We start from the raw sequence: 57,671 nt of genomic DNA, 5'->3' as shown, positions 1-57,671 counted from the left end.
CGCCGATAACGAAGACCAGCGAGATCACGCGGTCGGTATTGATGCCGAGAATGGCCGCCATACGCCGATCCTGCTGGACCGCACGACAGATGCGGCCGAGACGCGTGTACTGGATAATCCAGGTAAGCAGCGCCATGCCGCAAAAGGCGGCGGCGAGAATAAAGAGCTTGGTCCAGGTGATCTGCACCAGCCCGCCGTCAAATTCGACACGCAACACGCCGGTCAGCAGCGTCGGCACACCCTGCTGATTGGGGCCCTGACTCAGTTGAACATAGTTCTGCAGGATCAGCGACATGCCGATAGCGGAGATCAGCGGCGCCAGACGCGTCGAGTGGCGCAGCGGCCGGTAGGCGATACGCTCGATGGTCCAGCCGTAGACCGCCGTTACCACTATGGTGAAAAGCAGCGTGCCGAAAATCAGCAGCGGGAAAGAGTGCACGCCGAAGAACGAGAGCAGCGCCAGACCGATGGCGCAGAGATAAGCGGAGATCATATAGACCTCGCCGTGCGCGAAGTTAATCATACCGATGATGCCGTACACCATGGTGTAGCCGATCGCGATAAGGCCATATACCGCGCCCAGCGTCAGCCCGTTGATCAGCTGCTGAAGTAAAAAGGCGTCCATAACGAAGTCTCTGCGCAAAGCGGACCGCCCAACCGGGCGGTCCGGACAGGAAACGCCCCGCGATGCGCAGGGCGGGCTCAGGCTTACAGCTGGTGATACTTGCCTTTGTCGTCCCATTGATAAACGACGTAATCGGAGACTTTGAGATCGCCTTTTCCATCCCAGGCTTTTTTACCCATGACGGTCGGCACGTCGTGAGATTTCAGCCATTCGCCTGCTTTCTCGTTATCTTTGCCCGCGCCTTTGTAGGCGGCCGCCAGCGCCTGGACAGAGGCGTAGGCGTAAAGGGTATAGCCTTCCGGCTCGAAGCCGCCTTTGCGGAACTTATCAATCACCGCTTTGCCGTCGGCGATCTGGCGCGGATCGTTGCCGAAGGTCATATAGATTCCGCTGGTGTACTGCGGCCCGCCCGCGGCGGTAACCAGCTCCTGCGTCACGATACAGTCCCCGGAGAAAAAGTTCGCTTTAACGCCCTGCTCGCGCATCTGGCGCACCAGTGGCCCTGCCTCGGGATGACAACCGCCGAAATAGACCACATCGGGGTTCGCCTGGGCGATCTTGGTCACCAGCGCGTTGAAATCTTTTTCGCCGCGCGACAGGCCTTCATACATCACCTCTTTTACGCCGCGCTTCTCCAGCGCCGCTTTGGTGGCATCGGCCAGCCCCTGGCCATAGGTATCTTTATCGTGGATCACCGCGACCTTCTTCGCTTTCAGCTTGTCGAGCATAAAGTTGGCGGCGATGGCGCCCTGCTGGTCGTCGCGTCCGCACATGCGAAACAGGGTTTTCATGCCGCGCTCGGTGATCTGCGGGTTAGTGGATCCCGGCGTAATCGACAGCACGCCGGCGTCGTCGTAAACCTCTGAGGCGGGCATGGTGCTTGAGGAGCAGAAATGGCCGACAACCGCCATCACCTTATCCTGATCGACCAGCCGGTTCGCCACCGCGACCGCCTGTTTGGGTTCGCAGGCGTCGTCGCCCTGCACCAGCACGATTTTCTCGCCGTTAATGCCGCCCGCCGCGTTGATATCCTCCGCTGCCTGCGTCGCGCCTTTCCAGTACTGCGCGCCATAGGTGGCGTTAGGGCCGGAGAACGGCCCGGCGACGCCGATTTTTATATCGGCCTGCGCGCTGAGCGCCGCGCCGATACAGCCTGCAATTACGACGTTTAACGACAACTTGATCAATTTCTGAGACATGCTGTCTATCCTCGACACGGTTAGTTTGCGTTCGCCAGACCACGGCGCAGGAGCGGTGAATGTTTTATTCGGTTCGGACATGCTATGCGCGGCGATGAAGGCCGCTACTCATGGCAAGCAAGAATCTCGCCAGAACGAAACGGGACGCGAGATTTCGCCAAAGGAAGGTGGCAACGCCAGCGACAGCGCACGACGTCACCTTCTGATTCATTTAACCGTAGGCGGGGATTGGCAACACGCCAGCACCCTGTTGGTGCATAATGCGGTCGATCACAGATTCTTGCTTTGCGGCGGCGGCAAACCCGCTAAGCTGTGGGGAAAGTTCGCTAAATATCAGGAGAGTTTATGCCTACACAACGGAACGGCCTTACCCGCCAGCAGGCGCTGGATGAACTGGAGCGTCTGTACGACAACGCGGTGAACGCGCTGCGCGCGGCGATAAAAACCTATACCGAGCAGGGCACGCTGCCGGAAGAGGAGGCGCGTCGCCAGGGGCTGTTCGTCTACCCTGAGCTGCGCATCACCTGGCGCGGCGAAGGCCCGCAGCAAAACCGCACGCGCGCCTGGGGACGTTTTACCCATACTGGCAGCTACAGCACCACCATTACGCGCCCGGGGCTGCTGCGCCACTATCTCAGCGAACAGCTGGCGATGCTGGAAAAAGAGTATGAGGTTGACATTCAGGTCGGCCCGTCCAGCCAGGAGATCCCCTACCCTTACGTGATTGACGGCTCCGATCTGTCGCTGGATCGCACCATGAGCGCCAGCATTGCGCGCTATTTTCCTACTACTGAACTGTCGCAGATCGGCGATGAAACCGCCGACGGCCTGTTTAACCCGGACGCGGTTTTCCCATTGTCGCACTTCGACGCGCTGCGCACCGACTTCTCTCTGGCGCGCCTGCGCCACTACACCGGCACCTCGGTAGAGCATTTCCAGCCGTTTGTGCTGTTCACCAACTATACGCGCTATGTGGATGAGTTCGTCCGCTGGGCGACTGAGCAGGTGCGCGATCCCGCCAGCGACTATGACAGCCTGGCCTGCGCGGGCGGCGCGGTGATCACCGCTGATACGGCGGAGAGCGACGCGGCGATGCTGGATCTGGCGTGGAAGAAGCATCAGATGCCGGCCTGGCATCTTACCTCGCCTGGACGACGCGGCATCACGCTGGTGAATATCGGCGTCGGTCCGTCCAACGCCAAAACCATCTGCGATCACCTGGCGGTGATGCGACCACACGCCTGGCTGATGATCGGCCACTGCGGCGGCCTGCGCGAAAGCCAGCGCATCGGCGACTACGTGCTGGCGCACGCCTATCTGCGCGACGACCACGTGCTGGACAGCGTGCTGCCGCCCGACATTCCGGTGCCGAGCATTGCGGAAGTGCAGCGCGCGCTCTATGACGCCACCAAAGCGGTGAGCAATATGCCAGGCGAAGAGGTCAAGCAGCGGCTGCGCACCGGCACCGTGGTGACCACGGACGATCGCAACTGGGAGCTGCGCTACTCCGCTTCGGCGCTGCGCTTTAACCTGAGTCGCGCGGTGGCGGTAGATATGGAGAGCGCCACTATCGCGGCGCAGGGGTATCGGTTCCGCGTCCCTTACGGCACGCTGCTCTGCGTTTCGGACAAGCCGCTGCACGGCGAAATCAAGCTGCCGGGCCAGGCTAACCGCTTTTATGAAGGGGCGATTTCAGAGCATTTGCAGATCGGCATTTGCGCGGTAGAGCTGCTGCGCGCCGAAGGGGATAAGCTGCATTCACGCAAACTGCGCACCTTTAACGAACCGCCGTTCCGTTAATGACTTAGAGCACGAAGGACGCCTCGTGCTGTTCCCCCTGAATGTAGAGAGGCCGCGCGCATGCCGCCTCTCTACAGATTCACCGCAAATTCTCTCGCCAGCCAGCCAAGCACGGCCAACACAGCCGGGACCAACAGTGTCCAGGTGATGCGATCGTTGAGGCGGTCAAACTTTTCGTCGACGTGCTGAAACTTTTCGTCCATGCGCTCAAACTTTTCGTCCATGCGCTCAAACTTTTCGTCCATGCGCTCAATCTTTTCGTCCATGCGCTCAAACTTTTCGTCTATGCGCTCAATCTTTTCGTCCATGCGCTCAATCTTTTCGTCCATGCGCTCAAACTTCTCATCGATTCGCTCAAACTTCTCATCGATGCGATCAAACTTCTCATCAATGCGCTCAAACTTTTCGTCCATGCGCTCAAATTTTTCGTCAACGCGTTCGAATTGTTCATGAACCCGCTCAAACTGCTTATCAATCGCGGAAAAATTACTGTCGGCCTGCCCGGTCCAGTCAGTGATTCGCGCAAATCTCTCATCAATACGAGCAAACTGGGCTGCCGTCTGGGCGAAGCCTTCGATCATTTCACAGCGCAGCCTGAACTGTTCGGTACGCAGCCCTTCAACATCCGTTTTCGTCGCGAAATGTTGCGAACGCTCGGTCAGTACCGCCAGGTCTGTTTTTATCTGGTGCGTATCCCGCTCAAGCCGCTCAACGCGTTTGGTCAGTCGCTCCATAAGGGGTCCTCCTGATTGCCGAAGAGGGATGAGGGGATAAGAAAACGTGCGCGGAAGCGGGCTTAACGAAATTTCCATACTCTTCTCTCCTTCCTTGTTACGCCTTACAGTCATGCTACCGGCGCCGCCCCTGACTGTTGAGTATTTAATCAGATTGCCGCCTGGTTAACATTCCCCGTTCCGCTAATTCAGTCATAAATGGCAGGTGATGCGCACCTCGAATTAGCGCAGGCAGAGTAGCGCTGCGCCAAAAAAGCTAACACCCTTTCTGACGGACTCTGGAATCCGCTACGCAAATCCCTAAAGAATGAAGCAAAAAAAACGCGCAAGACGATTGACGTCTTGCGCGCAGCAAAAGAATAACACCGCGCCAGCGCGGCGATCGCTATCAGGCGCTGAGCCAGCCCAGCTTGATCACGAACAGCAAAGAGAGGATCACCAGCGCCGCGTTGACCTCTTTCGTGCGGCCGCTCAGCAGCTTCACCACCGTCCAGGTAATAAAGCCGAAGGCGATGCCGTTAGCGATAGAGTAGGTCAGCGGCATGGTCAGCGCGGTAACGGTGACCGGCGCCGCCGTGGTGATGTCTTTCCAGTCGATTTCCGCCAGGCCGGAGGCCATCAGCACCGCGACAAACAGCAGGGCCGGCGCGGTAGCGTAGACCGGCACGCTGCCCGCCAGCGGCGAGAAGAACAGCGCCAGCAGGAACAGAATAGCGACCACCACCGCCGTCAGGCCGGTGCGTCCGCCCGCGCTCACGCCCGCCGCGGATTCCACATAGCTGGTGGTGGTCGAGGTGCCAAGCAGCGATCCAAACAGCGCCGCGGCGCTATCGGCCACCAGCGCGCGGCCCATTTTCGGGATATTGCCTTGTTCGTCCGCCAGTCCGGCGCGTTTAGTCACGCCCAGCAGCGTGCCGGTATTGTCGAAGACGTCGACGAACAGAAAGGCGAAAATCACGCTGACCAGGCCGACGTTAAAAGCGCCGGCGATATCGAGCTGCATAAAGGTGGGCGCGATCGACGGCGGCGCGGAGAAGATGCCGGCAAAAGGCGACAGGCCGATGCCCATCGAGATAAAAGTAATCAGCAGAATGCCGATCAGCACCGCGCCGGTGACGCGACGCGCCTCCAGCACCACAATCACCACAAAGCCCAGCAGCGCCAGCAGCGGCCCCGGCTTAGTGAGATCGCCCAGTCCCACCAGCGTCGCCGGGTTATCCACCACGATGCCTGCGCCTTCCAGCGCAATCAGCGCCAGGAACAGCCCGATGCCTGCCGCAATGCCGGCGCGCAGCGGCAGCGGAATGCTGGCGATAATCCACTCGCGGATTTTGAAAATCGACAGCGCAAAGAAGATGACCGCCGACAAAAACACCGCGCCCAGCGCGATCTGCCAGGTGTAACCCATATGCAGCACGACGGTATAGGTGAAGAAGGCGTTCAGCCCCATGCCCGGCGCCAGCGCGATCGGGTAGTTGGCAATCAGCCCCATCAGGACCGATCCGATCGCCGCCGCCAGACAGGTGGCGACGAATACCGCCCCCTTATCCATTCCGGTGGCGCCCAGAATGCTGGGGTTAACAAACAGGATATAGGCCATCGCCAGGAAGGTGGTGATCCCGGCGATCACTTCGGTGCGGACCGTCGTATTATGCGCTTTTAGCTTGAACAGTTTTTCTAACATCATCATCTCTCAAGAGCGGAGACGGCACGAATGCGCGTTCTCACTTGCCAGTGGGGGTTACATGCTGATTATTGTGGTACCGCACGACGCGCCGCTGCATGCTGACGGCCGCTGTCGTCACGCCCTGAATCTCCATAAGGCCTGAAGTCATAGCAATCGCTATGCCAGCCGCAAACGCAATCGTTTACCTTGCCAGGCCTGGCATTTTCTAAGAGAAATCTGAACCAAAAGAAGGCGCGATTATGGTGCATTGCCCCGCTGCCGCGCAATCGTTTTCATCGCCTCCCCTGCCTCGCCGAAAAATTCTGCGCCAACGCACGCTTCCTTAAAGCCGATGGCGATATCGCTCACGTTTCCGTCGCTTATCGACGCGGCGCAAAACGCGCCGTGTACACTTTTGTTAACCTTTTTTTAACCCTGAGGTCGCGCTGCATGAAGCCCGCCATTCTGGTTGTCGATGATGATAAGGCCGTCTGCGAACTGTTGCAGGATGTGCTGAATGAACAACAGTTTAGCGTTTACTGCTGCCACTACGGCCGCGACGCGTCGGCGCTGCTGGCGCAGCACGACGACATCGCGCTGGTGATGCTGGATATGATGCTGCCCGATACCAACGGCCTGCTGGTGCTGCAGCAGCTACAGCGTCAGCGCCCGGATCTGCTGGTGATCATGCTGACCGGCATGGGCTCTGAAGCGGAAATGGTGGTCGGACTGGAGATGGGCGCGGATGACTATATCGCCAAGCCTTTCAACCCGCGCGTGGTGGTGGCGAGAGCGCGCGCGGCGCTGCGGCGCGGGGGCCGGCTTATACAGCCGGAGGCGGAGGAGAGCGGCTGGCGCTTTAACGGCTGGCAGCTGGATGAAGCGCGCTGTCAGCTGCTCAATCCGCAGCGCGAATCGGTGCCGCTGACGCAGGGCGAATATGCGCTGCTGCGCGCGCTGGTGCGCCACGCGCGCAAGGTGCTGACGCGCGATCAGCTGCTGGAGCTGACCCACGGCGAAAGCCTCGACGTTTTCGACCGCACCATCGACGTGCTGATTATGCGGCTGCGGCGGAAAATTGAAACCAATCCGCATCAGCCCAGCCTGATCCGCACTATTCGCGGCCTCGGCTATGTCTTTTCCGCCGATGTGTCGCGTCCGGAAGCGGTCCGGCTGAGCGCCTGAGGGCGAACAGCCGGCGACGGTGCTATTTAACCGTCCAGCCCTTGTAGCTGCCGACGTTGTTGCGATCAATCAGGGAAACCGGGATCAACACCGGCTTATCCGGCGCCGGTTTGCCCTGCAAAATGTCATAGCCGATCTCCACCGCTTTCGCCGCCATGACCTGCGGATCCTGCGCAGGGGTGGCGACGAACAGCGAATTCTTACGCTTCAGCGCCTCTTCGCCGTCAGGCGATCCGTCGACGCCGACAATAAAGAACTCGTTGCGCTGCGCCTGTTTCGCCGCCAGATCCGCGCCGATGGCGGTCGGGTCGTTAATGGCGAACACCGCGTCCACTTTCGGATTGGCCGACAGCAGGCCGGTCATCACTTCCAGCCCGCCTTCACGGCTGCCTTTGGCGTTCTGGTTCCAGGAGAGCAGCTTGATCTCGGGATGGCGTTTTAGCTCGGTCATGCAGCCCTCGACGCGGTTCTGCACGGCGGAAACCGGCGGGCCGTTGATGATCAGCACATTGCCCTTCTCCTTCAGGCGGTCGGAGATATATTTGCAGGCCATCTCGCCCGCCTGGGTGTTGTCCGAGGTAATGGTGGCGTTGGCGCCGTCCGCCGCCACGTCAACCGCCACCACCACGATGCCGGCGTCGCGGGCGCGTTTCACCGCTGGCGCAATGCCTTTGGAGTCGGCGGCGTTCAGGATAATCATGTCGACTTTCGCCGCGATAAAGTTATCAATCTGCGCCACCTGCTGGCCCAGATCGTAGCCGCTGGAAACCAGCGTCACGTTGACTTTGTCCCCCGCCAGCTCGCGGGCTTTCATCTCCGCGCCTTTGGTAATCTGCACGAAAAACGGGTTGGCGAGATCGCCGACGGTGACGCCGATGGACTTGAGATCTTTCGCCTGGGCGAAGGCGCCGCTGAACAGCGTTGCCGCCAGCAGCCCGGTTACGATCGGATTAAAACGCATAGACCTTCTCCTGCTGTTATTAGAATCGCCAACGGCTGAATGGCGTAGGGTAAAAAAGGGGCGCCGCGTTCAGGAGACGTGGTGCCGGGTGCGATATTTGTCGATCAGCACCGCAATAATGATCACCGCGCCTTTGATCACCAGCTGCCAGAAATAGGAGACCCCCATTAGCGTCATGCCATTATTGAGCGTGGCGATAATCAGCGCGCCGATCAGCGTGCCGGTAATGGTGCCGATGCCGCCGACGAAGCTGGTGCCGCCGAGGATCACCGCGGCGATGGCATCCAGTTCGTAGCCAACGCCGAGATTGCCGTTGGCGCTATAAAGGCGCGACGCCGACATCAGCCCGCCTAACCCGGAAAGCAGCCCGCTCATGGCGTAGACGAACACCAGCACCGCGCCGACCTTGATGCCGGTCAGCCGCGCCGCCTGCATATTGCCGCCCACCGCGTAAATATGGACGCCCAGCGTGGTGCGGCGCAGGATAAACCAGCAGACGGCGATCACGGCGAAGGCGATAACGATCAGCCAGGGCACCGGGCCGAGATAGCCGTTGCCTATCCACTCGAAGCTGATATCGGAATTAATCACCGTAGTACCGTTCGCCAGCAGGTAGGCGGCGCCGCGCAGCGCCGTATAGGTACCGAGGGTAACGATAAAGGGCGGCAGTCCGGCCCAGGCGACCAGAATGCCGTTGAACAGCCCCATCACCAGACCTGCGCCGAGCGCCATGGGGATAGTCATGCCGGCGAGCATCGGATCGAGCGAGGCGACCATCGCCACTACCGCCGTGGTGCCGAGCATCGAGCCCACCGAGAGGTCGATGCCGCCGGTCAGGATGACAAAGGTCATACCGGCCGCCAGCACGATGTTAATCGAGGCCTGGCGGGTAATATTGAGCAGATTGCCCTCGGTGAAGAAATTCGGCGCGACAAAGCCGAATACCACCACAATCAGCACCAGAATCGGCAAAATGCCGACGGTTTGCAGCATGTCGCCTATCAGCGCCCGCTTGACGGTGGGCGGTTTCGCCCGCGTGGTTTCTGTCATCGCTCTCTTCTCCTTATATTTCCAGCGGTGAGGCGCTCTGCGCCCCGGTGGCCAGCGTCATAATGTTTTCCTGGCTGATCTGATCTTTATCCAGCTCCCCGGCGATAGCGCCTTCGCGCATCACGTACACCCGATCGCTCATGCCGACCACCTCCGGCAGCTCGCTGGAGATCATCAGGATCGCCACGCCCTGCTGCGCCATCTGATTCATCATGCGGTAGATCTCGCTTTTGGCGCCGACGTCGACGCCGCGCGTTGGCTCATCGAGGATCAGGATGCGCGGTCCAATGGATACCCAGCGCGAAATCAGCAGTTTCTGCTGGTTGCCGCCGGAGAGGCCGCCCGCCCGCACCTGCGCATGCGGCACGCGAATGTTGAGCGTGGCGATGGCGTCGCCGGCGATCTGCCTGCCTTTGCGCCGGTTAAGCAGCCCGTAGCTGGCGTCGCGCTCCAGCGTCGCCATCACGATGTTCTCCTGTGCCGCCATCTCCAGAAACAGCCCCTGCTCTTTGCGGTTTTCGGTGAGGAAACCGATGCCGCGCGCAATGGCGTCGCGCGGCGAGTGGATGGCGACCTGCTGCCCGTCGATCCAGATCTCGCCGCCGCTGGGTTTACGCACGCCGAAAATCAGCTGCGCCAGCTCGCTGCGCCCAGCGCCCACCAGTCCGGCCAGGCCGACGATTTCGCCGGCGCGCACCGCCAGGCTGCTCGGCCGCACCTTGCCGCCGTCGGTCAGGTGATTGACCGCCAGGCGAATGTCGCCGAACGGGATAGTGCGATCCTTGTTAAAGAGATCGCTCAGCGGACGGCCGACCATCATGCGCACCAGCTCGCTGGCGTTCAGGGTGTCATGGGTCAGGCTGCCGACATACTGCCCGTCGCGCAGCACGCTGACGCGATCGGAGAGCTCATACACTTCCGCCATACGGTGGCTGATATAGATAATCGCCATGCCTTCCGCCCGCAGGCGCTTGATCAGCGCGAAGAGCTGCTCGGTTTCGCGGTTGCTCAGCGCGGCGGTGGGTTCGTCCATGACCAGAATGCGGCTGTTGCGGTACAGCGCGCGCGCGATCTCGACCTGCTGCTGTTCGGCGATGCTGAGGCGGCTGACGCGGTCGGTGGCGCTAAACTGCGCGCCGAGCCGATCGATCACCTGCTGCGCCTCTTCGGCCATCTGCCGACGCCGAATCAGTCCGCCGCGCGTGATTTCGCTGCCGAGAAAGATGTTCTCCGCCACCGTCAGGTTGGGCGCCAGATTGATCTCCTGATAGATCAGCGTGATGCCTGCCGCCAGCGCCTCTTTCGGTCCCCGGATGGCACAGGGGCGCCCGTCGATCAGGATTTCGCCGCTGGTGGCGCTGTAGGCGCCGGCGAGGATCTTCATCAGGGTGCTCTTGCCCGCGCCGTTCTCGCCCATCAGCGCGTGGATCTCCCCGGCATACACCGTCAGATCAACGCCCTTGAGCGCGTAAAACTGGCCGAAGCGCCGCGTGATGTCGCGCATTTGCAGAATCGGTGTGGCTGTCATGGACCGCTCCAGATAACGGTGATTAAGGCTGAGTAAAGCAGCGCCAGATAAATGGAAAATGTCAGCGGCCGTTCATATTTGTCATAAATGCGCCCGAGCCGCGCCCTATACTCGCCTCAGTCACGGCGGGCGCGGAGGCGCGGTATGCGGCATCAACATCCCTGGCAGGCGGGCGCGCGCGGCCGCCTGCTGCTGTTTAATCTGCTGGTGGTATGCGTCACGCTGATGGTGAGCGCAGTGGCGATACTCGGCTTTCGCCATGCCGGACGCATTCAGGAGCAGGCGCAGGCGCAAACCCTGAGCGATATGAGCGCCAGCCTGGCGCTGGCGCGCGATACCGCCAGCGTCGCCACCGCGGCGGTGCGCCTGTCGCAGGTGGTGGGGGCGCTGGAGTATCAGAGCGAATCGCAGCGCCTGCAGCAGAACCAGCAGGCGCTGCAGCAGTCGCTGACGCTGCTCGCCTCGGCGCCGCTCGCGGCGCGTCAGACGGCGCGGGTGGCGCGCATCCGCGCGCGCAGCCTGATGCTGGAGCAGACCATCACTCAGCTGCTGATCAACGGCCATCAGCGTCATCTACAGCGCAACGCCCTGCTCAGCGGCCTGTGGCAGTCGCAGCTGCTGCTCGATCATATCAACCAGCTCGCCGCGCGACGCGGCCCGGCGGCGGCGCTGCGGCAGCAGACCGAGCGGCTGCTGGCGGCGGCGATCCGCACGCCGTCGCCGGTCGCGGTGGTCGACCAGCTGCAGCAGGTGATGACGGCGTGGCGGCAAGATTCCGGCGATGCGGTGCTGGATGAGAAAATCGCGCGCCTGATCGCCACCCAGCAGTCGCTGCGGCCGCTGGCGGATCGGCTGGCGGAGAACGATCTGGCTATCGCCTATTCCACCTACCGCATCAAGGCGCTGGTGGCGGCGCTTAACGACGATATCACCGCCTGCGTGCAGCAGGTGGCGCAGCAGAGCGAAATGCGCAGCGCGGAAACCCACCGCGAGCTCAACTCGGTGATCCTGTTTATCGTGCTGTTCGCCCTGCTGGCGCTGGCGATCACCGGCTATGCCGGGATCTATATCTATCGCAACCTCGGCTCCAGCCTGACCGCCATCGCCGACGCCATGACGCGGCTGGCGCAGGGAGAGAAGCGCGTGGCGGTGCCGGGCCTTCAGCGGCGCGACGAACTGGGCGACCTGGCGCGCGCCTTTAACGTTTTCGCCCGCAATACCGCCTCGCTGGCGCACACCTCGCGACTGCTGAAGGAGAAGAGCAGCCAGCTCGAATCGACCTTTCTCGCCATGCGCGACGGCTTCGCGCTGTTTGACAACCAGGGCCAGCTGGTGGTGTGGAATGCGCAGTATCCGCAGCTGCTGGGGCTCTCCGGCGAGGCGCTGCACCGCGGCCTGCACTATCGCCAGCTGCTGGGACGGGTGGGCGTGGATCTGCAGCATCCGGGCGAGCCGCAGGAGGTGCGGCTCGCGGATGGGCGTACGCTGGAGCTGCGCTTCAGCCCGGTGCCGCGCCGCGGCATCGTCAACACCGTGCTGGAGCGCACCGCGCGCAAGGCGCTGGAAGAGGCGCTGGTGCACAGCCAGAAGATGAAGGCGGTCGGCCAGCTGACCGGCGGCATCGCGCACGACTTCAATAACCTGCTGGCGGTGATTATCGGCAGCCTGGCGCTGACCCAGGGCCAGCTGCCGCCGGGCAGCCTGGCAAGCCGCATTGAACGGGCGCGTCAGGCGGCGGATCGCGCCGCCCTGCTCACCCAGCGTCTGCTCGCCTTCTCGCGCAAGCAGGCGCTGCATCCGCGCGCCGTCTCCGTGACGCAGCTGGTGGACGAGCTACAAAACCTGCTGCAGCACTCGCTGCTGCCCGGCCAGCGCCTGACGGTCGAGGCGCAGCGGCCCGGCTGGCTCGCCTGGATCGACGCCAGCCAGCTGGAGAACGCGCTGATGAATCTGGTGGTGAACGCGCGCGACGCCATGCAGCAACGAAGCGGCGAGATACGTCTGCGTATCGCCAGCCAGCGACGCGAGCAAGGAGAGCGCGTGATGATTGAGATGATCGACCAGGGCTGCGGCATGACGCCGGACGTGCGGGAACAGGTATTCGAGCCTTTTTTCACCACCAAAGAGACCGGCAGCGGCAGCGGCCTTGGACTGTCGATGGTCTATGGCTTTGTGCGGCAGTCCGGCGGCCAGATCGAGATCGACACCGCGCCGGGCCGGGGAACCACCGTGCGCCTGCTGCTGCCGCGCGCGCCTGAAAGCGCGGTCGCGTCGCCGCCGGCGCAGCCGGTCGCCCCGCCGACGCCGCGCGACAAGCTGGTACTGGTGCTGGATGACGAACCGGCGGTGCGTCAAACGCTGTGCGAGCATCTGCACCAGCTCGGCTACGTCACGCTGGAGTGCGCCAGCGGCGAAGAGGCGCTGGCGCTGCTGCGCCAGACGCCCGATATCGATCTGCTGATCAGCGATTTGATGCTGCCCGGCGGCCTGAACGGCGCCGAGGTGATCCGCCAGGCGCAGCAGCAGTGGCCGCAGCTGGCGACGCTGCTGATCAGCGGTCAGGATCTGCGCCTGCAGCCGGTAGCGCTGCCGCTGTGCGAACGGCTGGCGAAACCCTGGCAGAGCGCGCAGCTGGCGCAGGCGCTGGCGCGCGCCTGGCAGCGCAGCGAACGGCTCAGTCGCGCGCGGCAGGCTGCCAGAGCGGCACCGGCTTCCCGCTGATATAGCGCCGGCGCAGGCGGCTGGAGAGCGCATCCATGATCATCACCACCGCCACGAGGATCAGGGTTAAAAACATCACGACGTCCCAGTTCCACAGGCGCATATTCTCGGCGTAAACCAGCCCGACGCCGCCCGCGCCGACAAAGCCCAGCACCGCCGCCGAGCGGGTATTGGATTCGATCTGATAGAGGCTAAGCGCCAGGAAATGGGGAAACGACTGGGTAAAGATGCCGAAGCGGTGCTTTTGCAGGCTGTTGGCGCCGACCGCGCTCAGTCCGCGGCTCGGCGAGCGCTCTACCGCCTCGTGTCCTTCCGAGTAGAGTTTGCCCAGCAGGCCGACATCCTGCATCACAATCGCCAGCACGCCCGCCAGCGGCCCCATGCCGACGGCGCGGACGAATATCAGCCCCCATATCGCCATATCGATGCCGCGCAGCAGATCGAGCAGGCGGCGCACCGCCCAGGCGATCGGCCGCGTCGCCCGGGCGTGCATCACGTTGCGCGCGGCGAGAAACGACAGCGGCAGCGCGATAATCGACGCGGTCAGGGTGCCGGCGAAAACGATCGCCAGCGTGACGCCGATTTGCGAGAAGTAGTAGCCGAACGGCCAGTTAATAAAATCGTGCCAGACAAACATGCGCAGAAAATAGCGGCCGAGCTGCTGCGCGCCCATCGCGGCGCGGCCCCATTCGATGCCGTAGAATTCAAAGAAGAACAGGTAGTAAAGCAGGATAGCGACCGCCGCCAGCGCGAGTCGGCGCAGATAGCGCTTCTGCGCCGCGAACAGCGCCGGATTTTCCTGCCTGATTTTGCCGATGTCCGGCGCCAGCGCTATCATGCGGAACCCTCCACGACGCGGCGGCGCAGCCGGCCGGAGCAGGTGTCCAGCAGCGATACCACCACGATAATCAGCAGCAGCGTGATGCTGACCTGATCGTAACGATCGAGTTTGATATTGGTCATCAGCTCCTGGCCGATGCCGCCTGCGCCCACCAGCCCCAGAATGGTTGAGGAGCGAAAGTTGATCTCCAGCCGCATAAAGCTGTAGGAGAGAAAGATCGGCTTAACCTGCGGCCAGAACGCGAAGCGCATGCGCTGCAGCTTGCTGGCGCCGCAGGCGGCCAGCCCGCGCACCGGCTTATCGGAGGCGCTCTCAATCGCCTCGTAGAAGAGTTTGGTCAGGCTGCCGACGGTGTGTAGCGCCAGCGCGAGAAAGCCGGGAATAGCGCCAATGCCGAACGCCATCACGAACATCACCGCCCAGGCCAGCTCCGGCATGGTGCGAAGAAATGCGACAAAGGCGCGAATAGCAAAGCGCAGGCTTGCCGGGGTGCGGGTGTTGTCGGCGGCGAAAAACGCCAGCACCGCGGCGATGCAGACCGCCACGATAGTGGAGGCGAGCGCCAGCTGCAGCGTCTCCCAGATCAGCGGCAGCTGAAAATGGAGGCGGTAGCCCCAGTAAGCGAGCGATCCTTCGGTCTTTACGCCGTTAAACAGCGTGGAAAGGTGCAGCACCGGCAGCGTTTGCCACAGGTAGTCAAAGAAGTGCGGCATCGACGTCCAAAGCGTGGTCAGGCTGAACTCTGACATTTTGCCTGCCAGCAGGTAGAGCGTCACCAGCACCAGCGACCAGATCAGCGTATCGCGTTTCTGCTGGCTGCGGATGCGTTGGTAGTAGCGTTCGAAGTCAGTCAAAAGAAGATTCCTGCGTAATAGAAGAAATTAACCGAGCGGGCAACAGGCCGATTCTCAGGCCGCAGAACAGCTTCTTCAGCGGGTGACAGGCAGAGAAGAGCAAAGCGTCCCGCGCCATGGACAAAAACGCCGCGCGTTGGCCCGGTAACGGGCGCACCTCAAGGATGAGGTGCGTATCCGCGCGGGACGAGCCGGCAGGGATGCCTTCCCTGCGTCTTTGCGATCTCTTGCTGTCACCCGCGTCAGCGCCGGGCATCGACCTTAGCCGCGCTGTCCTTTCGCCAGATCGCGCTTCATATCGATGATATTCTGATAATCCGCCACCGAGGCCGGGCCGATATGCTGCGCGCCGCCCACCGCCTTCACGAAGCAGGCGTGCTGCTCTTTATCCAGCTTCTGAATCGTCTCGACCACTTTCTGTTTGAAATCGGCCGGCAGTTTATTGCTCACCAGCAGCGGACCGTTCGGGATCAGCGGCGACTGCCAGATAATGCGGATCTGCTTCATCAGATCGGGGTGATCCATGCGGATCAGGCGACCGAAAGCGCCGGAGCTGTAGCCGCTGTTGTAGTCGCCCACCAGCGAGCTCCAGGTCACCGCGCCGTCAAACTGATTGTTCAGCACGCCGAGAATGTCCTGCTCGTGGCCGCCGGAAAAGGTGACGCTGGAGAAAAAGCCGTTGTACTTGTCATCGACGCTGCCGCCAAACGCTTTCTTAAAGGCCTGGTTCGGCATCAGGAAACCAGAGGTTGAATCGGGATCGGCCATGCCGAACGATTTGCCCTTCAGATCCTCCAGCTTCTTGTAGGGGCTCTCGTTTTTCACGATTACCACCGAGTGGTAGCCTTTTGAGCCATCTTTGTCGTCTACCAGAATGCCCACGATATCCACGGCTTTGGGATCCTGCAGATAGACCGAGGCGTAAGAGGCGGGCGACATGCTCAGCACCATATCGATCTTGCCGCCCAGCAGTCCCTGAATGACGCCGGCGTAGTCGGAAGAGTTGCGCAGCTTCGTATCAACGTTGAGCGCTTTATCAAAAAAATCCTTTACGCACTGGTTATCGCCGATCTGCTGGGTGGCGTTCTGCCCCCCGAGAATGCCCAGATTCAGCTCTTTCGGCGCATCCGCCGCGTTCACGCCAAAGGTCATTACGCTGGTCAGTAACGCTAATAAAGTCAGTTTCATTCGAGGTTTTTCTCTTGCCGTGGGAGTTAGTGGAGCTGGTTGATTTCATCGCCGTACAGCTGCTGCAGCAGACTGTCGGTCAGGTGCGCCGGATGGCCGTCGAACAGGACTCTGCCGCGCTGAATGCCGATCACGCGCGAGCAGTAGCTTTTCACCAGCTCAACCGAATGCAGATTCACCATCACGCTGATGCCCTGCTCGCTCACCTGGCGCAGAACATCCATGATGCGTTTGGTATTTTTGGGATCGAGCGACGCCACCGGCTCGTCGGCCAGCAGGATTTTCGGGTTCTGCATCAGGGCGCGACAGATGGCTACGCGCTGCATCTGTCCGCCCGACAGGTTCTCGGCGCGCTGCAGCGCCTGCGGCAGCATATTCATCCACTGCAGCAGTTCGATGGCGTGGGCGCGGTCGCTGTCGGAGAAGAGTTTAAAAAAGGATTTCAGCGTCGAGGTCTGGCTGAGACGGCCCAGCAGCACGTTGGTCAGCACGTCGAGCCGCGGCACCAGACAGAAGTCTTGAAAAATCATGCCGCATTCGCTGCGCCACTGGCGCAGCTGGCGGCTGTTGAGCGCCAGCAGATTGCGCTGCGCCTCGCCGTCGCGCAGGCTGTACACCGCGCCTTCCGAGGCGTCGATGGTGCCGTTGAGCATATGCAGCAGCGTCGATTTGCCTGCGCCCGAGCGGCCGATCACGGCGACCATTTCTCCCGCATGCAGATCAAAACTGACGTTGTCCAGCACGCGGTTCTCGCCCCAGCGCTTGCCCAGACCCTGCACCGACAGCACTTTCTCTCTGTTCTGGCTAAGCGGCGCGCTGCTGTTGTCCACCACCGTTCTTAACAGTGCCTGTGCCATGATTCACTCCGTATGCGTTGACAAGGGGTAAGTTGACGCCTATTAGGGCCCGGCGTGATGACTCTCTGATGACAGTGAGGTGATCAAACGGTGACAGGGTCGTCCGGGCTCAGGGAGAGCGTCATGCCGTCGGCGGCGGCGGATACAGATTCCGGCAAGCAGTTGTTTGCTAACCAGTTATCCATCTGATGCGACAGGTGGGTCAGCCACGCGTGACGCGGGGCGAGCCGGTCGACAATCGCCAGCGCGCGCGTCAGATCGTTATGGTTGCGCGCAGCAGGAGACGGCGGATCGTTGCAGTCGATCACCAGCTCATCAATGCGCTGGCCGGTGAGGAAATCCTCGGTGTCGGGCGGCAGGCCGCAGGTGTCGCACAGCCAGGCGAGCCGCGCGCCGTGCCAGTCGAACAGGTAGCCGTGCGTCAGCTTCGAGTGCTGCAGCGGCAGCGGCGTCACCTGCAGCGCGCCGAAAAGATGGGGCACGAAGGGCGTCAGCGACGGGCGGAAATCGAGCAGGCCGGGATGCTTAAAGAGATCGTCGCAGCCTCGCTCGTCCGGCGGCCCCCAGACCGGGGATCGCCTCGCCTGCGCCCCAGCGCAGCGCGAACAGCCCCTGCACATGATCCATGTGGTAGTGCGTCAGCAGAATGCGCGACAGCTCGCCGGGGGCGAAACGCTCCGCCAGCAGCGGCAGCCCGGCGTCAAGCAGGATGCGCTCGCCGCCCGCCTCGATCAGCGCGCTGCACGGCGCGCGTCGCCGTTTCCTGTCGCCGCGCGCCCGTAAGCAGGCGGCGCAGTCGCAGCCGAAAAGCGGCGCGGCGGTCACCCCGCCGGTGCCGAGAAATGTCAGCTTCATAAGAGCGGCTCCAGCAGCTGGCGCAGCTGCAGCAGGGTCTGCGACAGCGCGCCGTTGTTATTCAGCAGGCGGCAGCCCGCCGGCAGCGGCTGCGCGGCGCGATCCAGCCGTCGCGCGATCTCACTTTCGCTCTCCCGCCCGCGCAGGCGCAGACGCGCCGCCAGCACCTCCGGCGACACCGTCAGGCAGAGCGGCAGCAGCCGCGCGCCGTAGCGCGCCTGCGCCTGCGGCAGATGGTGGCGCGAGCCGTTGACCAGCACGTCGTGACCGCGTTGCAGCCAGAGATCGATCTCCAGCCCAAGACCGTAGTGCAGACCGTGCGCCGTCCAGTGCAGGGCGAACAGCCCCTGCGCCGCACGGCGCGCGAACGCCGTTTCGGTCAGGGCGATATGGTTCTCGCCCCCCGCATCGGCCGCGCGCGTGATGTAGCGATGGGCGATCAGCAGATTCGGCGGCGGCGCTTCGCGCAGCGCGTTGAGCAGGCTGTCTTTGCCCGAGCCTGAGGGCCCGATAAGCCAGATCAGGCGCGCCATCAGTAGACCTGCCTGCCCTGCGCCCAGACAGAGCGAATATGCGGATGGCCGTGGTCGGTATGCGCCAGCACCAGATCGGCGCGGCGGCCTTCGGCAATCGCGCCGCGATCCGCCAGGCCGAGCGCGCGCGCCGGATTGCGCGTCACCAGCGCCACCGCCTGCGGCAGCGCCAGCGGGTTGCGCTCGTCGGCGGCGAGACGAAACGCCGCGTCGAGCAGCGACGCCGGATAGTAGTCGGAGGAGAGAATATCGAGCAGCCCCTCCGCCGCCAGCGCCCAGGCGGCGACGTTGCCGGAGTGAGAGCCGCCGCGCACGATATTGGGCGCGCCCATCAGGATCTGCATCCCTCTGGCGCGCGAGGCGCGCGCCGCCGCCAGCGTGGTCGGGAATTCGGCAATGGCGCTGCCGACCCCGTGCGACTCCTCTACGTGCGCCTCGGTGGCGTCGTCGTGGCTGGCGATAGCGATGTGGCGCGCGCGGCAGAGCGCGGCGATCGCCTGACGGTTCGGCTGCGACCACTGCGCCGCCAGCGTCAGCTGCTCATGCTCGAAGGCGTCCATCTCCTGGTCGTTGAGCGCGTATTTGCCCTGGTAATATTCGCGGTACTTCTCCAGCGAGGCGTACTGGCGCTGACCCGGCGAGTGATCCATCAGCGACACCAGCGACAGCTCCGGCGTGCCCATCAGCGCCTCGAACAGCGGCAGCGTGGCGTGGTGCGGCAGCTCGCAGCGCAGATGCAGCCGGTGTTCGGCGCGGTTCAGCCCTTTGCGGTTGCTGCCGCGAATGGCGTCGATCATTTTGCTCAGGTTATCGAGCCGATGGCCGCCGTCGCGCACGTCGCCGACGCCGATGGCGTCCAGCACCGTGGTGATGCCGCTGGCCACCATCAGCGCGTCGTGGCTGCTCATCGCCGAGTGGGCGGGCCAGTCCACCTTCGGCCGGGGAGCGAAGAACTTATCGAGGTTGTCGGTATGCAGCTCCACCAGGCCCGGCAGCAGGTAGCCGCCCTCGCCGTCCAGCGCGCCGGGCTGGCGGCTCGGCGTTTCGCTGAAGCTGGCGATCAGGCCGTCGCGCATCTCCAGCGATCCCGCCACCAGCTCGTTTTCCAGAATCAGTCGGACATTGTTGATAATCATGCTTCCGCTCCGCTGTTGATCGGCTGCATGACGTGCAGCCGATCCGCCACCCGTTCGCGCACCGCCTCATCGTGAAAAATGCCGACGATGGCCGCTCCGCGCGCGCGCGCCTGCTCAATCAGCTCCACCACCGCCGCGCTGTTGGCTTTATCCAGCGAGGCGGTCGGTTCATCCAGCAGCAGCACCGGATAGTCGGCGATAAAGCCGCGCGCGATATTGACGCGCTGCTGCTCGCCGCCGGAGAAGGTCGAGGGCGCCAGCGACCAGAGGCGCGGCGGCACGTTGAGCCGCGTCAGCAGCTCTTTCGCGCGCTTCTCGCAAAAGGCGCGCTCTACGCCGCGCTCCAGCAGCGGCTGCATCACGATCTCCAGCGTCGGCACACGCGGGATAACGCGCAGGAACTGACTGACCCAGCCGAGGGTGTCGCGGCGCATCGCCAGGATCTGGCGCGCCGGGGCGTGCGCCATATCGACCCACTCGCTGTCGTGACGCAGCCAGATATGGCCGCTGTTGGCCTGGTAGTTGCCGTAGAGCGCGCGCAGCAGCGTCGACTTGCCGCTGCCGGAACGGCCGTGCAGCACCACGACTTCGCCCTGCGCCACCTCAAGCGAGGCGTTCTGCAAAACCGGCAGCTCGACGCCGCTCTGATTGTGCAGCACGAAGGTTTTACACAGATTCTCGACGCGCAATTGTATGTTCATGCGTTTATCCGTCATTAGTTGAGCACCGATGAAACCAGCAGCTGGGTGTAGGGATGGTGCGGATCGTCCAGCACGCGGTCGGTCAGGCCGCTCTCCACCACGCGGCCCTGCTTCATGACCAGCAGCCGGTGCGCCAGCAGGCGCGCCACGCCGAGATCGTGGGTGACGATAATCACCGCCAGGTTCAGCTCGCGCACCAGGGTGCGCAACAGATCGAGCAGCCGCGCCTGCACCGACACGTCCAGCCCGCCGGTCGGCTCGTCCATAAACACCAGCTTCGGCTGGGTGACAAGGTTGCGGGCGATCTGCAGGCGCTGCTGCATGCCGCCAGAAAAAGTGGTGGGCAGATCGTCGATGCGGTTGGCGGCGATCTCCACTTCCTGCAGCCAGCGGCCCGCCTGGGCGCGGATGTCGCCGTAGTGGCGATTGCCCACCGCCATCAGCCGCTCGCCGATATTGCCGCCCGCCGTGACCTGCGCGCGCAGTCCGTCGAGCGGGTGCTGATGCACCACGCCCCATTCGGTGCGCAGCAGGCGGCGGCGGTCGCTCTCCGACAGCGCGTAGAGATTGCGCTGGTTATAGAGAATGTTGCCCTGCTGCGGCGTCAGGCGCGCGGAGAGGCTGCGCAGCAGCGTGGTTTTGCCGGAGCCGGACTCGCCGACGATGCCCAGCACTTCGCCGGGATAGAGATCGAAGCTCACGCCTTCGAAGCCTTTGCCCGGCGCGTAGAGGTGCGTCAGGTTATTAACCGCAAGCAGCGGCTGTTCACTGTGCATGTTGCTGTTCCTGCTGCTGGTGGCAAAAATCGGTGTCGGAGCAGACGAAGAGGCGCGTGCCCTGGTCATCCATCACCACCTCGTCGAGATAGCTGTGGCGCGAACCGCACAGGGCGCAGGGTTCCTCCCACTGCTGCACGGTAAAGGGGTGATCCTCGAAGTCGAGACTTTCGACTTTGGTAAAGGGCGGCAGCGCATAAATGCGCTTTTCACGGCCCGCGCCGAACAGCTGCAGCGCGGGCATCATATGCAGCTTCGGGTTGTCGAATTTCGGGATGGGGGACGGGTCCATCACGTAGCGATCGTTGACCTTTACCGGGTAGGCGTAGGTGGTGGCGATATGGCCGTAGCGCGCGATATCTTCATAGAGCTTCACCTGCATCACGCCGTACTCCTCCAGCGCGTGCATCGTGCGGGTTTCGGTTTCGCGCGGCTCGATAAAGCGCAGCGGCTCCGGGATCGGCACCTGAAAAATCAGGATCTGATCCTCCTCCAGCGGCGTCTCCGGAATGCGGTGGCGCGTCTGGATCAGGGTGGCGTCGGTGGTGCGTTCGGTGGTCGCCGCGCCGCTGACGCGCTGGAAAAAGCGGCGAATCGAGACGGCGTTGGTGGTGTCGTCCGCGCCCTGGTCGATCACCTTCAGCACGTCGGCATCGCCGATGACGCTGGCGGTGATCTGAATGCCGCCGGTGCCCCAGCCGTAGGGCATCGGCATCTCGCGTCCGGCAAACGGCACCTGATAGCCGGGGAGCGCCACCGCTTTCAGGATGGCACGGCGGATGGCGCGCTTGGTCTGCTCGTCGAGATAGCCCGGGTTATAGCCGCTCAGTTCAGCCATGGTTGCGCTCCTGATGATCCTGACGCAGGCGCTTCAGCAGCGCCAGCTCCGCCTGAAAATCGACGTAGTGCGGCAGTTTGAGGTGGGAGACGAAGCCGGCGGCCTCGACGTTGTCGGCGTGCGCCAGCACGAACTCCTCGTCCTGCGCCGGGCTGGTGACGCGCTCGTCGTGCTCGCGGGTTTGCAGCGCGCGATCCACCAGCGCCATCGCCATCGCCTTGCGCTCGGCGCGGCCGAACACCAGGCCGTAGCCGCGGGTAAAGTGCGGCGCCGCTTCGCCCTGCGTGGTGAAGCCGTTCACCATTTCGCATTCGGTCAGCAGCACTTCGCCGATCTCCAGCTCGAAACCGAGCTCTTCCGGGCAGATGCTGACGCTGAGGTAGCCGGTGCGGATCTCGCCGGCGAAGGGATGGGTGCGGCCGTAGCCGCGCTGGGTGGAGTAGCCGAGCGCCAGCAAAAAGCCCTCGTCGCCGCGTACCAGCTGCTGCAGGCGCGCCGCGCGCGACGCCGGATAGCCCATCGGCTCGCGGGTGATATCCACCGGCTCGCTGCCGTCGTCGATCTCCCGCGCCGCCAGCCCTTCTTCGCTCATCATGGCGAACATATGCGGACAGCGCGTCGCCAGCGCCTCGTCGCCGCGCGGCGCAGCCGGCACCTCGCCGTTGGCCAGCAGCGTGAAGTCGAGCAGGCGGTGGCTGTAGTCACAGGTCGGGCCCAGCACCTGGCCGCCAGGCAGATCTTTATAGACGGCGGAGATGCGGCGCTCAAGGCGCATCTCGCCGGTCGCCAGCGGCGCGCTGTCGGCCAGGCGCGGCAGCGTGGTGCGGTAGGCGCGCAGCAGGAAGATCGCCTCCACCAAATCGCCGCTCGCCTGTTTTATCGCCAGCGCCGCCAGCTCGGGATCGTAGATGCCGCCCTCGGTCATCACGCGGTCGACCGCCAGCCCGAGCTGCTGCGCCACCTGATCGCAGCCCAGCTCCAGTACCTCGCGCGCCCCGCGCCGCAGGTCCGCCTGTAGCTGATGAGCGTTGGCAATCGCCTTTTCGCCCCCTTTCACGGCTACGTACATCAGCACACCTCCACGCGGGTGGTGCGCGGCAGCGCCATCATCGCTTCGCCGCAGGTGAAGATGAGATCGACCCCCTGCGGAAAGGGATGCGGACGGTTGCGCAGGTAGTCCAGCACGCTCTCCGGCAGCTGCGGCGCGATGGCGCGCGACTCGCGCAGGCCCGGCCCGGAAAGGCGCAGCGTCAGCCCGCCGTTGAGCGACGGTACCTCAATAATCAGCGTGGTGCTCTTTTCCGGCGCGAGGTTGTCGCCTGCGGCGAAGTCAGCCGGACGCGGGCTGCTGGCGGCCTGGCTCAGCGCAAAGGGCGCGTCTCGGCTCTCGCTCAGCGGCGCGCCGGTATGGAAGCGCAGGTTGCTGCGCAGGATCTCGTTATCGACCTGCGGCTCGATCCAGAGCGGGCTCTCCTGATCCACCAGCGTCAGCAGCACCGCAGTCGCGGCGGGCGACAGCGCGCCCCAGCCCTGCGCCAGCGGCAGCGAGACCATGACGCCCGGCTCGCTCATCGCTTTCAGGATGCGGCGGAAGGCGCGCTGCGCATCGGCCACCGGATGGTTAAAACTAGCCAGTAATGTCATCAGTTATCTCCGCGAACCAGCGTAAAGAAATCTACTTTCGAGCTGGCGATCTCGCGCGCCCGCAGCTGGCGCTGCTCCTCGCGCAGGGCCGCCAGCGGCGTTATCACTTTTTCGCTCAGCAGCGCGTGGGTCTGCGGCTGCTGCAACAGCGCGTCAATCAGGGCGCAGCGCTCGGCGTGCGCCTTGTCGCGGCCCAGCACATAGCTGTAGCCGAGCGTGCCGTCCTCGAGCTGCACCACGGCGCGCGTCACGGTGGCGTCGCCCATCACGAAGCGCTTGCCGCTGGCCCCCATGCGCGCCATCAGCCGCGTGAGGCCGATTTCCGCCGGTCGGATCAGCGAGAAGCGCGGCGCGAGGCGCAGCGCCTGCCAGTGCTGCGCCAGCGCCGAGGCGCTGCTGTGCGCCAGTACCGACAGCCACTGCTGTCGTTGCGTTAAGCTTTCCATCAGTGCTCCAGGGTCAGTTCGATCATGTCGCCGCGCGTCAGGCTGACGGAGTACTCCGCCAGCGCGCCGTCGCGGGTTTTATTCAGGGTGCGCACGCAGAGCAGCGGGGCGTGCAGCGCTATCTCCAGCAGGCGGCACTCTTTCGCCTGCGCGCGGCGCGTGCTGATGCGTGTCTGGCTGCGCGCCAGCTGGTGGCCGCCGTGCTGCTGCAGGAAGTCGTGCAGCGAACCGCTGCTGAAGCGCTGCAGCGCCGGCCACCAACTCAGATCGGGCAGAAAGTGATTAATCACGCAGACCGGCACGCCGTTAACCCGGCGCAGGGTGCGAAGATGGATCACGCTGTCGCCTTCGACCACCCCCAGCGCGCTGGCGACGTCGCCGCTGGCGGGACGCAGCACCGCCAGCAGCCGCTCGCTGGTGGGATGGCTGCCCTGCTCCATCAGGTTCTGGCTAAAGCGCGCCTGCGCATGCAGCGGATAGTCGTAAGGCCGCATCAGCACCAGGATGCCGACGCCGTGGCGGCGCTGCAGCAGACCTTTATTGACCAGTTCGTCCACCGCGCGCCGCAGCGTGTGGCGGTTTACCTCATAGCGCTCGGCCAGCTGTTGCTCGGAAGGCAGATAGTCGCCGCTGCGGTAGTTCTCCCGCAGCGCCTGCTCCAGCTGCGCGGCGACGGCCTGATAAACAGTGGTCGGATGTCTGGATATCTCCATCTTGAACAGATCCTCAACCTTGACTGAGTGGGAAGCGCAGCGATAAGTCCGGCTGCGTGTTGGCCACTACCTTGACCTGCACAGATGACAGGATGGTGACCGTGCAGTGACGCGACGATGAATTCCGCCCGAAGGCGTCGAACGGCGAAGAGAGATGCGGGACGATTAATTAACAACGCTGAACGGTTTTACCTGCGCATCCGCGTCGGTTTTTTTTGTGACTAATCAGTCACAGTCTTACTTATCCTGTGACGTGCAGGCTGAAGGATTTCTGCCAGGCTATTAACTGACACAGGATGACCACGCGAACCTATAAAATGATTAACAGCACCAAACTTTCCGCGGGCTTTCGCGGCAGCTTTATTCGTGAAGTGTTGTTGCCGCTGGCGGCGATCCTGCTCCTGACGCTGGCAGGTGCCGGAGCCGGTCTGTTTCTCAGTAGCGCAATCAGCAACCAGAAAGCGCTGGCGCAGCAGCAGCGAATGATTGAAGCCTCTTTTTCGCAGAGCCTGGCGGAACATCAGCGCCAGCTAAACAGCCTGTCGCGCTGGACGCCGCTGCAAATGCATCTTGACGCGCCTCAGCCCGACCAGCGCTGGCTGGATGACAACGTGGGCCGCTGGCTCTATGAAATGTTCGGCCACCAGCTCATTATGGTGCTGGACGAGGCGCGTCGGCCGGTGCAGGCCTGGCGCAACGGCGCGGTGCTGCCTGAGCCGGCGCGCGATGCCGGCGTGCAGACGATTTTAGCCAGCGCGCTGCTGCGCGCCGCGCCGCAGGAGGCGGTGGATCTCGCCCGCGTCGACGGTCGCGTGGCGGCGCTGGCCATCGGCACCATTCACCACGCTGCGCAGAGCGCGCCGCGCTTTATGCTGGTCAGCCTGAAATATCTCGACGACGGCTATCTTGCCGCCCTGGCGGAGCGCAGCCAGCTCAAGGGGCTGCACTACTCCGATCCCGACGCGCCGCCCGTCGCCCCGGCGCGCTTTATGCTGAAGTCGCCAGCGGCCGGCGACGTCGGCTATATCAACTGGAGCCCGGCGCGACCCGGCGCGGAAATGCTGCGCACCCTCGGTCCCTCAACCGGCATCGCCGTGCTGGTGGTGATGCTGCTCTGCCTCTACATGGTGCGGCGGATCTGGACCTCCTCCCTTAAGCTGTCGCAGTCGATGCTGAAGCTCGGCGCCAGCGAAGCGCAGGCGCTGCATCTGGCCTTTCACGACGTGCTGACCGGCCTGCCGAACCGCGCGCTGGTAGAGGATCGGCTGACCCAGGCGCTGGCGCTGGCGACGCGGCAAGAACAGCGCGTGGCGCTGCTGCTGATCGATCTCGACCGCTTTAAAAATATCAACGACACCTACGGCCATCACGCCGGCGATGAGCTGATTATCGCCGTAGCCCATCGTCTCGCCAGCCTGATGCGCCCCTGCGATACCGTGGGGCGCATCGGCGGCGACGAATTTCTGGTGGTGATGCCGGAGGTCGACAACATCGGACAGGTCGAGGCGCTGGCGCAGCGTATTCTCGAGGCGCTCAGCCAGCCCTTTCCGCTGTTTGGCGGCGAGGTGTGGAGCGCTGCCAGCATTGGACTGGTGCTGGCGCCGAAAGATGGGGTGGATCGTCAGGAACTGGTGCGCAAAGCGGACATCGCGCTCTATGAAGCGAAAAGCAGCGGGCGCGGCAAATATCGCCAGTTCGAGCGGGTGATGGACGAGTCTATCCGCACGCGGCAGAGCATCGCCGCCGATCTGCGCGCTGCGCTGCAAAACTTCGAAGGGCTGGCGGTCTGGTACCAGCCGCTGATGGATATCGGCGGCAAAAACATGGTGGCCGTCGAGGCGCTGCTGCGCTGGGATCATCCGACGCGCGGCGCGATCCCGCCCGGCGATTTTATCGCCATCGCCGAGGAGACCGGGCTGATTATTCCGCTGGGCGAGTGGGTGCTGCGCGAGGCCTGCCTGACCCAGCAGCGCTTTGCCGATTTAACGGTGGCGGTAAACGTCTCGCCGGTGCAGTTCCGCGCCAGTGGATTTGTCGCGCGGATGGTGGAGATCGTGCGGGAAAGCGGCGGCGATCCGCAGCGTATCGAGCTGGAGATCACCGAGGGGGTGCTGATTGAGGATGAGCATGAGGCGCGCGCCATTATTATCGCCCTGCGCGAGGCGGGCTTCCGCATCGCGCTGGACGACTTCGGCACCGGCTACTCCAGCCTCAACTACCTCAGCACCTTCCCGGTGGACAAAATCAAGATAGACCGCTCTTTTACCCAGTCGCTGGGCGTGGCGGAGAATTCGGTGGCGATTATCGAGTCGGTGGTGAAGCTGGGACACGCGATGGGGCTGACGGTGACGGCGGAAGGGGTGGAAACGCCGGGGCAGATGAGCGCGCTGGCCGACGCGGGCTGCAATCAGCTGCAGGGCTATCTGTTCAGCAAGGCGGTGCCGCTCGAGCGGCTGGGCGACTGGATGCGTTAAAACAGGCGCGCCGGCAGCCAGCGCGCCTGCCAGTTATTCCGGGAAATCGGTCTCCACAGACGTCTGCTTCCAGGCTTCAATCTGCGCCAGTCGCTCTTTCAGCTTCGCCGTTACCGCATCATAGCCCCACGCGCCCATCACCAGATGGCGCGGCGGGTTGGCGTGCTCGGCAATCGCGATCATCGCCTGGGCCGCGCGCGCCGGATCGCCCTTCTGGGTGCCGCTGTATTCGGAGGTCGCCTTCATGCGCGCCGCCGCGGTTTCCGCGTACTCCGGCAGCTTGCTCGGCGTCTGATGCAGCGAGCGGCCAGCCCAGTCGGTGCGGAACGGGCCCGGCTCGACGCAGGTGACGTGAATGCCGAGCGGCGCGGTTTCCAGCGCCAGCGAATCGGACCAGCCCTCGACCGCGTGCTTGCTGGCCGAGTAGTAGCCGGAGCTGGCGAAGCCGATGAAGCCCGCCACCGAGGTAATATTGATGATATGACCGCGACGCTGCTGGCGCATCGTCGGCAGCACCGCGCGCGTCAGGGCGAACAGGCCGAAAACGTTGGCGTCGAACTGGTCGCGGATCGCCTGCTCTTCACCCTCTTCCACCGAGCTCTGGTAGCCGTAGCCGGCGTTATTCACCAGCACGTCGATAGTGCCGAATTTTTCCAGCGCCGCCTTGACCGCGCCGTCGATGCTCTGCGACTGGGTCACGTCGAGCGCCACCGCCAGCGCGTTGCTGCGGCCTTCCACCAGATCGGCGACTTTCGCGGTGTCGCGCGCCGTCACCACCACGTTGAAGCCGCGCGCAATGGTCTGCTGCGCCAGTTCGCGACCGAAGCCTGTCGAACATCCTGAAATAAACCACACCGGATTGTTATCTGTAGCCATGAATGACTCCCAAACTGATTTGTGGCGAATCGCCTGAACCCCGACGCGAACGGCCTGGGGGGAAAGAGAGTGGGTAAGAGTAGCGGCCCGCGACCAGGCCGCTTAACGCTTCGTGCCTCTTACTTTTTGTGCAGCAGCTGGCTGGCGGTGTCGCTGATAATCTGCGCCGCGCCGCGATCGCCCTTCGCCATCGAGCTCATAAAGGCTTTCGCCTGTTTAAAGGTGATATGCGGCGGCAGCGGCGCCACTTCCGGATCGGTTTTGACCTCCAGCACCACCGGGCGGTCGGCGCTCAGCGCGCGTCGCCACGCGTCTTCCAGCTCATCCGGGTTGTCGACGAAGATACCCTGCAGGCCAAGCGATTCGGCAAACTGGGCGTAGCGGACGTCCGGGAGCTGCTGCGTCGCCTCGAAGCGCGCATTGCCTTCCATGACGCGCTGCTCCCAGGTGACCTGGTTCAAATCCTGATTGTTGAAGACGCAGACGATAAGGCGCGGATCGCTCCACTGCTGCCAGTATTTCTGAATAGTGATCAGCTCCGCCATATTGTTCATCTGCATCGCGCCGTCGCCGACCAGCGCCACCACCGGTCTGTCGGGATGGGCGAATTTAGCGGCGATGGCGTAAGGCACCGCCGCGCCCATGCAGGCGAGTCCGCCCGAGAGCGTGGCGCGCTGGCCCTGCTTGACGCGATAGTCGCGCGCGAACCAGTTGGCGCAGGAGCCGGAGTCGGAGGTGACGATGGCGTTGTCGGGCAGCTGCGGCGACATCTCCCAGACCACGCGCTGCGGGTTAACCGGGTTAGCCGGCGCGTGGGCGCGATCTTCCATGACTTTCCACCAGTCGCGCACCTGCACCGCAATCTCCTCCTGCCAGCTGCGGTCCTCTTTATGCTCCAGCAGCGGCAGCAGCGCGCGCAGCGTTTCCGCCGCGTCGCCGTGCAGGTTCACTTCACAGGGGTAACGCAGGCCGAGCATCGCCGGATCGATATCGATCTGCACCGCGCGCGCTTTGCCCTCTTCAGGCAGGAACTCGGTCCAGGGGAAGCCGCTGCCGATCATCAGCAGCGTGTCGCAGTTCTGCATCAGCTCCCACGAGGGTTTGGTGCCGAGCAGGCCGATAGAGCCGGTCACGAAGGGGGCGTCGTCCGGCAGCACGTCTTTGCCGAGCAGCGCCTTGGCGACGCCCGCCGCCAGCACGTTGGCCGCCTGCACGACTTCCACCGCCGCGCCGCGCGCGCCCGCGCCGATCAGAATGGCCACCTTTTTCCCGGCGTTGAGCACCTCCGCGGCGCGCTGAAGATCGGCTTCGTAAGGCACCACTTTAGGACGCTGATAGCCAGGGCCGGAGTGGGTAAAGCCGTGCAGATGCTTCGGCGCTTCCCAGGGTTCGTCCTGGATATCTTTCGGCACGATGACCACCGCCACGCCGTTTTGCGCTTTAGCGATGCGCACGCCGCGGTCAATCAGATGACGCACCTGCGCCGGCGCGGCCGCCTCCTGCACGAAGTTGGCGACGTCAGCGAAGACGCGATCCAGGTTCATCTCCTGCTGATAGCTGGCGCCGCGCGCTGTAACCTCCGCCTGGCCGGCAATCGCCAGCACCGGCGCGTGATCCATTTTGGCGTCGTAAAGGCCGGTCAGCAGATGGGTGGCGCCTGGCCCGCCGGTCGAGAGGCAGACGCCCAGTTCGCCGGTAAACTTGGCGTGGCCGGCCGCCATAAAAGCCGCCATCTCTTCGTGCCGCACCTGAATAAATTCAATGCCGTCGCCCTTCTCATTGGCGCGCTGGATGGCGCCGAGCACGCCGTTGATGCCGTCGCCGGGATAGCCGTAAATACGGGTTACGCCCCAGGCTTTAAGCCGTTGCACAAAGAAATCACTGGTTTTCATGCTCATCGTTGTCCCCTCGGTGAAAATCCGTGTCAGAGAGTAAGGGTAGACGACAATCCGGCTTATTCGCCTGCTAATGCGGGAAAGCGCAGCCGTAACTCGCTGAATATTTTCCTCATATCCGCCGCTTCCCCTGCCTGCTCGACGGCGCGAAACACCTGGGTTTTCAGGAAATGACGCCAGCCGACCGGCGCGGCGGCGAGAAAGAGGGTAAGCGAACGGTAGCGCTCCGGCGTCCAGATCGCCTCGAACGCCTGGCGCGCCGCACCGTGCTGAAAATGCGTTTCGACCTGCTGCGGCATCGCGGCGCGCAGCTGCGCCGTCGCCGCCTCGTCCAGCTTGCCGTCCGCCAGCGCCACGCCGTACTGCGCGCGCGCCGCCGCCGCGCTGACAAAGCCGCAGCGAACATCGCCGAGCACCGCCTCAACGTCGCGCTGCGACGGCAGCCCGTAGCCGCCCGCCCCTGGCCCGCGCACCTCGACCACATCGCCCGGCTGGCAGTGGATCACGTCGCGGTTGCCGTGCTCCAGCGTCTTACCGTCGCGCAGGGTGCGAAAATGCGAAAGGCCGCCCGCGCTGCCGCCTGCCGCGCCCGCCGAGGCGAACACCGAGCGGTTGCGGTTACGCGCGGTGACGGTGGTCTCCGGCGTGAAGATCTCGAAGGCCATTTCGGTCGCCAGCCCGCCGCGAAAGCGTCCGGCGCCGGCGCTGTCGGCCGCGAGGCCGTAGCGCAGGAAGCGGATGGGAACTTCCGCTTCGTTGATCTCGATCGGGGTGTTTTTCAGGAAGGCGGACAATCCGCCCGAGCCGTCCGGGCCGTCATGGCGCGGCGTGCCGCCCGCGCCGCCGCCGACCGGCCCAAGCGAGGCGACCACGCTGCGGTTGCGCGCGTCAAGCGTGCGGATATTCATAATAGAGTTGCCGCCCGGCGAGTTAGCCGGAAGGCGCGTCGGCAGCGCCAGCGAAAAGGCGCCGACGGTGGCGATTTGCGACAGCGCGCAGGTGAGCGAGCGCATGCCGACGGCGGCGGGCGCTTCGCAGTTCATTACCGTGCCAGACGGCAGGATAGCGCGCGTCGGGCGCAGCGTGCCGGCGTTAAGCAGCAGCCGCCGGTCCAGCGTCGACAGCACATAGGTCACGCCCACCAGCGCCAGCGGATGGCGCTCGCGCCCGCCGGTCGGCATGTTCAACGACGATGCGAGCTGCGGATCGCTGCCGGTGTAGTCCAGCTCCAGCCGATCGCCCTGCACCCGCAGGGTAATCGCCACGCGACAGGGATAGCCCCCTTCGCCATCCTCGTCAGCGTAATCGGCGTAGAAGTATTCGCCGTCGGGAATGGTACGGATAACGGCGCGCGCCTGCTGTTCAGCGTAGTCGAGGATGCCTTCGACGCCCTGCAGGAAATCCGCCGCGCCGAAACGGGCGACGATCTCGTGGATCTTGCGCTCGCCGATATTGACCGAGGCGATTTGCGCTTTGAAGTCGCCCCAGTTCTGCTCCGGCACGCGCACGTTCAGCCGCAGGATACGTGCCACATCCTCGTTCAGTTCGCCGTTGCGGACGATCTTCAGCGGCGGGATGCGGATGCCCTCCTGCACGATGTCGGTCAGCGAGCGCGACAGCGAGGCGGGCACCGCGCCGCCGATATCGGTGTTGTGAATATGACCCACCACGAAGCAGAGGATTTCGCCGCCGTAAAAGACCGGCTTCCAGATGTGAATATCGGGGGAATGGGTGGCGACGTTGCCCGCATAGGCGTCGTTGGTAATGCAGATGTCGCCTTCGTCGTAATGGTCGATCAGCGCCAGCACCGGCGCATAGTCGATGCCGCTGTACCAGGGCGCGCCGAAGCTGCGCGGCGACGCGAACGCCAGCCCGTCGCGGCTGACGATCTGGCAGGAGAAATCCTCCGTCTCTTTAACAAAGGTGGAGTGCGCGGTGCGCATCAGGGTAAAGGCCATGGCGTCGGCCGCCGCCGCGCAGTAGTTGGCGAGTATTTGCAGATTACGTCCGTCGATAGCCACGATCACATCTCCTCGCTCAGCGGGGTAATTAACAGATTGCCGAAGCTGTCCACATCGACCTGCATGCGCGGCGGCACGCAGGTGGTGCAGTCGTCCTGCGCCACGATAACCGGCCCGCGCAGCCGGTGGCCGGGACGCAGCGTCGCGCGCAGCACCAGATCGACCTGATGGAAAGCGCCGTCTATCCACGCCTGGACCTGCTTCGCCACCTGCACAGGCTCGCTGGCCGCCGCGAGACGATTCAGCGCGGGCTTCGGCGTGGGCGAGGCGATAACCAGCCGCAGGTTGATGAGCTGCACCGGGGCGGCGGCGTCGCTGTGGCCAAACAGCCGGTGATGCTGCTCGTCAAACGCCGCGTGCAGCGCCGCCACGTCTGCGCCCGCCAGCCAGGCCGCCTCCAGCGGCACGTCGATCTCGAACGACTGGCCGCGATAGCGCATGTCGGCGCTGAACTGCAGCGTAAAAGGCATCTCCCTGCCGTGCTCGGCCGCCAGCCAGGCCTGCGCGCGCTGGCTCAGACTCTCCGCTTCGGAGGCGAGCCGGTCCGCCAGCTGCGCGTCGAGATCGCCGTAGAGCGTGCGGATAAAGTCGTTGCGGATATCCGCCACCAGCCCGCCAAGCGCCGAGAGCACGCCCGGCGTCGGCGGCACGATAACCCCTTTCATATCGAGTTCGCGCGCCAGAAAACAGCCCATCATCGGCCCTGCGCCGCCAAAGGCGAGAAACCAGAACTCGCGCGGATCGAGGCCGAAGCGCGACAGCAGGCCGCTGGTATCGCCATACATGCTGGAGATCGCCAGTTCGATGGCGGTTTCGGCGGTCTGCTCTACCGAGACGCCAAGGCGATCCGCCAGCGGCTGCCAGGCGGCGCGCGCGGCAGCGACATCCACCTGCACGGCGTGGTAGCCGAGATCGCCATGGCCGATCATGCCGCAGGCGGCGAAGGCGTCGGTGGCGGTCGGCTGGGTGCCGCCGCGCTGGAAGCAGACCGGGCCCGGCAGCGAACCGGCGCTGTCCGGCCCCATCTGCATCACGCCCTGCCCGTCGATCCACGCCAGCGAGCCGCCGCCCTGCCCGACAGAGGTCACCGCCACAGAGGGTATATAGATCGGGAAGTCGCCGATGATTTCGCCGTTGCCCTGCGCCACCTCGCCGTTAACGATCACCGCCACGTCGGCGCTGGTGCCGCCGATATCCAGGCTAAGGATGCGGTCGAAGCCGCAGGCGCTGGCGAGATAGCTGGCGCCGATTACGCCCGAGGCGGTGCCGGAGAGGACCATCTGCACGCATTCGCGCTTCGCCTGCTCGACGCCCATCACGCCGCCGTTGGATTTGGTGATGCGCGGCGGCGTGGTTACGCCTCTGGCGCGCAGCGCGCCCTCGAACTTCTCCAGATAGTTGATCACCATCGGCTGCACGTAGGCGTTGATGGCGGCGGTGATAGTGCGCTCGTATTCGCGGATAATCGGCCAGATGTCGGCGGAACAGGAGGTCAGCAGGTCGGGCGCGACCTCTTCGACGATCGCCTTTACCGCCGCCTCGTTGTGTCCGTTGCGGTAGCTGTGCAGCAGCGCCACCACAATGCCCTGACAGCCCGCCGCGCGCGCGCCGTCGATAGCGGCCAGCACGCTCGTGCGATCGACGGGCTGCAGCACCTTGCCGTCGCGATCGGTGCGCTCGCGAATGGCGAAGACGCGATCGCGGCTAATCAGCGGCGCGGGCCGTCGGGAGAAGAGATCGTGGATATGGGGGATTTTCAGCCGCGCCAGCTCCAGCACGTCGCAAAAGCCTGCGGTGGCGAACAGCGCCAGCCGGACGCCGCGCCGCTGGATCACCGCGTTGATGCCGACCGTGGTGCCGTGGGTGAAGTAGCCAATCTCTGCGGGATCGAGGCCGTCGCGCTCGGCGAACTGCGCCAGTCCGGTGAGAATTTCGCTGCCGGGCTCATCGGGCCGCGACAGCACTTTCAGAGTATGGATCTGGCTGGTTTGCCGATCCAGCACGGCGAAATCGGTAAAGGACCCGCCAATGTCCACGCCAACGCGGTAACGCATCTGTAGCACTCCAGAGTCAGGAGAGAGGGAACTCCATCAGCTTGTGCGGCTCCTGCACCACGCGCCAGCCAAGCCGCTGGTAGAGCTGATGGGCATCGTTTGTCGAAAGCATCCAGCGCCGCACCGTGGCCAGTTCCGGATGCTCGCGCACGCAGCTTGCCAGCCAGCTGCCCAGACCCTGTCCGCGCCACGCGTCATCGATAATGACGTCGCACAGCCAGCCGAAGCGGGTGTAGTCGGTAATCAGCCGGCCAAAACCGATCTGCGCGTCAACGTGATAGAGCCCGAACGGCAGCGACGCGGCGATTGCCCGCTCGGTGGCGGCGCGCGGCTGCCCTTTCGCCCAGTAGGCGCGCTCGGACAGCTGGAAATGAATCCAGTCCATATCCAGTCGCGTCCGTTTGGTAGAAAGGGTAAAGTCGTCGCGCTGCCAGATATGGTCGGCGATGATCGGTGCGGTCATAAATAACTCCTTGTCGCGGCATGGGTTTATAGTAAGCGCGCGGAGACAGCTAACGCGGCTGAAGAGGCGCAGCGAACCGGTCAAATTCGGTGAAAAAAGGGCGGAAAAGAAATTTTATGCTGCCCGAAAAGGGCTGGCTGCGGGCATAAAAAAGCCCCATAGCGGGGCGGAAGCCGACACGGCAGTCCATAAAGCGCTCAGCGCGGCAGAAACTACAGCGCGCCCAGCACGTCATTCTGTCGGGTAATCAGCGAGCGCAGCGGCACGCTGCTCTTCATTACCGGTGATTTGATCACGATATAGCTGAAGTATTTGTCGATGCCGATTTGCGCATCCAGCATCTTCTCAATCACTTCCTGATAGTGCTCGATGCTGCGGGTGATAAAACGCAACAGATAGTCGTAGCCGCCGGTAATCAGATGGCACTCCATCAACTCGTCCACGTCGCGCAGCGCGCTCTCGAACCTCATGAAATCTTCGCGGCGATGGCCGGAGAGCGTCACTTCGGTAAAAACCGTGACCGAATCGGTGATTTTGGTGAGATTGATATGGGCTTCGTAGCCGGTGATAAAGCCCGCCTGCTCAAGGCGCTTGACGCGCTGCAGGCAGGGGCTGGGCGAAAGTCCCACGGCGTCGGCGAGATTAACGTTGCTGATACGGCCATCTTTTTGCAATTGCACCAGGATGTTGATGTCGATGCGGTCAAGTTTCATTAAGCCGTTCATACCACCCCTCATTGTTAACCAATTGTGCAGGACGTGCTGATGGTATAACACGCTTTGCGCCGCCAGCGCCAGCGGTAACGCGCGCGTTATCCATCAGGAAAAATTATAATTATTCCAGCAATATCAATGAGGAAGATAGCGTCAGCCCAGACGGCCGGTTGCGCGCGCCAGCGCAATATCGAAGATATGCAGCGCCTCCTCCAGCTGTGAGTCCGTGGTGACAAGCGGCGCCAGGAAGCGCACCACATTGCGCTGAACGCCGCATTTGATCAGCAGCAGCCCTTCCTGGCAGGCGCTGTCGAGGATCTTCTGCGTCAGCGCGGCGTCCGGCTTGCCGGTTTCGAAATCGAGGATCTCTACCGCCAGCATAAACCCGAGGCCGCGCACGTCGCCGATGCAGGCGTACTTCTCAGCCAGCAGCTGTAGCCGCGCCAGCAGCTGTTCGCCAAGCACATTCGCCCGCGCCAGCAGGTTGTCGTGCTCCAGCAAATCGAGCACCGCCAGCGCCGCCGCGCAGCCCAGCGCGTTGCCGCCGTAGGTGCCGCCCAGGCCGCCCGGCGTCGGGGCGTCCATGATCGCCGCCTTGCCTACCACGCCGGAGATCGGCAGGCCGCCGCCGAGGCTTTTGGCGACCGTCACCAGATCGGGTTTGATATTAAGGTGCTGGAAGGCGAACATCTTGCCGGTGCGGCCAAAGCCGCTCTGCACTTCATCGCAGATCAGCACGATGCCGTGCTGCTCGGTAATGCGGCGCAGCGCCTGCATAAACGCCGGACCGGCCGGCAGGAAGCCGCCGTCGCCCTGCACCGGTTCGATGATGATCGCCGCCACGCGCTCCGGCGCGATCTGCACGGCGAAAAGCTGATCCAGCGCCTTCAGGCAGTCCACTTCCGTCACGCCGTGCAGCGGATTAGGAAACGGCAGTCGATAGATATCCGCCGGGAACGGGCCAAAATTCTGCTTATAGGGCTGGCTCATACCGGTCAAGGTCACGCCCAGCAGCGTACGCCCGTGAAAGGCGCCGTCGAATGCGATCACGCCGGAGCGATTGGTGTGCGCCCGGGCGATTTTAATCGCGTTCTCTACCGCCTCCGCGCCGCTGGTAAAGAAGACGCTCTTGTAGGCTTCGTCGCCGCCCACCAGCTGATTAAGCCGCTGCGCCAGCTCGATATAGCCCGGATAGGCCACGACCTGAAAACAGGCGTGCGAGACCAGTCCCAGCTGGCGCGTTACCGCATTGACCACCGCCGGATGGTTGTGCCCGACGTTGAGCACGCCGATACCGCCGACGAAGTCGAGATAGCGGTTGCCCTCGACGTCCCAGACTTCGCTGCCCCTGGCGCGCTCAATCACCAGCGGATGGGCGGTCACCACGCCGCGCGGCACATTCTGCTCGCGCGCGTCCAGCAGCAAACTGTTGTCTGAATAGGTCTGTTGTTCGGCCATGACATTCTGCATTTTTATACCTCATCCACGTAACGTTCGGTTGGCTCAAGTATCGCAACCCACTGGTTTCGCATGCTGCCGTTATGGGTAGTGCTGCGGCATATCCTGTTAAAATGCGTGCCCTTTCAGCAGGGAAATTTCTTAACGCAGCGCGCGTCGGGCGAGCGCCGTCCAGGCGCGCACGCCATAAGGGATTAGCGCGTCGTTGAAGTCGTAGGCGGAGTGGTGCAGCGGCCGCGAAGGCGCGGAGCCGATCCAGAGATAGGCGCCGGGTTTCGCCTGCAGCATAAAGGCAAAATCCTCCGAGGTAAGCGCGGGCTGCCGCGCGACGCTGGCGCTGAGCCCCGCCTCGCTGAGCGCCGCCAGGGCGAGGTTCGCCTCCGCCTCGCTATTTATCGTGGCCGGGTAGTAACGCAGATAGCTGACCTCCGCATGCAGCCCGTGCGCGGCGGTGACGTGGCGCGCCATATCGCGCAGCCGCGCTTCGAGTCTCTCCTGCGCCGCCGGGCTAAAGGTGCGCACCGTGCCGGTAATCGACGCTTCCGCCGGGATCATGTTGTGCGAAAAGCCGCCCTGCATGCGCGTTACGCTCAGCAGCGCCGCCTCGCAGGGATCGATAGCGCGCGCCACCAGCGTATTAAGCTGCACCACCAGCTCGCTCGCCGCCAGCAGCGTGTCGCGCGTCAGATGCGGCTGCGCGGCATGGCCGCCGCCGCCTTTGACCGTAATATCGAAACGATCCGCCGCCGCCATGATTGCGCCGGGACGGGTCTGCACCTCGCCGAGCGGCAGTTCCGGCCAGTTATGCAGCGCGTAGACCGTCTCGCAGGGAAAGCGGCTGAACAACCCGTCGTCGATCATCGCCTTCGCGCCCGCCATCCCCTCTTCTGCAGGCTGGAAGATAAAGTAGATCGTGCCGTTGAAGTCGCCCGCCTCCGCCAGCTGCCGCGCCGCGCCGAGCAGCATGACGGTATGGCCGTCGTGGCCGCAGGCGTGACAGACGTTCGCCGTCCTGCTTTTCCAGGGCGCGTCGCCCTGGTCCTGCATCGGCAGCGCGTCCATATCGGCGCGCAGGCCAATAGCGCGCGGGCTGTCGCCGCGCTTCAGCACGCCGACCACGCCGGTTTGGCCGATATCGCGATAGACCTCGAGCCCGAGCTGCTGCAGAAAGCGCGCCACGATGTCGCTGGTGCGCCTCTCCTGATAGCCGAGTTCCGGGTGGGCGTGCAGATCGCGCCGCAGCGCGATAAGAGAGTCAATATCCATCAGTAACCTCGCGCGCGGTCGATAAGGCCGATCATCGGCTCGCCGCGCTGATAGCGACGCAGGTTTTCCAGCAGCGCGGCGACGGCGCTCTCGTTTTGCGTCTGGCTGGCAATGTGCGGCGTCAGCCAGACGGCGGGATGACGCCAGAAAGGATGCGACGGCGGCAGCGGTTCGGGATCGGTCACGTCGATCACCGCCGCGCCGAGCCGGCCGCTGTCGAGGGCCGCCAGCAGATCGGCATGATTAAGCTGTGCGCCGCGTCCCGCCTGCACCAGCGCCGCGCCGGGCGGCAACTGCGCAAACAGATCGCGGTTAAGCAGGCCGCGCGTCTCGGCCGTTAACGGCAGCAAGCAGACCAGAATGTCGCAGCACGCCAGAAAGTCGCCCAGCTGCGCTGCGCCGTGAAAGCACCGCACGCCATCGAGCTGGCGCGACGTCCGGCTCCAGCCTGCGCAGTCGAAACCGAGCGAGACCAGCTGCCGCAGCGCCGCCTGGCCCAGCTCGCCCAGCCCCATCACGCCGACCCGGCGCGCGGCGGCGGGCGTGACGCTGTGCGCCTGCCAGCTCGCTTCGCGCTGCTGTTGGAGATAGCGCACCATATCGCGATGGATGCCGAGCACCGCGAAAGTGACGTACTCCACCATGCCCTGCGTCAGCCCCGGCTCAATCATGCGCACCACCGGCAGGTCGGGCGGCAAGGCGGCGAGATCGAACTGATCCGCGCCCGCCCCTACCGACAGCAGCGCTTGCAAGTTGGGAAAGGTCGCCATCAGCTTCTCCGGCGGCTGCCAGGCGATCAGCATCTCCACGGCCAGCGGGTCGCCGATGTCGGGCCAGAGATGCAGGTGAATATCGGGCGCGTGCTGCGCCAGCCACTGCTGCCACAGCGCGCCGCGCCGGGGATCCGATTTATAGAGGATATGCATCAGGCCATCGCCTGCGTCATCAGGCCGAACGCCTGCATGCCGCCCGCTGGCGGCGTCCAGGGCGTGCCGCGCACCATGGTGGTGGGGTTATCGACCTGCGCCAGGCCGAGCGTGGCGAGCCAGGGGGCGAGCGGCAGCGCGGCGTCGGTGTCGATACGGACGAATTCGCCGCGCAGGCCCTGCATCAGCGAGGCGACCAGCGCCTGCGCTGTCGGGAAATCCTGCGCGATAACCGGCCCAATCGCCCAGCCGTGACCGAAGCGGCGCAGGCTGGCGAAACCGCGGATGTCGCCCTGCGCGTCTGCCAGCAGCACCGTCTGATGCTGGTTAATCAGGTGATCGATCAGCTGCGGACGCAGCATGCCGTGCGCCTGCTGGTCGAGGGCGGTGAGAAGAGGCGCATCCTGCGCCTGCGCGCGGCGCAGCGTTAATCCCGTCGGCAGAGCCACGGGCGGCACCGCCTCCAGCGCCCGCGTCTGGTGCTGAAGAATCTGCCCGGTCGTCACAAAGCCGAGCTTTTCATACAGCCCTTTGCCCATCTCGGTGGCGTGCAGCCGCACGTTATAGTCGGGCACTTTTTCCAGCAGGGTCAGCATCAGCTGCTTGCCCAGGCCGCGCCCCTGCTGCTGGCCATCCACGATCACTAGCCCAATGGTGGCGGCGCGTTCGCCCCAGCGCCAGAGGATGGCGCTGCCGAGCAGCCTGCCCTGTTCCTCTATCACGACGCCCTCGCCCAGGGCCATCGCCTGCTGCCAGTCCTCGCGGCGGTGCGGCCACTTCAGCTGCTGCGTCATGGCGTAGCAGAATTCGATATCGTGCGCGTTCATGGCGCGAAAAGTTGTGGTCATGCGTTGCTCCTTACATCATGCCAGGCGTTTCAAGTGCGCTGCCGTCGACCAGACGGCTGTAGCGATAAGGGGTAGGGTCGACAATCGGCGCGTCGCTGGCGGCGAGATCGGCGGCGAGCCGCCCCGCCCCGGGCCCGATGCCGAAGCCGTGCGCGCTGTAGCCGGCCGACAGCACCAGGCCCGGCAGCTGCGCCACGGTGGAAATCACCGGAATGGCGTCGGGCGTGCTGTCGATCATGCCGCCCCAGGCCTGCGCCAGCTTAATGCCCGCCAGCGCCGGATATTCGTTGCGCATCGCGTCCAGACCCGCCTGCACGGTCGCCGCGTCGGCAGCGGGATCGAGAATGCGCGCGCGCTCAAACGGCGATTCGCGATCGAAGGCCCAGCCGCCGAGCGCTTCCGGGCCGTGGAAAAAGGGGGTCAGCCCCAGGTTCAGGCGCAGATTTTTACGGCGGCTCTTAAAAACAGGATAGAAATGCCGCGCATAGCGGATGCCCTGCGCGCTCGGCTCCAGGCGGCCACGCCCCGACACGGAGACGGTATAGCTGCCGTCGAGCTGCGGACGGCAGGCGAAGCCAGGCGTATAGAGCGGCACGGTGATCGCCTGCGCGATGGGCCGGGTGCGAAACGCGGTGCCGATAACGTTGCCGAGCGGCAGGTCGATGCCGTGCCGGCGGCAGAACATCGAGGTCCACGCGCCCGCCGCGCAGATCACCCGGCTGGTTTTGATCAGGCCGCGCTCGGTCCAGACGCCGCTGACGCGACCGGCGGCAATGTCCAGCCCGCGCACCGCGCACTGCTGGAATACCCGCGCGCCGAGACGCTGGGCGGCAATCGCCAGGCCAGGCGCGGCCAGGCGCGGTTCGGCGTGGCCGTCGCCAGGCGACGAGACGCCGCCGAGCCAGCGCGAGGTGCTGCCGGGCGTCATCGCCTTCGCCCGATCCGCCGTCAGGATCTCGCTCTGCACATCGTAATTTTTCGCCATGCGGTTCCAGCGCTCCCACGCGGCGATATCCGCCTCGCTGCGCGTCGCGTAGATCAGCCCGCTGCGGCGAAAGCCCAGCTCCTCCCCGGTCTCCTCGCCCAGTTCGCCCCAGCGCTGGAGCGCGTAGACGATCAGCGGCAGCTCGCGCTCGTCGCGGTTCTGCTGGCGGCACCAGCCCCAGTTGCGGCTCGACTGTTCGGCCCCGACCAGGCCTTTCTCCAGCAGCGCCACCTTCAGCCCTTTTTTGGTCAGTTCCCAGGCCGCGGCGGCCCCGGCGATACCGGCGCCGATAATCACCACATCAACGGCGTCGGGAAAGTCGGCGCTGTCCTGTACATAGCGGAGTGGAGCGGGCATAGCGTTGATACCTCTTTTTTGCAGTGAAAAGCGCACCCTGTCAGGGCATTATTTGCGCAGCCGGCTTGTTCGCGGCCAGCGCACCGCCCGGGGACAATAGGGCAAGCAAGATAGCCCTATTCCGCCTTTAAAATCTCTTCGTGCTCATCCAGCCAGCCCTGCCGCAGCTCCGGCACCGCGCGCTTCAGACGCTCGAAATAGAGCTCGCTGGTGGGCTTGTCGTAATCCTCCCGCGCCAGCTGGGTGACGATACGTCCCGACTTCATCACCACGATGTTGTCGCACACCGCGCGCACCGCGTGCATGTCGTGGCTGATAAAGAGCACCGACAGGCCCAGCTCGCGCCGCAGCTCGCTGATGAGATCCAGCACCGCCGCGGCGACCACGGTGTCGAGCGCCGAGGTCACTTCGTCGCACAGGATCAGATCCGGCTCCGCCGCCAGCGCACGCGCCAGGTTGACGCGCTGCTTCTGCCCGCCGGAGAGCGCCCAGGGCCGCCGCCACAGCACGCTGCGCGGCAGCTTCACCAGATCGAGCAGCTGATGCAGCCGCTGGGTCAGCGCCTGGCCGCGCAGGCCGTGAAACAGCGCCAGCGGCCGCGACAGGATGCGCTCGACGCTGTGCGCCGGATTCAGCGCGGTGTCCGCCATTTGAAACACATACTGAATGCGGCGCAGCTCGTTGTCAGGCCGCTTGTGCATGTCGCCCGCGATATAGTGGCCGTTGAACAGCATATGGCCGTGGCAGGGCGCGTTAAGCCCGGCGATGGCGTGCGCCAGGGTAGTTTTGCCCGATCCCGACTCGCCGATGATGCCGATCGCCTGCCCTTTCCACAGCCTGAGGTTGATCTCCTCCAGAATGCGGATTTTCGGCTGGCCGTCGCTGCCGCGCGGGCCGTAGCCAGCGCTGAGGTCGCGCACCTCCAGCAGCGGCTGGAGCTCGCCGCTCTCCGCGCGCCACGGGCTGGGGCGCTCTTGCTGCCGCGCCGCGTTCATCAGCAGCCGCGTGTAGTCCGCCTGCGGCGCGCCGATCAGCCGTTCGGTGGTGCCGTACTCGGCGATCTGCCCGCGCAGCAGCACCAGAATGCGGTCCGCCATCTGCGCCACCACCGCCAGATCGTGGCTGACGTAGATGGCGGTGACGCCGCGCTGCGCCACCACGCGACGAAAGGCCTTCAGCACTTCCACCTGCGTCGTGACGTCGAGCGCGGTGGTCGGCTCGTCGAGGATCACCACGTCGGGATCGCCGATCAGCGCCATGGCGGTCATCAGGCGCTGCAGCTGCCCGCCGGACACCTGATGGGGCCAGCGGTCGCCGATGGTGTCGGGATTGGGCAGCGCCAGCTCGCGGAATAGCGCCACCGCTTTGGCTTTCGCCGCTTTGCGCGTCATGGTGCCGTGGATCACCACCGGTTCGATCACCTGATCGATGATCTTCATGCCGGGGTTGAACGAGGCGGCGGCGCTCTGGGCGATATAGGCGACGTTGTTGCCGCGAAATTCGCGCAGCTGCTGCGGGCTCAGGCTGTTAACGTCGACACCCGCCACGTGAATATTGCCCTCGGCGATGCGGCAGCCGGGACGGGCATAGCCCATTAGCGCCATGGCGACGGTGGTTTTCCCCGATCCCGATTCGCCAATCAGGGCGAGCACTTCCCCTTTCTGCACGGTAAAACGGATATCTGATACCAGATCGATCGGGTCGCCCTTGTCGCTCTGCGCCGTAACGCGCAGATTCTCCACCGAGATCGCTGGCATTGCGGTATGCGGCATCACGTTCATACGCCCTCCTTCGCCAGCGTCAGCGGACGCATCTGTTGCAGGCTGTCGATAAACAGGTTGGCGCCGATGGTCAGGCTGGCGATGGCCAGCGCAGGCATCAGCACCGCCGGCGAGCCGTCAAACAGCCCCTGAATGTTTTCGCGCACCAAAGTGCCCCAGTCGGCATAGGGCGGCTGGACGCCGAGGCCGAGAAAGCTCAGGCCGCTCAGCAGCAGCACGATATAGACGAAGCGCAGGCCGAAGTCCGCCAGCATCGGGTGCACCATATTGGGCAGAATATCGTGCATGGCGACGTACCAGCGGCTTTCGCCGCGCAGCCGCGAGGCGCGCACGTAGTCCATATTGCGCAGGCTGCCCGCCATGGCGAAGGCGATGCGGAACGCGCCCGGCCAGTAGGTGAAGATGGCAGTGAGCAGCAGCATCGGCAGCGAAGAGCCGAACACCGCCACGATCATCAGCGACAGCACCTTGCCCGGCAGCACCAGCATGGCGTCGTTGACGCGGCCAAGGATCTCCTCCAGCCAGCGGCCGGTCACCGCCGCCAGCAGCGCCAGCAGCGTGCCGATCAGGCTGGCGCCGATCGCCGCGCCCAGCGCCAGGCCGATGGAGAACTTCGCGCCGTAGAGAATGCGGCTGAGAATATCGCGCCCCAGCGCGTCGGTGCCGAGCCAGTTATCGGCGGTAAAGCCGCCGAACAGCGGGCCGCCGCCGATATCTTCGACGTTGTGCGGCGCCAGCTGGTTGCCGAACAGCGCCATCAGCAGCCAGAAAACGGATACCGTCAGGCCGAGCCGCCCGGAGATCGACAGCGACTGAAAGAAACGAACGGGAAGTAAGGTATTCATGCGCTTCTCCATTTCGGGTTGAAGGCGATGGTCAGCACGTCGGCCAGCAGCAGCAGCAGCAGGTAGCAGCCGGCGAACAGCATCACGCAGAACTGCACCACCGGCAGATCGCGGTTGCTGACCGCATCCACCAGCTGGCTGGCGAGGCCGGGATAGCTGAAGATGGTTTCGATAATGATGACGCCGCCGAACAGATAGGACAGGCTGAGCGAAATAGCGTTGGCGATAGGGCCGACCGCGTTAGGCAAGGCGTGACGCAGCACGGCGCGCAGCGGCGATACGCCTTTCAGCAGCGCCATCTCCAGCCAGGGGCTGTCGAGCTGGTTGATAATGGCGGCGCGCGTCATGCGCGCCATCTGCGCCACCAGCACGCAGCAGAGCGTCAGCACCGGCAGCGCGTAGGCTTTCAGATAGCTGACCAGATCCATATTGGGCGAGCCGAAGGACATGGCCGATACCCAGTGCAGCTTCACCGCGAAGATCAGCACCGCTACCGTCGCCACCAGAAACTCCGGCACCGCCACCGTCGCCATGGTGCCGATCACCAGCACGCGATCCAGCAGAGAGCCGCGCGTCATGGCTGCCGTTATGCCGATCAGCAGCGCCAGCGGCACGCAGATCAGCGTGGTGATCGCCGCCAGCTCGAAGGTGGCGGGAATACGCTGCGCCACCAGCTGCATCACCGGCAGGTGGCTGGCGAACGAGGTGCCGAAGTCGCCCTGCAGCATGCCGCCCAGCCAGCTGAAGTAGCGCAGCAGCAGCGGCTGATCCAGCCCAAGCTGAGCGCGCAGCGCCGCCACCGTCTCCGGCGTGGCGTTTTGCCCGAGGATCATCTGCGCCGCATCGCCCGGCAGCAGGCTGGTGATAAAGAACACCACCGCCGAGACGATAAGCAACGTCAGGATGCCGGCGCCTGTGCGCCGGGCGATCAGGAACAGCATGTATCGGTTCATCGGCGTTCTCCAGCGTCGAGAGGGTTAAGCGGACAGCCAGGCGAATTCGTGAAAGCGATAGCCCATCATCATGCCGGAGGGCCAGGCTTCGACGCCCTTCACCTTTTTGCTGTAGCCGTCGGTGGAGCTGATAAAGGTCGGGATAATGGTGCCGCAGTGGTCGTAGATCAGCTTCTGCATATCGCCGTACATCTGTTTGCGCTTCGCCTGATCCCGTTCGCCGCGCGCCGCCACCACCAGCTGGTCGAACTGCGCGTTCTTCCAGCCCGACTCGTTGTTGGGCGCGCCGGAGAGGTAGAACTGCGAGAAGAGCATATCGAGCGTCGGGCGCGGGTTAATAGAGCCGTAGCCCACCGGATCCTTGGTCCAGTGCGTCGACCAGTAGCCGTCATAGGGCACGCGGCGCACTTTGATGTTGATGCCGGCGTTGCGCGCTACCTGCTGGATCAGCTGGCCGCCCTCGACCGCGCCTTCGATGTTCGGCGTGGTGACGATCTCCACCGTCGCGCCCTTCATGCCCGCCTTCCCGATGTGGAATTTCGCTTTTTCCACGTCAAGCGGCCGCGGCTTCAGCTCGGCGTTGTAGAGCGGATGCCAAGGCGGCACCGGCGTATCGTTGCTGACGTCGCCGTAGCCCTGCAGCACGGTTTTCACCAGCATCTCGCGCGGCTGCAGATATTTCAGCGCCAGCACGAAATCTTCGTTGCTGCCGGGCTTGATATCGGTGCGCACGATCAGGTTGGTATACATGCCCGATTTGCTCTCCAGCACGCCGAAATCGCTGGTCGCCTTAATGCGCTTGCAGTCGTTGGCGCTCAGGGTCGAGACGATATGCAGGTCGCCCGACATCAGGGCGTTGACGCGCGCCGCCTGGTCGGTGACGCCCAGCAGCTCTACCTCGTCGAGATGCGGCAGGCCCGGCTTAAAGTAGTGGGGGTTTTTGCTGCCGACCGAGCGCACGCCCGGCGTAAACTCCTTGCAGACGTAAGGCCCGGTACCGATCCCCTTTGTAAAGTCTCTGGTGTTCTCCTGCACGATCAAAAACGGCGGCGCGGCGAGGATATAGGGCAGATCGAAGTTCGCCTGGTTCAGCACCAGCTGCACTTCGTTATCGTTAACGGCGCTGATGGTCTTAAACTGCTCGGCAATTTTAAAGGCGTTCGAGGCGACCGCAGCGTCTTTGTGTCGGCTAAGCGAGTAGACCACATCTTTCGCGGTAAGCGGCTTGCCGTCGTGAAAGGCCACGCCGCTGCGCAGCTTGATCTGCCAGGTGACGCCGTCGCTGGAGTCGAGCGACGTCGCCAGCGACGGCAGCGCTTTGAGATCTTTATCCAGCTCGGTCAGGCCGTTGTAGAACATACACTGGCGGGTATAGTCGCCGCTGTTGTTAGCTTTGGCGGGATCAAGGGTATCGGTGGCGGAGGCATTGGACATGGCTACGCGGATTTTGCCGCCTTTCACCGGCGTTTCGGCGGCGAAGCCCAGCTGCGGAAAGCCGATAATGCCGCTGCTCATCACCGCGCCGGCGGAGAGCATTTTCATCAGGCCGCGGCGCGTCAGCGTGCCTTCGGTCAGCATGCGCGTCAGCGCGTTATTATCATTTTGACTCATCTGCGTACCCTCAATAAGCGTTTAAGTTCACCTGGAATGCAAGCATCAAGAGAAACGATCTTTGGCTTTGTAATAGAGTCCGGCCAGCGGCAAAAACCACGGTTTGCCGTGATAACCGGGCAGCGCGGGCCAGCCGTCGCGCTGCCAGGGGTTGCGGTTGCTTTTTTCGGCGATCAGATCCGCCATGACCGCGCCCATCCACACCGACATCTGTGTGCCGTGGCCGCTGTAGCCCATGGAGTAGAAGACGCCGTCATGCTCGCCCGCGTGCGGCAGCCGATCGGCAGACATATCCACCATGCCGCCCCAGCAGTAGTCGATGCGCGCCTGCGCCAGCGGGGGAAAAAGGCTGGCCAGCGTCGCCTGCAAAATTTCGCCGCTGCGCGAATCGGAGGTGGGATTGCTGACCGCGAAGCGCGCGCGGCCGCCGAACACCAGCCGACGGTCGGCGGTGGTGCGGAAGTAGTTGCCGAGGTTGAGCGAGGTGACGTAGGTGCGATCCTGCGGCAGCACCTCGCGGATCAGCGCGTCGTCCAGCGGCGCCGTGACCACGATAAAGCTGCCCACCGGCACAATGCGGCGCTGGAACCAGCGAAAAGGCCCGACGTTGGAGCAGCCGGTGGCCATCAGCACTTTATCGGCGAGGATTTCGCCTCTGGCGGTCTGCACCCGGTGGCGGTAGCCGTCAAGGCGGGTTAAGCCGGTCACCGCGTGGTGCGGAAAAATTTTCGCCCCGCTGCGCGCCGCCGCTTCCGCCAGACCGATGCCGAACTTGCCCATATGCATCTGCCCGCCGCGCTTTTGCAGCAGGCCGCCGTGAAAGGCGTCGCTGCCGACTTCGCGGCGGATAGCCGTCTGGTCGAGCAGCTCGATCTCCGGGTCCACGGTGCGGCGCATCAGCTCCCAGGCCTCGCGCAGCCCGGCGAAATGGGACGCCTTGCTGGCGAGCTTGAGCTTGCCGCACAGGCGAAAATCGCAGTCGATTTGCTCGTCGCGCACCAGCTGTTCGACGTAGCTTACCGCGTCGTCATAGGCGCGGTAGAAGCGCGTCGCTTTCTCGATGCCCTGGCTCGCCACCAGCGAGGCGAAGTTCTGCGCCACGCCGGTATTGCAGTGGCCGCCGTTGCGCGCCGACGCCTGGCTCATCACCTCGCCGCCCTCCAGCAGCACCACGTCGAGGCCGCTGCGCGCCAGGCTCAGCGCCGCCGAGACGCCGGTAAAGCCGCCGCCGATCACCACCACGTCGGCGCGCGACGGCAGCGAACCTTCCGCCGCGCCGTGAAACGGCGGCGCGGTGGCCTGCCAGAACGATTCGAGTTTCATAGCGCGATCCTCAGAGTCCGACCAGGGCGGGCAATCCGCCGATGTCAGGGATTTCGGTATAGCCGTAGTAAGGATTAGCCGGTTCATGCCCGCGATTAACCCAGGCTTTATGAGTGATGCCGAGATCGTGCGCCGTCATCAGGTCGTAGCGGAAGCTGGAGGAGACGTGCAGGATCTCCTCCGGCCGGCAGTCGAGCTTCTGCAGCATATATTCGAAGCCTTTCATCTGCGGTTTATAGGCCCCCACCTCTTCGGCGGTAATCGCCAGATGGATCGGCGCCCCCAGCCGCGGGATATGGTGCGGCAGCAGATCCTTCATCGAGTTGCTGAGCAGCACCAGCGGGAATTCGGTCGCCAGTTTCGCCAGTCCGGCCGGCACGTCGGGATGCGGGCCCCAGGTGGCGCAGTCGGTGTAGATAAAGTCGCTGTCCGCCTTGTCCCACGCGACGCCCCACTTTTTGCAGGTACGCTGTATCGCGTTGCTTACCACGTCGTAGTAAGGCTTCCAGGCGCCCAACACTTCATCCATGCGGTAGCGGGAGAAATCGGTAGTGAAGGCCTGCATCTCCTCTGCCGCCACGCGATCGCTAAAACAGCGCGCCGCTGCGCCCGCCATGTCGAAGTTAATCAGCGTGCCGTAACAGTCAAAGGTGATGAATTTCGGTTTAAACAGTGCCATGACGCGACCTCGTCTTGATCAGGAAAGGTTAAAAATCGATGAGTACGCTTTTCTGGCGCTGGCAGGCCTGAAACGCCTGCCGCCCCAAATCTTTGCCGATGCCGGAGCCGAGAAAGCCGCCGGTGGGAATGATGAAATCGCCGGATCGGCCGTAGCGGTTGACCCACACGGTGCCCGCCTCGATAGCGCGTATGGCGCGCAGCGCACGCGGCAGGCTCAGGGTATGCACGCCCGCGCACAGGCCGTACGTCTCATGCGCCGCCAGCGCCAGCCCCTCTTCTTCCTCGTCGAAGGTCTGCACCGTCAGCACCGGGCCGAAGATCTCCTGCTGCACCGCCGGGTTATCCTGCGCCACGCCGCACAGCAGCGTGGGCTGCCAGAACCAGCCGTCGCCGGTGTCGGCGAAACGCTCGCCGCCGACCAGCACTTCCGCGCCCTGCGCTTTCGCGGCGGCCACCACCGACGCGACTTTTTGTCCCTGGCGTTCATCGATCAGCGGCGCGTATCGGCTGTCGCCGTGCCACGTCGCGCCGGGCCGCACGCTGCGACACAGCGCGGCGAGCCGGTCGAGCAGCGGCGCGGCGATGGCGCGCTGCACGATGAGACGGGTGCCCGCGACGCACGCCTGGCCGCCGTTAGCGGTAAAGCCGCGCAGGATGCGCTGCGCCAGCACCTCGATGTCGCCCGCGTCGTCAAACACCAGCTGCGGGCTTTTGCCGCCCAGCTCCAGCGTCACCGGCTTCATGCCGTGCTGCGCCACGTCGCTCATAATGCGCGCGCCGGTCAGGGTCGAGCCGGTAAAGGAGACTTTGCGCACCAGCGGATGGGTCACCAGCGCGTGGCCGGTCACCGCGCCGCTGCCCTGCACGATGTTGAGCACGCCAGCCGGCAAACCGGCCTGCACCGCCAGCTCCGCCATGCGCACCGTTGAGAACGGCGTCAGTTCAGAGGGTTTTAGCACCACCGCATTGCCCGCCGCCAGCGCCGGGCCGCACTTCCACGACGCCATCGACAGCGGGAAATTCCACGGCGTAATGGCGCCGACCACGCCGTACGGCTCCGCTATCAGCATGCCGAGGCTGCTGTCGCGGGTCGGAAAGAGATCGCCGCTGTACTTGTCGGCGCACTCGGCGTAGAAGCGGATCGCTTCGGCGGTAAACGGAATTTCATGCTGCGCCACGTCGCCGATGGGGCGCGTGGAGCCGAGCGCCTCCAGCTGCGCCAGCAGGCTGTCCTGCTCGATAAGTTCGGCCCAGCGGCGCAGCACCCGGCCGCGCTCGCGCGGCGCGCAGCCCGACCAGCCGCTGGTTCTCAGCGCCTGATGCGCCGCCTGCACCGCGCGATCCACGTCGGCAGCGTCAGCCTCATGCAGCGTGGCGTAGACTCTGCCGTCCGAAGGGCGTTTTACCGCGAACGCCGCGCCCTGGGTCTGAATGTGATGGCCACCGATATAGTGGCCGACAGGAAGCGAAACTTTTTCAGGGTCGAAACTTAACATGGATAAATCCTTATTTGTTACACCCGTCAACCATTTTGGAATTAGCCCGCTGTAAGAGCTTATATTCAACGCGAATAAGCTCATGACAAAAGGTAATGCAGAAAGTATGCCAGCCAGCTAAAAAATAAAAATGCGTTTAAAACTGCGCAAAAAAATTTTCTGCCGTATTGAAAGCGGAAATTTTGCGTAATTGCCGAACAAATAAACAGATGATTTAGCTCACAAATTTCATGCATTGCCGTGGTGCATCGCGCATGAAACTTGCACTAAAATGGCTAGCGGCGATAAAAACACGACACAGCGCACAAAATAAAAAAGCGTTTGCCGCGAGTGTGACAAACGCTTGCATCAGAAAATTATTTAAAAAGTGAATTACGTCAGGCTGCCAATATGAAAAGTTTTCTGCTCAAGATATTCGTCAATGCCATAGCGTGAACCTTCCCGACCTATTCCCGATAATTTTACGCCGCCAAACGGCGCGACTTCTAATGAAATAGCGCCGGTATTAAAGCCGACCATGCCAAATTCCAGCGATTCGGCGACGCGCCAGGCGCGGCGAATATTTTCCGTAAAGAAATAGGCACCCAGGCCATAGGGCGTGTCGTTGGCCATCGCGATCGCCTCCTCTTCCTCGTCGAAGATAAACAGCGGCGCCACCGGCCCGAACGTCTCTTCATGGGCGATACGCATCCGGGTCGTGACCCTGCCGAGCACCGTCGGCTGCACCCAGGTGCCGTTGCCGTGGCTGGCGCCGCCGGTCAGCAGCTCCGCCCCCTGGCCCAGCGCATCCTCGATGTGGCTGTTGACTTTCTCTACCGCGCGGTCGTTGATCAACGGACCGATGGTGCTGCCGGACGCAAAGCCGTCGCCCACCTTTAGCGTTGCGACTGCCTCAAGCAGTTTCGCCACGAAGCGTGGATAGATGCCCCGCTGCACCAGAATGCGGTTGGCGCAGACGCAGGTCTGCCCGGCATTGCGGAATTTGCTGACCATCACTCCCGCCACCGCGATCTCGATATCGGCGTCGTCGAAGACGATAAACGGCGCGTTGCCGCCCAGCTCCAGGCTCAGACGTTTAACGCTATCGGCGCTCTGCTGCATCAGCAGCTGGCCGATGCGCGTTGAGCCGGTAAAGGAGATCTTGCGCACCAGACGGCTGCCGGTCAGCGCCGCGCCAATCTCGGTCGGCAGGCCGGTCACCACCTGCAGCACGCCGGCCGGAAAGCCCGCGCGCTCCGCCAGCACCGCCAGCGCCAGCGCCGACAGCGGCGTCAGCTCCGACGGCTTCACGATAATCGGACAGCCTGCCGCCAGCGCAGGGGCGACTTTGCGGGTGATCATGGCGATGGGAAAGTTCCACGGCGTGATGGCCGCCGCCACGCCAACCGGCTGCTTCAGCACCAGAATGCGGCGATCCTCGCTCGGCGCCGGAATCGTGTCGCCGTAGATACGGCGCGCCTCTTCGGCGAACCATTTGACAAAGCTGGCGCCGTACAGCACTTCGCCCTTCGCTTCGGCCAGCGGCTTGCCCTGCTCGGCGGTCATGATGGTCGCCAGGTCGTCGGCGTTATCGAGGATCAGCTGGTGCCACTTCTCCAGCAGCGCGGCGCGGCTGGCGTTGGGGGTTTTGCCCCAGGCGATGCGCGACGCGTCGGCGCAGGCGATGGCGGCTTCGGTCTCCGCGCGGCCCAGCGCCGGAATGGTCGCAAGGGTTTCGCGGGTGGCGGGATCGACCACCGGCAGGGTTTCGCCGTTGTCTGCATCCTGCCAGCGGCCGCCGAATAGCGCCTGCTGGCGCAGCAGATCGGAATCCTTTAGTTGAAGACGCGACATCTTACTCCCCCTGTTTAATCGGTTTTCTTCCACTCTATCGCGTCGCCTCAGCGCAGGATGTTTTTCTCGCCGGGCAGAAACCTTAAACGGCGAGTTTTGCGCGCGGAAAGAAAATTTTATGCCGCACGGCTGCTATGCTCAGTTTTTAAACAAGGAGATAACCATGAGCGATCATATGTGGCGCGCGGTCGATGACTACTTTACTCAGACGCTGGTGAAACCGGACGCGGCGCTGTCGTCGGCGCTGGCGCGCAACGCGGCCGCCGGCCTGCCGCCGATTGACGTCGCGGCTAACCAGGGCAAGCTGCTCTACCTGCTGGCGCGCATGATGAACGCCTCGCGCATTCTGGAAATCGGCACGCTGGGCGGCTACAGCACGCTGTGGCTGGCGCGCGCGCTGCCGGAGGGCGGCAAAATCGTCACGCTGGAGTTTTCGCCGCAGCATGCGCAGGTGGCGCGCGAGAATTTCGCCGAGGCGGGCGTGATAGACAAAGTTGAGCTGCTGGTAGGGCCGGCGCTGGAGAGTTTGCCGACGCTGCAGGGAACGTTCGATATGATCTTTATCGATGCCGATAAGCGCAATAATCCGCACTACCTGCGTTGGGCGTTGAAGCTGGCGCGCGTCGGCAGCGTGATTATCGGCGATAACGTGGTGCGCGGCGGACGGATCGTCGACTCGCAGTCCACGGATGAAAATGTGCAGGGGCTGCGGCAGTATCTGCGCGACATCGGCGAAAATCCGCACCTGACGGCCACCGCGCTGCAGACCGTCGGCAGCAAAGGCTGGGATGGCCTGCAGCTGGCCATCGTCGAGTCGCTGCCGGATTAGATCTGAAAGTCGATCGCCGGCTCCTCTTCACTTTGATAGGAGAGCGCCTGACGTTTGATCTCCTCCAGCGACAGGTTGGCGTTGCATAACTCCATAAACTGCCAGACGTAGTTGCGCTGCAGCTGACCGCGCTTCAGGCCAAGCCAGACGGTATTGGCGTCAAACAGGTGATGCGCGTCGATGCGCACCAGCGCCTCTTCAGGCTGTATTTCGCACGCCTGATCGGCAAGGATGCCGACGCCTAGCCCCAGCTCGACATAAGTTTTCACCACGTCTGAATCCTGCGCGCTCAGCACGATATCCGGCTTGAGGCCCGCGCTCTGAAAGGCGCGGTCGACGCGCGAGCGTCCGGTGATGCCCTGGCGATAGGTAATCAGCGGGTAGCGACTCAGGGTGCCGAGCGACACCGGCTGCTGCTGCACCAGCTCGTGATCGCGGGGCACCAGCAGCGCATGATGCCAGCTAAACCAGGGAAAGGCCGCGAGGCTGGGGTTGTTCACCAGCAGTTCGCTGGCGATGCCGACGTCCGCTTCGCCTGCCAGCAGCATGGCGACGATCTCCTGCGGCGAGCCCTGGTTAAGCTCGAGCCGCACGTTGGGGTAGAGCTGGCGAAACGCCTTGATGACGCGCGGCAGGCTGTAGCGCGCCTGGGTGTGCGTGGTGGCGATCGTCAGGATGCCGCTGGTTTCGTTGGTAAAAACGTCCGCCAGCCGGCGTACTTTTCCCGCCTCGTCGAGGATGCGTTCGGCGATGGTCAATAGCGCTTTGCCCGGTTCCGTCATGCCCAGCAGGCGCTTGCCGCGGCGAATGAAAATCTCCACGCCCAGTTCATCTTCCAGATCGCGGATATGACGGCTGACGCCAGACTGCGAGGTAAATAGCGTGTTTGCCACTTCCGTCAGATTGAACTCGCAGCGCGCCGCCTCACGGATGATTTTAAGTTGCTGGAAATTCACGTTATTTACCTCCCTTTACGAAATTGTTACCTCCGATGGTAAGAAGGTTTATTGATATCAACAAATAATAAAAACTTTGTGCTTATGCGCAGGGGGAATATGGGGTGGCGGCCGGGTGCGGCCTGCTGGGTTGCTGCTGTGCCTGCTGCGCAGGTGGGCTGGGGTTTGCTGCGCGGGTTGGCTCTGAGCGGGTTCCGCCCGCCAGGCGGCAGGGAGTTTCAGCCGCTCCGCTGCTGGCGTGCGTGTTAAGGGGCTCGCCAGCCCCTTAACAATCCCGGCTTCCGGCAGCCTCCACGCCGCGCTACGCACGGTCCCTTCGTTGCTTACGTCGGCCGCACGGACCGCTCGGGACAGGCCGTCCTGGCCCTCCCTCTCGCCGACCTCCTGTCGGCTCGTCCTGGCCGCCGTGCGCGCCTCAGTGTGTCGGATGCCTCTACCAACCCCCGCCTGTAATTTCCTGGCTTTCCACCAGGCGACAGCGTCGTCTGAGCGCATGACTCACGTTTTCAGCGACAAAGGTCGTCATGAAACTTACGAGATTTGCAGCGGGGAGTGTGGGGGGCCATCGCAGCCGCTGAGCGGAGGAAGGATTTCAAAACGAGCGGCAGGGATGCCGCGAAGAGGCTGGCATGAGCCAGGGACAAAAACGCCGGGAGCGTTTTTGAACCGCGCAAAGCGCTGGCCCCGAAGGGGTGAGCCCCAGGGATGGGGCGAATAAGGCGAATCCAGCCGGTCCGTCAGAAATCCTGACGAAGCAAAGGGACCCGCGCAGCGGGCGGGTGAGCTGGCCCGGGGCGCGGATGCAGGGCCGGCGCCCACCGGCCCTGCTCGGTCGCCCGCAGCGGGCGAAATGAAACTGCTTTATTACCCGGCGAACGAAACCCGCTCACCAGCCCCAATACCCAGGCGAAAGCGGCCCCGCCAGCCCGCCTTAACTCACTAACAGCAGAGCCCGCTCTTCCGCCATCGGCTTATTCAGCAGCGACAGCAAAATATCCTTTACCGCCTGCGCGGAGGGCGAGAGCGGCAGACGCGCAGACACGTTTAGCGACAGCGGCAGATTAAGCGCCGGACTGTTGATGCGCGCCATCCAGGCCTGGGTTGAGCTGACCAGCGCACGCGCGGCGGACTCCGGCAACACCGTGACGCCCATACCGCTGGCGACGGCGGCGGTCAGCATCGACAGCGATTCGATCTCGCCGATAATGCGCGCGCTGAGACGACGCAGCGAAAAGGCTTCATCTACCCGCTTGCGCACCGCGCTGTAGTCGCGCGGCAAAAACAGGCTCATCTGCGCCACCTCGGCTAAATCTACCGATCCGCCGGGACAGTCGGTGGCGCCGACCAGATAAAGCTCCTCTTTCATCAGCGGCAGACTGGTGATGCCGGCCGTCGGCGCGCGATCGTAAAGCACCGCCATATCAAGCTGGCCGTTCATCACCTTTTCATTAAGCGTGCTGCCGCTGTTTTCATGCAGATAAACCAGTATCTCCGGATGCTGCTCGCGCACCGTTTGCAGCAGCGGCATGGTCAGCGAAGAGGCCGCCGTGCCGGGCGCCATGCCGATGGATACCTGACCGCTCAGCACCTGCCCGGCGTTGATTACCGCCGTCTGCGCCTGTTCGCACTGCCGCAAAATCGTACGCGCATGTGCATAGAGGATTTTACCGGCTTCGGTCGGCGTCACGCCGCGCTTGGTGCGAATCAGCAGCTGCTGATCCAGCTCGTTCTCCAGCGTGGCGACCTGTTGACTGAGCGCAGGTTGCGCGATGTGCAGCACTTCAGCCGCCTGCGTCAAACTGCCAATATCGACGATTTTCACAAAGTACTTCAGTCGTCTTAAGTTCATCTTGCCTCCGTCACATTCCCCGAATGCCAATAACATCTGTTCTTGTGGCCTGCTGGCCTGGTATTGAACAAATTGCAATTAGCAGGCCACTTTTTCTTAAGGCGTCGTCAGGCTGCCGCAGAAAAATCCTAACAACCCGAAAAATAAGCCTTTCTGATTACCCATTAAGAGTTAATAAGCAGCGGGAATGGCGCCTTAGCAAAGGGGGGAATTGCGGCTGCACTCTGCTGGTGCAGCCGCTGCGAGCCAGACGTGCATAAAAGTGATGACCCAAAGCCAAACAGAGGCGATAACGCGGCCGAAAGCGGCTAAACGCGGGGTATCCAGCAGGAAAACTTATTCAGGAAGGGAAAAGGCCTGCGCGCTTTTTCAACGCGAGCAGGCCAGCAGCTGGAAAAATCAGCGTTTTTTGCGGTTGCGGTGCATATCGATCGCCACCGCGGCCACGATAATCATGCCTTTGATAATATCCTGAACGTAGGCGTCGACGCCGACGAAGGTAAATCCGCTTTTGATCAGCCCCAGGATCACCGCGCCAATCAGGGTGCCGGTAATGCGCCCGACGCCGCCCATCAGGCTGCTGCCGCCAATTACCGCCGCGGCGATGGCGTCCAGCTCATAGGACATCCCCATGCTTGACTGGCCGCTGCTCACGCGCGCCGCCAGCACCACGCCCGCCAGGCCGGAGAGCGCCCCGGCGATGGTATAGACGATCACCAGATATTTATTAACGTTAATGCCGGAGACTTTGGCCGACGTCATGTTGCCGCCGATGGCGTAAACGTATTTGCCGTAGCGGGTATGCTTCAGGGCGATATGAAACACCAGCGCCACCACCAGGAAGATGATTACCGGCATCGCGCCCTGCCCGATAGAGGTAAAACCGTCGGAGAGAAAGCTGATCGGGTTGCCCTGCGTGTAGTACTGCGCCAGACCGCGCGCCGACACCATCATGCCCAGCGTGGCGATGAAAGGCGGAATGCCGGTGCGGGTAATAAGTACGCCGTTGACCAGGCCGCAGAGCAGACCGACCCCGATTCCGGCGCCGACAGGCACCACGGCGGGCATATCCACCAGCGCGGGAAACATCGGCGACAGGCTGTCGGAGGTTTGCGCCAGGCTGGCCGCAACCACGGCGGTCAGCGCGATCACCGAACCCGACGAGAGGTCGATGCCGGTGGTGATGATCACCTGCGTTACCCCGACTGCAATCACGCCGATAATCGCGACCTGCAACAGGATCAGGATCAGTCGGTTGGTGTTCATCAGAAACGACTGGTCGCGCACATACCAGCCGGCAATTTCGAAGATCAGCGCAATGCCGACCATCACGATAAAGATGCCGGTATCTTTAGGCAGTTTATGCCGCAGATTGCCGAAGAACGACGAATGTTCAGCCGTTGGAGTAGCCGTTGCTTTGATATTGCTCATAGGTGTCTCGCGCCTCACTCGGATGCCAGCGACAAAATGGTTTCCTGATCGGCCTCTTCTTTATCGAGGATGCCGGTAATCCGCCCCTGATGCATCACCATCACGCGGTCGCTCATGCCGAGAATTTCCGGCAGTTCCGACGACACCATGATGATGGCCACGCCGCGGTTGGCCAGCTCAGAGATCAGACGGTAGATTTCCGCTTTCGCGCCGACGTCGATACCGCGCGTCGGCTCGTCGAGGATAAGGATTTTGGGCTGCGCCAGCAGCCAGCGGGCAATCAGCACCTTCTGCTGGTTGCCGCCGCTCAGGTTGTTGATGATCTGATCCATGGTCGGCGTTTTGATATTGAGCCGCCGAATCTGCTCCATGCAGTCCTGCGCCATCTTGACGTGGCTGACGAAGCCGCTCTTGCCGCTGTACTCGGGCATGTTGACGATGCTCATGTTCTCCATCACCGACAGCACGAGAAATAGCCCCGACTTTTTGCGATCCTCGGTTAAAAACGCCATGCCCTTTTCAATCGCCGCTGAAGGCGAATCGATAGTGACCGCCACGCCGTCGATCAGCACCTCGCCGCTGTCAATGCTCTCCATGCCGAACAAACTCTCCATCACTTCGCTGCGGCCGGCGCCGACCAGGCCGGCGACGCCGAGAATTTCGCCGCGCCGCAGGCTGAAGCTGACGTCATGGAAACGATCTTTACTGGTCAGGCCGCGTACCGTCAGCACCTCTTCGCCGATGGCGTTGTTGAATTTGGGAAAGAGCTGGGTCAGTTCGCGTCCCACCATCTGAGTGATCAGCGACTGGCGGGTAAACTGCGCGGTGTGGTTGCTGCCCACCCAGCTGCCGTCGCGGAAAATGCTGATCTCATCGGTAATGGCGAAAATTTCGTC

General features: G+C 63.6%; 47 protein-coding genes and 2 pseudogenes (2 of these 49 only partly in view). 5 read left to right on the top strand and 44 right to left on the bottom strand.

Annotated elements, in window-relative coordinates:
- Both HA46_RS07150 and HA46_RS07145 read right to left on the bottom strand, forming a co-directional pair.
- Positions 1 to 625, bottom strand: partial view of an ABC transporter permease subunit gene (locus HA46_RS07150; protein WP_084883275.1) — the 5' portion only. 290 nt of this gene lie to the left of the window's left edge; only the first 625 of its 915 coding nucleotides appear in the window; its start codon is at positions 623 to 625; its stop codon lies off the left edge, out of view.
- Between the two features lie 83 nt (positions 626 to 708).
- Positions 709 to 1,824, bottom strand: coding sequence for a branched-chain amino acid ABC transporter substrate-binding protein (locus tag HA46_RS07145; protein WP_084883272.1), 1,116 nt, complete (start codon positions 1,822 to 1,824; stop codon positions 709 to 711).
- A 345-nt stretch (positions 1,825 to 2,169) separates the two neighbouring features.
- Between HA46_RS07145 and HA46_RS07140 the strand changes: the two genes are divergently transcribed.
- Complete coding sequence (locus tag HA46_RS07140) at positions 2,170 to 3,624, top strand: AMP nucleosidase (protein WP_084883268.1); 1,455 nt, start codon at positions 2,170 to 2,172, stop codon at positions 3,622 to 3,624.
- Positions 3,625 to 3,695: 71 nt separating this feature from the next.
- On the opposite strand, the gene HA46_RS07135 is transcribed toward HA46_RS07140, so the two are convergent.
- Positions 3,696 to 4,358: a hypothetical protein gene (locus HA46_RS07135; RefSeq protein WP_084883265.1), complete on the bottom strand. Its 663-nt coding sequence runs from the start codon at positions 4,356 to 4,358 to the stop codon at positions 3,696 to 3,698.
- 388 nt (positions 4,359 to 4,746) lie between these two features.
- Positions 4,747 to 6,045 (bottom strand): NCS2 family permease, encoded by a 1,299-nt coding sequence (locus HA46_RS07130; RefSeq protein ID WP_244277510.1) that lies wholly within the window; start codon positions 6,043 to 6,045, stop codon positions 4,747 to 4,749.
- A 429-nt stretch (positions 6,046 to 6,474) separates the two neighbouring features.
- Here HA46_RS07130 and HA46_RS07125 point away from each other — a divergent pair, with 429 nt between their 5' ends.
- Positions 6,475 to 7,209, top strand: a complete 735-nt coding sequence (locus HA46_RS07125) for a response regulator (protein ID WP_084883263.1) — start codon at positions 6,475 to 6,477, stop codon at positions 7,207 to 7,209.
- Positions 7,210 to 7,231: 22 nt separating this feature from the next.
- Here the strand turns inward: HA46_RS07125 and HA46_RS07120 are convergent, their stop codons facing one another.
- From HA46_RS07120 to HA46_RS07110, 3 genes are all read right to left on the bottom strand, one after another.
- Positions 7,232 to 8,170, bottom strand: coding sequence for an ABC transporter substrate-binding protein (locus tag HA46_RS07120; RefSeq protein WP_033749891.1), 939 nt, complete (start codon positions 8,168 to 8,170; stop codon positions 7,232 to 7,234).
- Positions 8,171 to 8,239: 69 nt separating this feature from the next.
- Positions 8,240 to 9,220, bottom strand: a complete 981-nt coding sequence (locus tag HA46_RS07115) for an ABC transporter permease subunit (protein WP_033791420.1) — start codon at positions 9,218 to 9,220, stop codon at positions 8,240 to 8,242.
- Between the two features lie 13 nt (positions 9,221 to 9,233).
- Positions 9,234 to 10,748, bottom strand: coding sequence for a sugar ABC transporter ATP-binding protein (locus HA46_RS07110; protein WP_084883260.1), 1,515 nt, complete (start codon positions 10,746 to 10,748; stop codon positions 9,234 to 9,236).
- 144 nt (positions 10,749 to 10,892) lie between these two features.
- Between HA46_RS07110 and HA46_RS07105 the strand changes: the two genes are divergently transcribed.
- Positions 10,893 to 13,469 (top strand): ATP-binding protein, encoded by a 2,577-nt coding sequence (locus tag HA46_RS07105; RefSeq protein ID WP_084883257.1) that lies wholly within the window; start codon positions 10,893 to 10,895, stop codon positions 13,467 to 13,469.
- Here the strand turns inward: HA46_RS07105 and phnE (HA46_RS07100) are convergent.
- From phnE (HA46_RS07100) to phnF, 14 genes and pseudogenes are all read right to left on the bottom strand, one after another.
- Positions 13,423 to 14,307, bottom strand: a complete 885-nt coding sequence (gene phnE, locus HA46_RS07100; RefSeq protein ID WP_033791423.1) for a phosphonate ABC transporter, permease protein PhnE — start codon at positions 14,305 to 14,307, stop codon at positions 13,423 to 13,425. The genes HA46_RS07105 and phnE (HA46_RS07100) overlap by 47 nt on opposite strands.
- The gene (gene phnE, locus HA46_RS07095) at positions 14,304 to 15,164 is read right to left on the bottom strand and encodes a phosphonate ABC transporter, permease protein PhnE (RefSeq protein WP_084883254.1); all 861 of its coding nucleotides are present in this window, start codon (positions 15,162 to 15,164) and stop codon (positions 14,304 to 14,306) included. The genes phnE (HA46_RS07100) and phnE (HA46_RS07095) overlap by 4 nt, the downstream gene beginning before the upstream one ends.
- A 261-nt stretch (positions 15,165 to 15,425) precedes the next feature.
- Positions 15,426 to 16,352: a phosphonate ABC transporter substrate-binding protein gene (gene phnD / locus HA46_RS07085; RefSeq protein ID WP_033791426.1), complete on the bottom strand. Its 927-nt coding sequence runs from the start codon at positions 16,350 to 16,352 to the stop codon at positions 15,426 to 15,428.
- 26 nt (positions 16,353 to 16,378) lie between these two features.
- A complete protein-coding gene (gene phnC, locus HA46_RS07080; protein ID WP_084883251.1) occupies positions 16,379 to 17,209 on the bottom strand; it encodes a phosphonate ABC transporter ATP-binding protein in 831 nt (276 codons plus the stop codon).
- Between the two features lie 83 nt (positions 17,210 to 17,292).
- A pseudogene (gene phnP, locus HA46_RS07075) lies at positions 17,293 to 18,064 on the bottom strand (phosphonate metabolism protein PhnP).
- Positions 18,061 to 18,597 carry a ribose 1,5-bisphosphokinase gene (phnN, locus tag HA46_RS07070; protein WP_033791429.1) on the bottom strand — a complete coding sequence of 179 codons (537 nt, stop codon included), beginning with the start codon at positions 18,595 to 18,597 and terminating at the stop codon, positions 18,061 to 18,063. Before phnN ends, phnP begins: the two are co-directional and overlap by 4 nt.
- Entirely contained in the window at positions 18,597 to 19,733 is a 1,137-nt protein-coding gene (gene phnM / locus HA46_RS07065; protein WP_084883248.1) for an alpha-D-ribose 1-methylphosphonate 5-triphosphate diphosphatase, read from the bottom strand. The genes phnN and phnM overlap by 1 nt, the downstream gene beginning before the upstream one ends.
- Entirely contained in the window at positions 19,730 to 20,434 is a 705-nt protein-coding gene (gene phnL, locus HA46_RS07060; RefSeq protein WP_143807598.1) for a phosphonate C-P lyase system protein PhnL, read from the bottom strand. Before phnL ends, phnM begins: the two co-directional genes overlap by 4 nt.
- A gap of 14 nt (positions 20,435 to 20,448) precedes the next feature.
- Positions 20,449 to 21,210, bottom strand: a complete 762-nt coding sequence (gene phnK / locus HA46_RS07055) for a phosphonate C-P lyase system protein PhnK (protein WP_033791432.1) — start codon at positions 21,208 to 21,210, stop codon at positions 20,449 to 20,451.
- Positions 21,200 to 22,048: an alpha-D-ribose 1-methylphosphonate 5-phosphate C-P-lyase PhnJ gene (locus tag HA46_RS07050; protein ID WP_033791433.1), complete on the bottom strand. Its 849-nt coding sequence runs from the start codon at positions 22,046 to 22,048 to the stop codon at positions 21,200 to 21,202. Before HA46_RS07050 ends, phnK begins: the two co-directional genes overlap by 11 nt.
- Positions 22,041 to 23,117: a carbon-phosphorus lyase complex subunit gene (locus HA46_RS07045; protein ID WP_084883244.1), complete on the bottom strand. Its 1,077-nt coding sequence runs from the start codon at positions 23,115 to 23,117 to the stop codon at positions 22,041 to 22,043. Before HA46_RS07045 ends, HA46_RS07050 begins: the two co-directional genes overlap by 8 nt.
- Positions 23,117 to 23,692 (bottom strand): phosphonate C-P lyase system protein PhnH, encoded by a 576-nt coding sequence (gene phnH, locus HA46_RS07040; RefSeq protein WP_084883241.1) that lies wholly within the window; start codon positions 23,690 to 23,692, stop codon positions 23,117 to 23,119. The genes HA46_RS07045 and phnH overlap by 1 nt, the downstream gene beginning before the upstream one ends.
- The gene (phnG, locus tag HA46_RS07035; protein ID WP_033791436.1) at positions 23,692 to 24,138 is read right to left on the bottom strand and encodes a phosphonate C-P lyase system protein PhnG; all 447 of its coding nucleotides are present in this window, start codon (positions 24,136 to 24,138) and stop codon (positions 23,692 to 23,694) included. Before phnG ends, phnH begins: the two co-directional genes overlap by 1 nt.
- The gene (gene phnF / locus HA46_RS07030) at positions 24,138 to 24,851 is read right to left on the bottom strand and encodes a phosphonate metabolism transcriptional regulator PhnF (RefSeq protein ID WP_084883238.1); all 714 of its coding nucleotides are present in this window, start codon (positions 24,849 to 24,851) and stop codon (positions 24,138 to 24,140) included. The genes phnG and phnF overlap by 1 nt, the downstream gene beginning before the upstream one ends.
- 317 nt (positions 24,852 to 25,168) lie before the next feature.
- Between phnF and HA46_RS07025 the strand changes: the two genes are divergently transcribed.
- Positions 25,169 to 27,325 (top strand): putative bifunctional diguanylate cyclase/phosphodiesterase, encoded by a 2,157-nt coding sequence (locus tag HA46_RS07025; RefSeq protein WP_084883301.1) that lies wholly within the window; start codon positions 25,169 to 25,171, stop codon positions 27,323 to 27,325.
- 33 nt (positions 27,326 to 27,358) lie between these two features.
- Here HA46_RS07025 and HA46_RS07020 read toward each other — a convergent pair whose 3' ends face one another.
- The 19 genes and pseudogenes from HA46_RS07020 to HA46_RS06930 all read right to left on the bottom strand — a co-directional run bounded on the left by HA46_RS07020 (position 27,359) and on the right by HA46_RS06930 (position 51,710).
- On the bottom strand, positions 27,359 to 28,201 hold the full coding sequence (locus HA46_RS07020; protein WP_033791438.1) for an oxidoreductase: 843 nt from the start codon (positions 28,199 to 28,201) through the stop codon (positions 27,359 to 27,361).
- Between the two features lie 119 nt (positions 28,202 to 28,320).
- On the bottom strand, positions 28,321 to 30,099 hold the full coding sequence (locus tag HA46_RS07015; protein WP_048781698.1) for a thiamine pyrophosphate-requiring protein: 1,779 nt from the start codon (positions 30,097 to 30,099) through the stop codon (positions 28,321 to 28,323).
- Between the two features lie 56 nt (positions 30,100 to 30,155).
- The gene (locus HA46_RS07010; RefSeq protein WP_084883298.1) at positions 30,156 to 32,117 is read right to left on the bottom strand and encodes a hydantoinase B/oxoprolinase family protein; all 1,962 of its coding nucleotides are present in this window, start codon (positions 32,115 to 32,117) and stop codon (positions 30,156 to 30,158) included.
- Positions 32,118 to 32,119: 2 nt separating this feature from the next.
- Positions 32,120 to 34,171 carry a hydantoinase/oxoprolinase family protein gene (locus HA46_RS07005; protein WP_084883235.1) on the bottom strand — a complete coding sequence of 684 codons (2,052 nt, stop codon included), beginning with the start codon at positions 34,169 to 34,171 and terminating at the stop codon, positions 32,120 to 32,122.
- Between the two features lie 16 nt (positions 34,172 to 34,187).
- Complete coding sequence (locus HA46_RS07000; RefSeq protein WP_033791441.1) at positions 34,188 to 34,634, bottom strand: GNAT family N-acetyltransferase; 447 nt, start codon at positions 34,632 to 34,634, stop codon at positions 34,188 to 34,190.
- A gap of 212 nt (positions 34,635 to 34,846) precedes the next feature.
- Complete coding sequence (locus tag HA46_RS06995) at positions 34,847 to 35,359, bottom strand: Lrp/AsnC family transcriptional regulator (protein WP_084883232.1); 513 nt, start codon at positions 35,357 to 35,359, stop codon at positions 34,847 to 34,849.
- Positions 35,360 to 35,500: 141 nt separating this feature from the next.
- Positions 35,501 to 36,817: a 4-aminobutyrate--2-oxoglutarate transaminase gene (gene gabT / locus HA46_RS06990; RefSeq protein WP_033791442.1), complete on the bottom strand. Its 1,317-nt coding sequence runs from the start codon at positions 36,815 to 36,817 to the stop codon at positions 35,501 to 35,503.
- A gap of 113 nt (positions 36,818 to 36,930) precedes the next feature.
- Positions 36,931 to 38,065, bottom strand: a pseudogene (locus HA46_RS06985) (M20 aminoacylase family protein).
- Positions 38,066 to 38,070: 5 nt separating this feature from the next.
- Positions 38,071 to 38,997, bottom strand: coding sequence for a 2-hydroxyacid dehydrogenase (locus HA46_RS06980; protein WP_084883224.1), 927 nt, complete (start codon positions 38,995 to 38,997; stop codon positions 38,071 to 38,073).
- The gene (locus HA46_RS06975; protein ID WP_084883221.1) at positions 38,997 to 39,845 is read right to left on the bottom strand and encodes a GNAT family N-acetyltransferase; all 849 of its coding nucleotides are present in this window, start codon (positions 39,843 to 39,845) and stop codon (positions 38,997 to 38,999) included. The genes HA46_RS06980 and HA46_RS06975 overlap by 1 nt, the downstream gene beginning before the upstream one ends.
- Positions 39,846 to 39,855: 10 nt before the next feature.
- Entirely contained in the window at positions 39,856 to 41,187 is a 1,332-nt protein-coding gene (locus HA46_RS06970) for an NAD(P)/FAD-dependent oxidoreductase (RefSeq protein WP_084883218.1), read from the bottom strand.
- Between the two features lie 116 nt (positions 41,188 to 41,303).
- Positions 41,304 to 42,968 (bottom strand): ABC transporter ATP-binding protein, encoded by a 1,665-nt coding sequence (locus HA46_RS06965; protein ID WP_033791447.1) that lies wholly within the window; start codon positions 42,966 to 42,968, stop codon positions 41,304 to 41,306.
- Positions 42,965 to 43,813 (bottom strand): ABC transporter permease, encoded by an 849-nt coding sequence (locus HA46_RS06960; RefSeq protein ID WP_033791448.1) that lies wholly within the window; start codon positions 43,811 to 43,813, stop codon positions 42,965 to 42,967. The genes HA46_RS06965 and HA46_RS06960 overlap by 4 nt, the downstream gene beginning before the upstream one ends.
- Positions 43,810 to 44,766: an ABC transporter permease gene (locus tag HA46_RS06955; protein ID WP_048785661.1), complete on the bottom strand. Its 957-nt coding sequence runs from the start codon at positions 44,764 to 44,766 to the stop codon at positions 43,810 to 43,812. The genes HA46_RS06960 and HA46_RS06955 overlap by 4 nt, the downstream gene beginning before the upstream one ends.
- A gap of 24 nt (positions 44,767 to 44,790) precedes the next feature.
- The gene (locus HA46_RS06950) at positions 44,791 to 46,377 is read right to left on the bottom strand and encodes an ABC transporter substrate-binding protein (RefSeq protein ID WP_084883215.1); all 1,587 of its coding nucleotides are present in this window, start codon (positions 46,375 to 46,377) and stop codon (positions 44,791 to 44,793) included.
- 45 nt (positions 46,378 to 46,422) lie between these two features.
- Complete coding sequence (locus HA46_RS06945) at positions 46,423 to 47,700, bottom strand: NAD(P)/FAD-dependent oxidoreductase (protein ID WP_084883212.1); 1,278 nt, start codon at positions 47,698 to 47,700, stop codon at positions 46,423 to 46,425.
- A 10-nt stretch (positions 47,701 to 47,710) separates the two neighbouring features.
- A complete protein-coding gene (locus HA46_RS06940) occupies positions 47,711 to 48,379 on the bottom strand; it encodes a haloacid dehalogenase type II (protein ID WP_033791452.1) in 669 nt (222 codons plus the stop codon).
- A 28-nt stretch (positions 48,380 to 48,407) separates the two neighbouring features.
- Positions 48,408 to 49,877 (bottom strand): aldehyde dehydrogenase family protein, encoded by a 1,470-nt coding sequence (locus HA46_RS06935; protein ID WP_084883208.1) that lies wholly within the window; start codon positions 49,875 to 49,877, stop codon positions 48,408 to 48,410.
- A 372-nt stretch (positions 49,878 to 50,249) separates the two neighbouring features.
- On the bottom strand, positions 50,250 to 51,710 hold the full coding sequence (locus tag HA46_RS06930; RefSeq protein ID WP_084883204.1) for an NAD-dependent succinate-semialdehyde dehydrogenase: 1,461 nt from the start codon (positions 51,708 to 51,710) through the stop codon (positions 50,250 to 50,252).
- A gap of 163 nt (positions 51,711 to 51,873) precedes the next feature.
- Between HA46_RS06930 and HA46_RS06925 the strand changes: the two genes are divergently transcribed.
- Complete coding sequence (locus HA46_RS06925) at positions 51,874 to 52,539, top strand: O-methyltransferase (RefSeq protein ID WP_084883200.1); 666 nt, start codon at positions 51,874 to 51,876, stop codon at positions 52,537 to 52,539.
- Here the strand turns inward: HA46_RS06925 and cbl are convergent.
- The 4 genes from cbl to HA46_RS06900 all read right to left on the bottom strand — a co-directional run.
- The gene (cbl, locus tag HA46_RS06920; RefSeq protein WP_084883197.1) at positions 52,536 to 53,495 is read right to left on the bottom strand and encodes an HTH-type transcriptional regulator Cbl; all 960 of its coding nucleotides are present in this window, start codon (positions 53,493 to 53,495) and stop codon (positions 52,536 to 52,538) included. The two genes, HA46_RS06925 and cbl, sit on opposite strands and share 4 nt — an antisense overlap.
- A 931-nt stretch (positions 53,496 to 54,426) precedes the next feature.
- On the bottom strand, positions 54,427 to 55,344 hold the full coding sequence (gene nac, locus HA46_RS06910; RefSeq protein WP_033791458.1) for a nitrogen assimilation transcriptional regulator NAC: 918 nt from the start codon (positions 55,342 to 55,344) through the stop codon (positions 54,427 to 54,429).
- Positions 55,345 to 55,743: 399 nt separating this feature from the next.
- A complete protein-coding gene (locus HA46_RS06905; RefSeq protein WP_179944765.1) occupies positions 55,744 to 56,766 on the bottom strand; it encodes an ABC transporter permease in 1,023 nt (340 codons plus the stop codon).
- Between the two features lie 23 nt (positions 56,767 to 56,789).
- On the bottom strand, positions 56,790 to 57,671 hold the 3' portion of the coding sequence (locus HA46_RS06900; protein WP_084883191.1) for a sugar ABC transporter ATP-binding protein. The gene runs 603 nt beyond the window's last position; only the last 882 of its 1,485 coding nucleotides appear in the window; the start codon falls outside the window, past its right edge; the stop codon is at positions 56,790 to 56,792.

Origin of the sequence: Pantoea septica (assembly GCF_002095575.1) — a bacterium.
Classification (GTDB): Bacteria; Pseudomonadota; Gammaproteobacteria; order Enterobacterales; family Enterobacteriaceae; genus Pantoea; species Pantoea septica.
Note: the sequence above shows the minus strand (reverse complement) of the source record. Positions and strands in the feature narration are given on the sequence as shown.

Excerpts from the sequence above, each read along its gene's own strand:
- HA46_RS07145 (WP_084883272.1), bottom strand. The coding sequence starts at position 1,824 with ATGTCTCAGAAATTGATCAAGTTGTCGTTAAACGTCGTAATTGCAGGC.
- HA46_RS07140 (WP_084883268.1), top strand. The coding sequence starts at position 2,170 with ATGCCTACACAACGGAACGGCCTTACCCGCCAGCAGGCGCTGGATGAA.
- HA46_RS07135 (WP_084883265.1), bottom strand. The coding sequence starts at position 4,358 with ATGGAGCGACTGACCAAACGCGTTGAGCGGCTTGAGCGGGATACGCAC.
- HA46_RS07130 (WP_244277510.1), bottom strand. The coding sequence starts at position 6,045 with ATGATGTTAGAAAAACTGTTCAAGCTAAAAGCGCATAATACGACGGTC.
- HA46_RS07125 (WP_084883263.1), top strand. The coding sequence starts at position 6,475 with ATGAAGCCCGCCATTCTGGTTGTCGATGATGATAAGGCCGTCTGCGAA.
- HA46_RS07120 (WP_033749891.1), bottom strand. The coding sequence starts at position 8,170 with ATGCGTTTTAATCCGATCGTAACCGGGCTGCTGGCGGCAACGCTGTTC.
- HA46_RS07115 (WP_033791420.1), bottom strand. The coding sequence starts at position 9,220 with ATGACAGAAACCACGCGGGCGAAACCGCCCACCGTCAAGCGGGCGCTG.
- HA46_RS07110 (WP_084883260.1), bottom strand. The coding sequence starts at position 10,748 with ATGACAGCCACACCGATTCTGCAAATGCGCGACATCACGCGGCGCTTC.
- HA46_RS07105 (WP_084883257.1), top strand. The coding sequence starts at position 10,893 with ATGCGGCATCAACATCCCTGGCAGGCGGGCGCGCGCGGCCGCCTGCTG.
- phnE (WP_033791423.1), bottom strand. The coding sequence starts at position 14,307 with ATGATAGCGCTGGCGCCGGACATCGGCAAAATCAGGCAGGAAAATCCG.
- phnD (WP_033791426.1), bottom strand. The coding sequence starts at position 16,352 with ATGAAACTGACTTTATTAGCGTTACTGACCAGCGTAATGACCTTTGGC.
- phnC (WP_084883251.1), bottom strand. The coding sequence starts at position 17,209 with ATGGCACAGGCACTGTTAAGAACGGTGGTGGACAACAGCAGCGCGCCG.
- phnN (WP_033791429.1), bottom strand. The coding sequence starts at position 18,597 with ATGGCGCGCCTGATCTGGCTTATCGGGCCCTCAGGCTCGGGCAAAGAC.
- phnM (WP_084883248.1), bottom strand. The coding sequence starts at position 19,733 with ATGATTATCAACAATGTCCGACTGATTCTGGAAAACGAGCTGGTGGCG.
- phnL (WP_143807598.1), bottom strand. The coding sequence starts at position 20,434 with ATGAACATACAATTGCGCGTCGAGAATCTGTGTAAAACCTTCGTGCTG.
- phnK (WP_033791432.1), bottom strand. The coding sequence starts at position 21,210 with ATGCACAGTGAACAGCCGCTGCTTGCGGTTAATAACCTGACGCACCTC.
- HA46_RS07050 (WP_033791433.1), bottom strand. The coding sequence starts at position 22,048 with ATGGCTGAACTGAGCGGCTATAACCCGGGCTATCTCGACGAGCAGACC.
- HA46_RS07045 (WP_084883244.1), bottom strand. The coding sequence starts at position 23,117 with ATGTACGTAGCCGTGAAAGGGGGCGAAAAGGCGATTGCCAACGCTCAT.
- phnH (WP_084883241.1), bottom strand. The coding sequence starts at position 23,692 with ATGACATTACTGGCTAGTTTTAACCATCCGGTGGCCGATGCGCAGCGC.
- phnG (WP_033791436.1), bottom strand. The coding sequence starts at position 24,138 with ATGGAAAGCTTAACGCAACGACAGCAGTGGCTGTCGGTACTGGCGCAC.
- phnF (WP_084883238.1), bottom strand. The coding sequence starts at position 24,851 with ATGGAGATATCCAGACATCCGACCACTGTTTATCAGGCCGTCGCCGCG.
- HA46_RS07025 (WP_084883301.1), top strand. The coding sequence starts at position 25,169 with ATGATTAACAGCACCAAACTTTCCGCGGGCTTTCGCGGCAGCTTTATT.
- HA46_RS07020 (WP_033791438.1), bottom strand. The coding sequence starts at position 28,201 with ATGGCTACAGATAACAATCCGGTGTGGTTTATTTCAGGATGTTCGACA.
- HA46_RS07015 (WP_048781698.1), bottom strand. The coding sequence starts at position 30,099 with ATGAGCATGAAAACCAGTGATTTCTTTGTGCAACGGCTTAAAGCCTGG.
- HA46_RS07005 (WP_084883235.1), bottom strand. The coding sequence starts at position 34,171 with ATGCGTTACCGCGTTGGCGTGGACATTGGCGGGTCCTTTACCGATTTC.
- HA46_RS07000 (WP_033791441.1), bottom strand. The coding sequence starts at position 34,634 with ATGACCGCACCGATCATCGCCGACCATATCTGGCAGCGCGACGACTTT.
- HA46_RS06995 (WP_084883232.1), bottom strand. The coding sequence starts at position 35,359 with ATGAACGGCTTAATGAAACTTGACCGCATCGACATCAACATCCTGGTG.
- gabT (WP_033791442.1), bottom strand. The coding sequence starts at position 36,817 with ATGCAGAATGTCATGGCCGAACAACAGACCTATTCAGACAACAGTTTG.
- HA46_RS06980 (WP_084883224.1), bottom strand. The coding sequence starts at position 38,997 with ATGCATATCCTCTATAAATCGGATCCCCGGCGCGGCGCGCTGTGGCAG.
- HA46_RS06975 (WP_084883221.1), bottom strand. The coding sequence starts at position 39,845 with ATGACCACAACTTTTCGCGCCATGAACGCGCACGATATCGAATTCTGC.
- HA46_RS06970 (WP_084883218.1), bottom strand. The coding sequence starts at position 41,187 with ATGCCCGCTCCACTCCGCTATGTACAGGACAGCGCCGACTTTCCCGAC.
- HA46_RS06965 (WP_033791447.1), bottom strand. The coding sequence starts at position 42,968 with ATGAACGTGATGCCGCATACCGCAATGCCAGCGATCTCGGTGGAGAAT.
- HA46_RS06960 (WP_033791448.1), bottom strand. The coding sequence starts at position 43,813 with ATGAATACCTTACTTCCCGTTCGTTTCTTTCAGTCGCTGTCGATCTCC.
- HA46_RS06955 (WP_048785661.1), bottom strand. The coding sequence starts at position 44,766 with ATGAACCGATACATGCTGTTCCTGATCGCCCGGCGCACAGGCGCCGGC.
- HA46_RS06950 (WP_084883215.1), bottom strand. The coding sequence starts at position 46,377 with ATGAGTCAAAATGATAATAACGCGCTGACGCGCATGCTGACCGAAGGC.
- HA46_RS06945 (WP_084883212.1), bottom strand. The coding sequence starts at position 47,700 with ATGAAACTCGAATCGTTCTGGCAGGCCACCGCGCCGCCGTTTCACGGC.
- HA46_RS06940 (WP_033791452.1), bottom strand. The coding sequence starts at position 48,379 with ATGGCACTGTTTAAACCGAAATTCATCACCTTTGACTGTTACGGCACG.
- HA46_RS06935 (WP_084883208.1), bottom strand. The coding sequence starts at position 49,877 with ATGTTAAGTTTCGACCCTGAAAAAGTTTCGCTTCCTGTCGGCCACTAT.
- HA46_RS06930 (WP_084883204.1), bottom strand. The coding sequence starts at position 51,710 with ATGTCGCGTCTTCAACTAAAGGATTCCGATCTGCTGCGCCAGCAGGCG.
- HA46_RS06925 (WP_084883200.1), top strand. The coding sequence starts at position 51,874 with ATGAGCGATCATATGTGGCGCGCGGTCGATGACTACTTTACTCAGACG.
- nac (WP_033791458.1), bottom strand. The coding sequence starts at position 55,344 with ATGAACTTAAGACGACTGAAGTACTTTGTGAAAATCGTCGATATTGGC.